Consider the following 56586-nt stretch of genomic DNA (forward strand, 5'->3'; position numbering starts at 1 on the left):
ATATACTCTTTGTTTATTTTACCTTTTAAGTATTTTTCTTTAAACTCGTTTTTTATAAACCAACTTCTGTACTCTTCAATAATTGAAGGAGCGCTTCTTTGAATGCTAATATCCACAATATCTTGTGGGATTCTAAAATCTACATAATCATTGGAAAAAGATTTACAATCTAGTGATAAATGATATTTCACTTTACCGCCTTTTGTAAAGACTCTTTTTTTATCATCTATAGCTTCTGGTATATGTTTAAAGTAAGTTGAATAAAATTCTTTTTCATTTGAAGCAAGCATTTTATATGAAAACAAATAAGCTATTTCTCTTTTATTTAAAATGTAGAAAATCTCTCTATCATTATATATATGTTCAGTAAATAATTCAATCGAAATTTCACTATCAACCTTTAATTTTTGAGCTAGTTTACTAAAGTTGTAATTGGTTAAAAATGCCATCACCTACACAGTTTTCAATGATTTTTTATCAGCTTCAAACATTGTAAACTCTAAAGCTCTATATGCAGAAACATCGTAACCTATAAGTTCATTAACACTTATTTGAAAATCTTGAAATAACTTGTCCTTTGTTAATAATTCTAAATAATGTAAATATGCTATGTAGTTTTTAGGCTCTGTAATACCATAAGTGGATTTTTTCTTTGTCAAGAATCTGAATATCCTACTATCCCATATAGCATATATTTTCGGATTTATAAAATGGAGTAGTTTTGATAATCCAACTATTGAATTATTTATAGCTTCTTTACCAATTAATAACTCACCTTCATTTAACAGCCCCCCTTGCTTGGCTTTATTTAATATGCTTAAAACAGCATCTATGTTTTTTAAGTTTAAATCAATAATAGTCGGCATCCAACCATAAACAAAATGAGATGCTATAATTAAATGCTCTTTTTCTATACTCATTATGTTACTGAAATACTTAACAAAAAAAGGATATGTGTTTAAATAACTAACCTCAGCTACATTAATAGTAATGAGATGTTCTTTTAATTCTTCAATAGTTGTTGTCTTAAACATAAATTTTAGTCTAATCTGTATTTGATAGGGTTTGCTGCTCCTTTTTTCTTAGTATGTGCAATAGATTTATTTATGTAGATATCCCTTACTTCATCACTAGCTACTTTACCGTTAAAACCCCATCTACTTTTAGTTTCTGTTATTGGAATCTCATACCATTCTAAAATTTCAAACACCTCTATAATTATACCTGTATATTCAGAAAGTGCATATCTAACAGTATTTCTCCTTTGCTCACTAATAACCCAACCTTGTTTTGTTGCTTGGTAAATAAAATCAAATGCTTCACCTCTTTTATATTTTTTGTTGATATTGATTATAATAATAGGATGTAAAAGTTCATTTAAAGGTTCTGCATTGTGTAGCCTTATAATTTCATCAGTTGTCATCAACCCCTTATAGCCTACATGATGACCTTCTACAATATTCGATAAATTAAATCCTATATAATTACCAAAATCAATTAATGATGCCTCCACATCAAAGGCTTCTGATTCTTTTAAACCATGTCTTATAATTATATGTTTTACTGCTAAACCTTTATCTAGTATAGCTCTAATGATATCTAATTTTAAAGAGGCAACATCTTCTAAGTTCTCTGCATCATATTTGTGGTTAAAAACTCTATTACCAATTCCCTTACCTATATAAAAAGGGATGTTAGTTTCAGGATTTATTAATGCATAGACATAGTAGCCTAACTGCTCTATGGTTTTATTATCAAACATTTTTTGTCAAAATTATATTCATAATTTAAAATGTTGCCATTTAAAATAAGCTGGATTGCTTCTTCAATAATTTCAAAAGAAACAACAAACCATTCTCTAGGGTTAATACGTTGCCCTCTATCATTTGTAAATTCAATATCTAAACAAGCAGATGCAAAAAACCTATGTAATAAATTTTCTAGTTTATCCGCATTTCTATTATAAACACTATATGTTGCTACCTTTTTTACATCAGCAAAAAGATAAGTAGCTTCATTTTTAGCATTTTTAATTCTCTCATCTACAGAGGTACTAGAAAAACCTATTTTATATAGATTATCTATGTCTGATATTTTTGAATCCGTTGATTTAGACTTTAAAACATAAATCCAACCTGTTTGAACATCTTCTTCTTTAACTAAGCCAGAGTTAACAAAAAGCTCACTTTCTTGATAATCATTAGAATTAGTGACTAATTTTCCGTTTTTCTGAATTTGTTTACCTAAAGACCTATATAGCATATTACTATAAGTGGCATTTTCAAAAACGGTTTTTGTTCTTCCTTCAATTCTAGTTCTATTACCAGATTTTTGTTCCCATTCTGTTCTCTCTAAATCAGCTGATTCTAAATAAAGAAGGATACCATCCATAATATAATAATTGCCTACATGTAAATTCTTCTCTATGTTTTTGAATGGTTTTATTTCTCGTTTACCTTCTTTTATTTCTTGATGTACTTTTTGAAAAAGAGCTTCATAAGGCTTAAAATCTTTCTCTTTCATAGCTTGCCTTTGAGCCACAAAATCTGTTTCTGCTCTATCTTCTTGTTTAGGTGTATGCTTAAAAGTGAAAATAGATAAATCCTTATCTGTGTCTAATAACCCTAAATCGTCATCGTTTAAAATGTCATCTAAACTTTGTTTCTCTATTTCTACATAACCTAATAAATTATGCCTATCAAAAGGTTTTACTATTTTTTTCTTAGCTTCATCTGTTCTAAAGTTTTTTAATTTAGCTAAAAGTCCATATTCTGACATACTAGAGGTACTTGGTTCTCTATTGTTGTTGTCAAAAAATGTATTAATTTCTTCAAAAGAATCTATAAGTCTATCCTCTTCAGTTTTTTCTGTAGAGACTTTTGTTTTGGATTCTAACAATCCAAATTCATCATCATTAAAGATGTCATCTAATGTTGGCTTTTTTTTACTCATTTAACATTTTTTGACGTTTCAACTCTCTTAAAAAAATGATTGCTTCTGCCATTCTTTTTTCCTTGTGGTCAAAAGCCTGTAAGTTTGGCTGTTCACCTGTTTTTGCTACCCAATCTTTTATTTTGGGCCATAATAAAATGGCTTCCTCTTCTGTCATTTCAATCTTAGTAGATTGTATATGGTCATCTATTAATTTTAAGGTTTGGGCAGTAACAGATTTAGATAGTATTTCAAAAGCTTTTTGGAATGGATTTACTTGGTCTATTAAATCAATATGTATATCATCAATATTGACAAAGCTATTTGCCATTCTAATAAACTTTTTATCTCCTTGTTCTTCTATAGTACTATTTTTAATAACAGAATCTACAACTACATGTTGCCTAACAGCTTCAACATCATCTTCATCTAAATCTGGATAGACCTCTCTTATTATTTTAGGAATAAGCACAGTATTTATAGTTTCTGCATCTAAATTACCAGGCATTGCTTTAAGCATTTGGTCATCTTGTAAAATTTTTGCCTTTAAGTCATTTAAATCTGTTTCTATAATGTCTTTTGCTCTTTGCGATGTTGGTAATTTAAAACCTCTAATTCTTATAGTTTCATCATCGTCTTCACTTTCATCATCTTCATCTTTTTTTAATTTGAATTTAAAATTGGGTGCTAATACCTGTTCCATTAATAAAGATGCTGTAATGGCTTTTAGCATATTATTTACTGCTACTTTTACATCATCATTTTCTGCATCAGGTTCAGCTACTAAATTAGTAAACTGGGCATGTGTTTTATTATTACTATCTCTGGTTGCTCTACCAATTATTTGTATAATTTCAGTTAACGAACCTCTATAACCAATGGTTAGGGCATGCTGGCAGTATGGCCAGTCAAATCCTTCTTTTGCCATACCTAAAGCAATGATGACATCTATATCTTCTGGAGATTTCACATCTCTTAAATATGCGGTGATTTTATCTCTAGATTTTGGGTCATCATTTACCAAGTTTGCTACTTTAAGAGTTCTATTTGCTTTTTTACTTTTAACAAATATGACTCCTGTCTTTTCATCTTGGTAATCTATTTCTCCTAAAACCTCTATAACATGCCCCACTTCATCATGCTTTTCTTTAGAGGACTCTGCGGATTTGACACTTGGAATATGAACTATTGTTTTTAGGTTAGGGTCTAAAACTTCAGCCAAAGCAGAAACATTTTTATCAGGTTGTTTTTTAAAATATCTACCTGTATAAAAATGATAGCCAATACCTAAAGACTTCAAATATTCATAGCCATTTAACTGCTGGTAGTAATTATAGGTTACTTTAGTAAACTTTGCTTCGTCTTCTGGCATTAATACAGGAATATTATCACCTCTAAAATAAGAACCCGTCATAGCAACGATATGCGCATTAGACTTAGCCATTATATTTTTTAAAACTTCCCCTAATCTATTATCTCCCTCAGCAGACACATGGTGAAACTCATCAATAGCCACTAAAGTATTATCTAATTTCTTTTCATCTAAACCCTGAAAAGCAAAGCGTAAAGTAGCATGAGTACAAATAATAATTTGTTCATCAGTATCCAAGAACTCTAAGAATGCTGTTACTTTACTTTTTTCTGGTCCAGGAGTACAAAGATTATATTTTGGATTTGGAGACCAATCTGTAAAAAAACCATATTTTTTTAATTCTGTAGTACCAAAAGATGCACCAATAGATTTTTCTGGTACTGCTACTATAACTTTTTTTACACCTTGATTATGTAGCTTTTCTAAAGCTATAAACATTAAAGCTCTAGACTTACCAGAAGCAGGTGGTGCTTTAATTAATAAATACTGAGCAGTATTAGCTTTATAGGCTTCTGCTTGCATTTCACGCATACCCAATTCATTAGTCTTCTTACTTTGTCCTGTTTGTTTATAGGTTACTTCTATTAAATTAGGCATCTGTTTAATGTTTAACTATTTTACAATTATTTTCTTTTATATATTTTTCAAGCTCTTCCTTTGATTCTAGAATAAAACACTCTCCCTTAATAGTATAAACTAAGTATCTGCCATTTTGACTAAAGTATGCTATTTCCTTTTGTTTAGAACTCATGACTTATTTTTGCGTTTTTTCTTTTGTTTGACAGACACAGCGTCTTTTTGAATCATGTTTTCATATAGTTTAAATAAATATTCTAAACGCTCTGTATCATTTTTAAATTCTTGTAGTCTATAACACTTTTCTATAGCTTCATCTAGATTTTTATGCGCTAGCTTCAAACTTTTAGGCATTGTCTCAGGGTTGTATAATTGTGCCAAAGTTTTACCATTATTTTTTGCTCTTTCATCTAGTATGTCAAATACATATTGATTTAAATTCTCTTTTTGTTTGGTATTAATACTAGGAAAAGGGAATGTATTATAGCACAATGTTTTGGAATACTGAATGTCTGTTTTCATTTTACCCCCTACATTTTTAATCCATACAGTATGCATTCTTGAACTAACTATACCAAAGATGTATGGAAAATTAGTGGAAATTGTAAAAAAGGAATCCGTTACTTTATATTGTGTACCGTCAAGTAAATCTACAGGTAAGTAGTCTCTATTTTCTGAGGATACACGTGGTATTATTATACAGTTTTCATCTTCTGGCTGAGTAATTTGAGCAAATAAATGAGGAATTTTAGCCAGTTGTGGTCTAGAAGAGTTTTCTCTTATTTTTTTAACTTCTGAAATTATTTTTTTTATACTTTCTAAGCCTTCCAATTCTTTTTCTGTAATCCCTTCTAACCACAAACACCATCTATCTCTGCCATTTAAATGCTCTCTTGCAGAAACTAACTTTTTAAACCATTTTTTTGAATTGGGGTCATTTTTTATAAACGTATTTTTTTCTTCTGAGGTAAAAAGAAATTTACCTCCATCTGCTGGCATATTTCCATGAGTGATTAAGGGTAAATTTGATATTGATTTTGATATACTACGAACTACGAGATTAGGAGCATCTAATAAGTAAGGGTTTATATTTTTTGCAACTTTTTTAAACTTATCCTTGAAAAGGTACTTGGATTTGTTTGAAATATTTCTTAATCCTACTATTATAACGGTTACCCCTGCATTTCCTTTAGCATTATTGGTCCATTTAAAAGATTGATAAGCAAAACTTATTTCTATTTCGCTGGATAATATTCTATCCCAAATTAAACCTACTAATAGACCTTGACAAATGGAATTAGTCGAAACAAAAGCACATTTGGCATTAAATCCCTTAATATAATTAGCTCCTTTGTAAAACCATGAAGCGACATAATCCAAACTTTTATAGTTTGTTTTAAAAACAAATTTCAAGTCATCTTTTTGTTCCTGATTCTGTTTTCTACTCCCATAATACGGAGGATTCCCAATGATGTAAACTTCACTAGCTAAATCAATAGGACAAATTTCTTCCCAATCTTCCCTTGTGGCATTTCCTTGTATTATTCGACCAGCTTCTTTTAATGGGAGTATAGGTTCAGACTTTCCATAATCAAATAACTGCTCTTCAAAAATTCTATTCATCTGATGCTCTGCAAGCCATAAAGCAAGGATAGCCATTTCATGGGCAAAATCATCTAGTTCAATACCATAAAACTGAGATAGGCGTATTTGTGTAAACTCTAATTGAGGTGTAGATGTTAAGTCTATAATCTGTTTTAAAATTTCAATCTCTAAAACTCTTATTTCTTTGTAGGTAATAATTAAAAAATTACCACTACCACATGCAGGGTCAAAAAATTTAATTTTAGAAATTCTGTTGATGAGTTTTCTTAATAACGTAATACTGTTTTTGCTTTTTTCATACTCCTCATATAACTCATCTAAAAACAGAGGTTTTATCAGTTTTTTGATATTAGGTACAGAGGTGTAATGCATACCTAAATCACTACGATATTCATCTATTACCACAGCTTGAATCATGGACCCAAAAATATCTGGATTTATATCCTTCCAATTTAAATCCCCTAATTCTTTAAGTGTCTTTCTTGCTTTAGATGAAAATTTAGGAGATTTTATAGTATCTCTAAATAATCCTCCATTTACATAAGGAAACCTAACTAAGTAATCTGGAAATTCTGCTGATTTTTCAGTGTTCAACCTTTTAAACAAATCATTTAAAAAGTCATCGGTATCACTACCGTCAACATTTGTGTGTTGAGCAAGTGTATTTGTGAAAATACTTTCTTCTTGAAAGATTTCTGTATCCTCAGCAAAGAAACAGAACAATAAACGAGATAAGAAAATATTTAAGTTATGGATGCTATCTTTAGACTTATATATTTCTGGATTTTCTTCTCTCAAATAATCATAAAGTAGAGCCATTTTATAGGCAGCATCCCTATCAGCTTGATTATCATTGCTAGAGTTATAGACTTCACTACCTGCAAGTGGTAAAAAGAAACTATGATGATTAGCTAAATCACGTATTTGAATATCTTTTGTTGTCCCTAATCTTAAATCTTTAGCTATAAGTTGCTTATAGTCTGTAAGTATTGCAAACTTAGGTTTGTATTTTAGTATTCTATCTTGTTTAGAAATACTATCAATGGTACTTAGTAGTTTACTCGATTCCTCTACTTTAAAAAAGACTTTATTTTTAGAAAGTAATTCTCCTTCAATTTTAGACATATTATAGTCTCCCTTTCTCAGCATTGTAGTTACTGTCTTGGTGGTCCCATATGCCATAAGAAAATCATAGATAAACTCTTCTTTAGAAAAATTATCTATTATAGCTTGAACATTATTTTTTATTTCTTTACTGTTCATAGATTATTCTTCTACTTTTAAACGTTTCAAGGTTAGTTTTATAGCATCAATTGCTACATCTTCATTCTTTACATCTTCATATATTTTTTCGCTTATCCATAATTTCAAAAGTTTAGAATAATTAATATCTAAAGCTATAGCAAGTTTTTTAATTTGCTCTCTTGTAGGCTTTCTATCACCCTTTTCTATTTTACTTATTAAAGCTGTGTCAACATCAATCATAGAAGCTACTTCTCTTAATAACAGCTTCTTATTTTCTCTTTTAGATTTAAGTAATTCTGAGAGTATCATTTTTTTAGTCAAATTATTTCTTGTCGAATTTTGTCTAAAATAGATTATTTTTTTTGCTGAAAAAATTTTTTATTAAAAAAATTACAAAAGAATAGTGAGTGTTTAAAATACCTCATAGAAAACCCCCACCCATGTTTAGGAATGAAGATTCCCCCACCACTTATATAGTGAAAGCATTTTTTCTCAGCCAGTAAAAAAATCAAGGTGATAGTTGTAGTTTTTTATGGTAGAAGCATTGCTTTTCTTGGTGGCATTTTTCAACTCAAAAACTTAAAGAACATGGTAAGAATTATTGGTTACAAACAAAGACAAAAAGAAAACGGAGAACTATTTAATGTTCTGGAACTTCAAGGCGGTGTGGAATTGATTAGGTCAAAATCTACAGGTAATTTTTATGCAACTGCAAAAAAGGCTTATATACCTTCAACTTTTGATGAGCAAACCTGTATTGCCTTAACAGGTACAGAAATGCAGGGTAGCATCATTAAAGAGGAATGTGAGCCTTATGAGTATGTTGTTACAGAAACAGGAGAAGAAATTATTATGCATCATAGATGGACTTATATGCCAGAGGATGTAAAAGAACCTGTAGCTAAAAGTACGCCATTAGAAACTGAAACACTCCAACCAAGCATTGAGCAATTTAGCCAAAATGGAGCTTTACAATATGCTTCTTAACAAATCAACAACAAAGGCATTACTACTAAAGTGATGCCTTTTAAATTTTTATAACCTTATGGAAATAGCAGAAATTAAAGTTTCTTACACAAACAATAATAAGAAACGATTAAAAATAACCAACAGTAAAATGTCTTATGATTTACTATTAGCTTGTTGGAATAAACATACTATAGAATTACAGGAAGAATTTAAAGTATTATTATTAAACAATACTAATCAAGTATTAGGAATTTATCCATTAGCCAAAGGAGGAAGTTCTGGTGTAAATGTAGATGCTAAATTGGTGTTTTCTGTAGCTTTAAAATGCAATGCAAAAGGTATTATTGTAGCACACAACCACCCAAGTGGTAGCCTAAAAATTAGTGAAGCTGATAAAATAATGACTAACAAGCTTAAAAAAGCAGGAGAATATTTAGATGTTGCTGTTTTAGACCACTTAGTTATTACTAAAGATGGCTTTTACAGTTTTAATGATGAAGGAATTATGTAGTACCTGTATAAAGGTGAAGCATTGTTTATACATACTTTTTACTACAGGTTAAAATCAATTTTATCTAGATTTTACTGTGAAATCTTATATAATAAAACTGTAATTTTTGGATAAATGTATTTGTGAACTTATGTAAATACCCACTATTTAAGCATTAATTTATAACGGTAACTATTTTAAGATAGGTATTAATAGCGGAATATTATTAGTATTAAAAACTAACCAAGTCATTCAATGTTAATTCCAAAAAATCCGCAATCTTTTTTAGAGTATATAAAGTAGGATTAGTTCCACCAGCTTCTAATCTGGACATATTGGACTTCTCAAAGTTACAAGCATCTGCAACTTGTTGTTGAGTAATACCTTTTTGTTCCCTTAATACTCTTATTCTTTTCCCTATTGAAATTTGAAGTTCTTCTTTATCAGACACATTAAAAATAATTAGTTGTTACCAAATATGAAAACTTTTTAAAGTAAATTGGTTATCATTTTTGGTAACTTTTTAAATTTGTCAAATTCAGCTTCAAACAAAAATCAAATAGATACTTATATAACACAAAATATTATGAAACACTTTTTTTTAGTATTAATAGCGTTTTTTTCAATCTTGTCTTGTTCTAAAGATGATGAAACAAACAATGAGGACATACCTGAAGATGCAATATTTATATCCATTAACGATGATATAAGGCAATTGCATGCTTCTAATAGGAATAATTATGAAATTGATTTATCAAGTTTTGAATTTAATCAGACATCATCTGAACCTCAAGGAGTACAGTTTGTTATGGATATTTATGACCCAAACAAAGAATTTATTGGCAATATAGCAGGGATAAATAGATGCTCTGAGATAGAAGTTTTTGCTGATGTTTTTCAAACTCGTTTCCCTGATGAGAATATAGAAACCCTCTTTAATGCAAATAGATTACCCATCATAGATAAATTTAATAAATGTGAATTATTTATTCGATTAAAAGATGAGTCTGATAATGTAATTATGGCAGGAACTTCACAAAATGGTCAATCTATTTCAGTTGATGAAATTAATGGATTTCAATACAGAGTAGAGTTCTTCGATATAATTTTTGAAACTAACTCTGGGGAAACTTTTACTGCAAGTGGTAGAATTAATACTTTATAAAATGAAAAAAACAGCAATACTACTATATAGCCTATTTGTACTAAGTAATACATTATTGGCGCAAAATAAAAATCATTCACTGACTTACAGTAAAGCAGATTCTTTAACTAATTTAAAAATGGATAAAGACAAGTTCTGGAAGAGGATGAAGAATGATTCCATTAAGAATATCAAAAGTAAAACAACTTTTGCTAAAAACAACTTATCAGGAATTACTCCTGCTAATTCTAAAACCATTAAATCTAAAATTATTAATAATAAGCCTAATTACTTATTATTAGGAATAGCTATTACAGGAATAATTATTCTGTTATTATACTTGATTAAAAGAAAAAATAATGAAAGAAAGGACAATTAAGTACCTCATTGTAATTGGTTTGCTTTTAGTTGTCTTCTTCTGTGTTGGGTTAATTGGCAATATTTTAAACGCCATAACCAATTACATACATCATCATCCTTTTATATTCTCTATTATAATTATTTCTTGTATTGTTATTTATGTTAACATAAATAATACAGTTACTGTTAAAATAGCAGATAGAATTGAGCTTTATAAAACATTAAAGTTTGAAATAGGAGAGCAATATGAAAATTATGAGTTTGATTTAAAATCTAAAGGAGAGAAAACAGTAAATGGTATCTATTATGATATATACCTGTATGGAAAGGATGATTTTAAAACACTTTTTGACTTACCTATTTCCAGAGGAATTTTATTACTATTTAATGCTGATATTTTAAGTGCTGTTTATTATAGGTTTGAAGGGAATCATTTTGAATATTTATTGAAGCAGTTGAATAAAGGACTTCCACATAACAACAAAATGGAAATAGACCCTTTCAGAGTTTATAGAGCTACTTGCAATTTAGATTCAAATACAGTTGTAGAATTGTTGGTCAAGAAAGATGGAAATACAGGGATTGCTATGAAGAAGAAATTAATGTAGCAATTCATTCTGGGTCAAACATAGGTCAAACATTTTGGAAATAATAAGTAATTAAAAGTAAACATCTGAAACAATAAAAAATCAAAAGACCCTTAAAATCAAGCATTTGAAAACAAAAGAAGTTAAATGAAAAATAATAATGACAGACTGTTAATCAGAGGGTCCTTGGTTCGAGCCCAAGAGGGGGAGCTTAAAAAGTCAGTAAACATTATGTTTTACTGGCTTTTTTTTATTTATATATATTTTTTCTTCCCAAGTTTTTAGCTTGAGCCTTTTCTATAACTATATTTACTAAACAATTTTAAGTATTCTTTTAAAAAGAAAAAATAGACCCTAATAATTTTCCTGTATGATTATTGATGAATTAGAAAAACAATATTCTTATATCTTCGAGAAAGAATTACTCCTTGAAATATCTAAAATAGGAGTCCTTAAGGAAGTTCCTGAAGCTTTTGAATTAATTCGAGCAGGTCAATTTGTTAAATCCATGCCCTTATTACTTAATGGTGTCATTAAAATACTGAGAAATGATAACGATGGGGAAGAACTCCTCCTGTATTTTTTAGAAAAAGGAGACACTTGCGCCATGACACTAACATGTTGTTTAGGAGAAACTAGAAGTGAAATTAAAGCCATTTCGGAAACACCAACCAAACTAATCATGATACCTATTGAAAAAATGGATTCGTGGTTAATCAAATACAAAAGTTGGAGAAATTTTGTATTGAACAGTTACCAAAATCGCTTTATGGAAATGTTAGATGCTATTGATTCTATTGCCTTTAACAAAATGGATGAACGTCTGGAGAAATACTTAAAAAACAGAGCAAAAGTAATAGACAATAACATTCTTTTTTGCACCCATCAAGAAATTGCTTTTGATTTACATTCATCAAGAGTTGTGATATCTAGATTATTAAAAAGCCTTGAGAACCAAGGTAAAATCAAGATATCGAGAAATAGCATAGAACTCCTTTAAACCAGATGATGCAATAGAACTTAGCAGCACGTATTAAATGCTCAATACAACCAAATGCTTTCTTAATTTTAATACAGCTCCCATTAAAATTAATGATAAAAAAGTTACGAAACGTTTGTATCATCTTGGCTACAGAAATATTTTCATTACTTATTTAGTGCAAAATCAATTTATGTAACTATTGTTACTGTATACCACCTACTCACTTCATAATTTTGATACTTAGCTTGTCAAAGTATGAAAAAAGAAGTATTAACTTTTCAATGGTTACGTAGCTACAAAAAAACTCATTTAAAAGGAGATTTTTTAGCAGGAATCACTGTGGGCATACTTCTTATACCCCAAGGTATGGCCTACGCCTTAATTGCTGGATTACCTCCTATTTACGGATTATACGCAGCCATAACTCCACTTTTTATTTATTCCTTTTTAGGTACTTCAAAAAGGTTAGCTGTAGGCCCTGTAGCTTTGGATGCTCTTATCATTGCCTCTGGTCTTAGCGCTTTAACTTTTCAAAGTGTAGACTTGTATATACAGGCCGCTATTATTGTTGCTTTAATTGTAGGGGTTATGCACTTAATTTTAGGCTTTTTACGATTAGGCTTTTTAGTAAACTTCCTATCCAAACCTGTTATTGTTGGTTTTACTATAGCTGCGGCGATTACCATTGGTTTTAGTCAATTAAAGCATATTTTAGGAAATTATGATCAAGGCTTCGATTCCTTACTACAATGCTTTATCAATAGTATAAGCCTTATAAAAAGTATACACTTCCCCACATTTCTTTTAGGCACATTTTCAATTCTTTTTTTAGTTCTAACTAAATTCTTTTATAAAAAAATACCTGCCCCCATTCTATTATTAATCATTAGCATTAGTATCTCATATGCATTTAATTTAGAACAATTAGGGATTAGTACAATTGGCAAAATACCACAAGGCTTACCTGCATTTAAAATTCCGGAATTATCCTATAATTTAATCCTAAACTTACTTCCTTTGGCACTCACTTTGGCTATCATTTCATTTACCGAAGCCATCTCAATAGCCAAATCACTTGAAGATAAATACAATGAAAATGAACTAGAACCCAATAAAGAATTAATTGCTTTAGGGATGTCAAATATAGTTGGTTCTTTTTTTCAGTCCTTTTCCGTTACTGGTGGCTTCTCTCGAACGGCTGTTAATGACGCAAATGGCGCTAATACAAAACTAGCTTCGTTAATTAGTGCGTCAACAGTGGCTTTGGTGTTACTTTTTTTAACTCCTACTTTTTATTATTTACCCAAAGCAAGTCTTGGAGCTATTATTATGGTATCTGTTGCCGGCTTAATAAACTTAACCTATCCCAAAGAACTATTTAAAAACCGAAAGGATGAGTTTGCAGCTTTATTTTTGACTTTTTTAGCCACATTATTTATTGGAATCAAGGAAGGTATTCTCCTTGGAGTTGCTTCTTCTATTTTACTTATGATTTATAGAACTTCTCGACCTCACATGGCAGTCTTAGGCAGGGTTAAAGAAACTTCATACTTCAAAAACATTAATCGCTTTACCGAATCTGTAGAAATAGATGAGTCCATATTAATTATCCGTTTTGATGCTCAAATTTATTTTGGTAATAAAGACTTTTTCAGAAAACAAGTTCTTAAAGAAATTAATAAAAGAAAAAACAACGTTAAAGCACTAATCCTAAATGCCGAGAGCATTAACTATATTGATAGTACCGGCATTTATATGCTTCGTGGGTTATTAAATGAACTCCATAAAAAACAAATACAACTTGTGGTTGCTGCAGCCATAGGGCCTATTAGAGATATTTTTAATAAATCTGGATTAATAAATGAAATCGGTGTTTCCAATTTTTTTATAGATACCGTGGCAGCCTATGATTTTTTAAAACAACAAAAACCGCAAACAAAATTACAGCATAGTATTTGCTTACAATCTAAAAAAATTGAATATGAAAATTGAACAAATTTATACGGGATGCTTAGCCCAAGGAGCCTATTACATTGAAAGTAAAGGAGAGGTTGCTATTATTGATCCGTTAAGAGAAATTAAACCTTATATAGAAAAAGCCCAAAGTAATAATAGTCGCATAAAATACATTTTTGAAACTCATTTTCATGCCGATTTTGTAAGTGGACATATCACTTTAGCAAAAGAAACTGGAGCTCCAATTATTTATGGCCCCAATGCCGAAACTTCTTTTGAGTCTATAATAGCTACCGACGGTCAGGAATTCTCATTGGGTGACCTAAGTATTATTGTAATGCATACTCCGGGACATACCATGGAAAGCACCACCTATTTACTAAAGGATGCTCAGGGTAAAAATCATGCTATTTTTAGTGGAGACACTTTATTTTTAGGAGATGTCGGAAGGCCAGATTTAGCACAAAAAACAAATCAAATAACACAAGAGGATCTTGCTGGCATGTTATATGACAGTTTAAGAAATAAAATTATGCCTCTTGAAAATGAAGTATTAGTATACCCCGCTCATGGCGCTGGTTCTGCTTGCGGCAAAAACCTTAGTAAAGAAACAGTGGGCACTATTGGAGGACAAAAACAAACAAATTATGCGCTAAGAAATGACATGACCAAAGCCGAATTTATAAAAGAAGTTACAGATGGGTTATTACCACCTCCTATTTATTTTCCGGCTAATGTAAAAATGAATAAAGAAGGGTATAAAGATATCGATGAAGTCATAGAAAAAGGTACTCGTGAACTTACTCCAAATGAATTTGAAAATTTAGCTAATGATAGGGGTGCTTTAATACTTGATGTAAGAAATCAATCTGATTTTGCAAAAGGTCACATTCCTAATTCTATTTTTATTGGTCTTGATGGTGGCTTTGCCCCATGGGTGGGAAGTTTGATAGGTGACATAGCACATCCCATAGTATTAATAACTCCCGAAGGAAGAGAGGAAGAAGCTGTAACACGACTTTCGCGTGTAGGTTTTGATCATACTTTAGGGTATTTAAAAGGTGGGTTTGAAGCTTGGAAAACTAGCGGTAAAGATTACGATATTGTTCATAGTATTGATGCTACTGAATTCAAAAAAAAACGTACCGATCAATCCATTATTTTTGATGTAAGAAAAGATGGCGAATTTACCGCCGAAAATATACCTACCGCTAAACACGCTCCACTTAGTAGGATCAACGATTTTTTAGCTAATTTCCCGAATGAAAAAAACTTTTACATACATTGTGCCGGTGGATATCGAAGCATGATTGCTGCTTCCATTTTAAAAAGTAGAGGAATTCATAACTTAATAGATATTCAAGGAGGCTTTAAAGCCATTAAAGAAGCAGGTATTCCGACCTCTGGTTATGTTTGCCCTTCTACAATTAAATAAGTAGACGCTATATCATGAAAAAAAGAAAAATCTTATTACTAGCATCTCTACTGCTTACAGTAAATCTAATTGCACAAAAAGAAACGAGCGATCAAGGGTTTACTACTATGCTCAACAAATTGTTAAGTCATACTGTTAAAGAGGTACTTCCTAACGAAATAAAAAATGACTCCACATACATTTTTTTAGATGCACGAGAAAAACAAGAATATAATGTGAGCCATATTCAAAATGCTTTATGGGTAGGTTATGAAAATTTTAAACCAAAAATACTTAAGGATATTCCAAAAGACCGACCTATTATAGTGTATTGTACTGTTGGATACCGAAGCGAAAAAATTGCTGAAAAATTATTAAAGAATGGATACACTGACGTATCCAACTTGTATGGAGGCATTTTTGAATGGGTCCATAACAATAAAAAAGTTTCAGACGGAAACACCACTACATATAAAATACACACTTACAATAAAGAATGGTCAAAATGGTTAAAAAAAGGAGAAAAAATATATCAACAATAACAGTATGTATCGCTTTATTCTTAGCTGTAATTTCTTGCACTGGTCAAAAGCAAACTAGCATTAAAAAAGTAGATTTGCTCACATTAAAACAAGATGTCATTGGTAAAAACGTTCAATTTATAGATGTTCGCAGTCCTAAAGAATATAATGAAGGTCATATTGACGATGCTATAAATATGAACATTGCCGAGGTTGATAATTTTATAAAGCAAACACAACAGTTAGATAAAAATAAACCTGTTTATCTTTATTGTTACACCGGGGGTCGAAGCGGAAAAGCTTCCAAAATACTAGCAAAAGCAGGTTTTACAAGTATCTATGATTTTACTGGAGGTTGGAAAGCTTGGTCAAAGGATCTGGACTAAAAATGAAAAATCGTACATTTTTAGATCTTAATTTTGAATACTGAATACAAAATAACAATGATAGAAACTGCACTTTCCACATATTTTCCTAAACTGGCCAACATGCCGGATCTAAAGAAAGAGTTGGCTAGTATTAGTACATTAATGAAATTTGATGCTGGTACGGTTATTTTAAAAGAAGGCGCTTATGTTAAAGTAATCCCTTTAATAATTAGCGGACTCGCAAAAGTATACAAAGAGGAAGAAAACGGACATGAAGTTTTACTGTACTACATAAAACCAGGGGAAAGCTGCATCATGTCTGTGACATCTATGATCAAAAATGAAGTAAGTATGGTGAAAGCCATAATCGAAGAAGACGCAGAAGTTGTTGTCATCCCTACCGATAAGGCCATACAGATTGCCCATAAATATCCTAAATGGAATGAGTTTATTTATGAACTTTTCAATTTAAAATTTCATGAGTTATTGAATGTGGTCAAAATCTTAACCTTTTCTAAAAAAGATGTTCGATTATTTGAATACCTCAAAAATAAAGCTGCTCTAAAAAACGAAACAACTATCACTACTACCCATCAACAAATTGCCGACGATTTAGGCTCGTCCAGAGAAGTAATATCCCGATTGCTAAAAAAGCTTGAACACGATGGACAAATAAAACTAAATCAAGGCAATATTGAACTATTGTAAGCCTTCAGCTCGGTTATTTTAAATCTCATTAAAAAGCACAGCTTTGCGGAAGCGGAGTTGTGTTCTCTAAATCAGCAGCAAAGTCTTTTTCAATAGTCGCTTCCTTAAATCCTGTAGCTACACTCCCTTTAAATACTTTTGTTCCATAACCCGTATTATTCATATGTGCTCTAACAATAACAGCACTATCCTCATTAATAGCCACTTTGCCACCCGATCTTGTAAAAGGCTGCTCATTTACATGACTATGTGCTAGTATACGACGGTATATTAACTTTCCATCTTCAGAAATTACTTCCCACCAATCTGCATATTGATTGCACCCCGTATCGGGACTTGATATGGTGACACTAAAGTTATAATTATTTTCCCCACCAGTAAATGATACATTTGTAACACGAGCCATAGCAGCGGTAGCATTAGGCTGCATTTCCTTTATTCCACCTTCCATCATATCCTCAACCACACTATCTCCACCCATCTTATTTTCAACCATACTATCATCCTGGCTATTACAGGCATATAAAACGCTATGCAATAAAATTGCGATATAAACTATTCTCATTTTTTTATTTTAAAAGTACTATTAAATAAAATATTTTCTTGTAACAAATGTCACATTAATTAAACTCAACAACATTTATTTTTGTACCAATGAAATTAAAGATTTATCAAAAGCTCATCCTAGTATGCATAAGTTGCATAGGAATAATAACGCTACTGGTAATGGTGATAGAAAAATATACTACTTAATTATATTGTTATGAAAAAAAACATGGGTAACGCTGATCGAATAATTAGAATAATTATTGCAGCTGCTATTGGATTATTATATTGGAAAGGTATAATCCCAGGAACATTAGGAATCGTATTGAGTATACTAGCCGTAGTGTTTTTGCTAACAAGTCTTATCAGTTTTTGTCCGTTATATACTATTTTCGGATTAAAAACTTGTAAAATTGAAAAAGAGTAGTCATTCGTAAAAGGAGTCTTTATAGGCTCCTTTTTTTATAAAATGATTCATACGATTTATTAGTAAGAACTTCATATTGTATGCGAAAAACAAAAAAAGATTACCTGTTTGTGTTTATACAGGCCATTCTATTTCTATTATTTAGTTTAAATTACACGCTACTCAGCCCTAAAGTCACTAATATATCTGCTTACAAAGTAATAGGTAACCTTATAGTGATTGCAGGAGTAGTGGTCTGTTTAATAAGTTTTGTTCAACTAAATACAAACTTATCTCCTTTTCCTTCACCAAAAAACAACTCAAATTTGATTCAAAAAGGAATATACAAATGGATTCGACACCCAATTTATACTGGTATTTTATTTATAACTCTAGGCCTAGCCGTTATTAATTTCTCCATTTATAAATTATTCATAAGCTTCCTACTGTTTGTATTATTCTATTACAAATCCAAATATGAAGAATTTTGCTTATCACAAAAATTCACTACTTACAAAAAATACATGACCAAAACAGGTAGATTTTTACCTAAGCCAATGCTAAAAATTCATCTGTAACATTTGTTACTCACAAAATCAGTTTTATTTACTTTTTTTGCTTTAAACTTTGATAATTATGAATTGGATATACAATCCATGGCCATGGTATGTTAGTGGTCCTATGATCGCATTTGTTATGTTTTTATTACTCATGACTGGCAAAAAATTTGGAATGTCTTCTAATTTAAGGACACTATGTACCTTATGTGGCGCAGGTAAAAAAACAGCTTTTTTTAAGTTTGATTGGAAGTCTCAAAAATGGAATTTGCTTGTTGCCGTTGGTACTATTATAGGTGCTACTATAGCTGCAAACTGGTTAACAATAGATGATAGCGTTCATATTTCTCAAAACACTATTGATAGCTTAACAAAATTAGGTTTTAATGATGCTGGTAAGGCGTATGTACCCCAACAATTATTTGATCTAACTGTAGCTACTCCCAAAAATTTACTCTTCCTTTTTATTGGAGGACTTTTAGTTGGTTTTGGAGCCCGCTATGCTGGTGGATGTACTTCGGGTCATGCTATATCTGGACTTAGTAATTTACAACTCCCTTCATTAATTGCAGTTATAGGTTTTTTTATAGGAGGCCTTATTATGATTTATTTATTATTCCCATTATTATTTTAATATGAAAGCATTAAGTTATTTAGGAATCGGTGTCGTATTTGGAATCACTATGTTTAAATCGGAAGCAGCTTCTTGGTTTAGAATTTATGAAATGTTTCGCTTTGATGCTTTTCATATGTATGGTATTATTGGTGCGGCTTTAGCCTTAGGAATTTTAATGACCCAATGGATCAAAAGAAAAAATGTAAAATCCATTAATGGGGATTACATTCATATTGAACCTAAGGAAAAAGGAGTAAAACGTTACCTATTTGGCGGCATTATATTTGGCTTAGGCTGGGCGCTTGCAGGTGCTTGTCCTGGTCCAATGTTCACCTTACTAGGCGCTGGATTTTATGGAATAGGTATTGTTATTCTAGGAGCATTAGTAGGCACTTACTTATATGGAATTTCCAAAGATAAATTACCTCACTAATCTGATAAAGGATATAGCATTATGCTAATGCTAGCAAAATAAAAAATAGTTGTCACATTATTTTCTGTAAAGAAATGTTTGTATTGTTACAAGTTAAACTACCCTAACAATATTGAACTCTAATTTTTGGATAATTTTGTCTCTAACAGCTCTAGAGTTCATTAATTTATTTACTGATGCTCTTAATTCTTTTTTACTGTAAGTCTTGGAATTGTTTGTATATGATTTCATAATTCAGGTTTTAAATTCAATCTGTTAGTCTATAAACTAACATATTCCTTAATAAAAAAACCATTATTTTTCAATTCAGTTTACTTATAAAATATCTAATATGCCCTAAAAAGGGCATCGTTATTTATGAGCTTCTTTATTTCTAGACATTTCTAAAAACTCTTTATCTAATTTAACTCCGGAGGCATCGGCAATTAAATTATAAAAGACAGCCATACCCGCCATTGCAATTAATTCCATTATTTCTCCCGTTGAATAGCCCAAAGCTCCTAATTTTTTAAAATCCTCTTCACTTGTTGAATTTGGTGATTTTGCTACTCGTACTGCAAAATCAATAGCTTCTCTCTCCTTTGGACTTCCAGACCCATTGAGTGTTTGCTGTGCTTTTAATAAATCGATCTGCTCTTGTGTTCCGCCAAGCATTGTACAGAAAGCATGATGAGCCGTTTGACAATAATTACATTCATTTCCCGAAGAAACAGCTATCATAATCATTTCTTTGAGTTTCCGATCTAATTCACCACTTCCTAATATATGCTTCATTACCGGTAATATCCCTTGCAAAGCTACTGGTGCATGCCCCCAAATTTTAAAAAAATTAGGCACAAAAGGTGCATTTAAATTTTCTTTAACTTCTTGATAGGTTTTTTCAAGATCCGGAGTTAATTCTGGATCTTCGATAAGACTTGAAATATTTTTCATGAGTATAATGCTTTTTGATTGGTGTATAACTCATAATATACACAGTATTTAAATCACTTTTAACTATTTTAACTTGATTTTAAAAAAATAGTTCACAATCACCTCATTATTCTACCTCCTTTTTGATATTCACGTTGTATTCCATTAATTATATCTAACAAATGAATTTTTTTATTGTTATTGCCTAATGTACACAAACATGCATACTGTACAATATTCATTATTTCTGCTCCAGACAAATCATACTTTTGAGCTAATTGCAACACATCTACCTCATGGTGTAATCCTATTTTTTTAGGAAAAGCCTTTTGCCATATCAATAATCTCTCAGAAGGTTTAGGCAAAGAAAAATGAATAATCGACTGAAAACGGCGCACAAAAGCTTCATCAATATTACTTTTCAAATTCGAACTTAAAATAACCAGTCCTTTATAGCCTTCAATGCGCTGTAATAAATAAGATACTTCTTGATTCGCATATTTATCATGAGCATCTCTCACATTGGTTCTTTTTCCAAATAATGCATCTGCTTCATCAAAAAAGAGAATGTTTTCAGTTTTTTCTGCTTTAGCGAGTAGGTTTGCTAAATTCTTTTCTGTTTCTCCTATAAACTTAGAAACTACCATGGAAAGATCAATTTTATAGACATCTTTCCCTGTATATTTCCCTAACAAATTTGCGGTCAGCGTTTTCCCTGTTCCTGGAGGACCGTGAAATAAGACTCTATAACCCGGTTTTATTTTTTTGGACATCCCCCATTCATTTAACAAGGTATCACCATGAGTAATCCACGTTTGTAACTCCTGTATTTGTTGATTTGTTTCTTCGTTTAACACTAAATCTTCCCATTCCATTTCAGTTTCTATCACTTGGGCAGGAAATTTCATACTAAAGCTTGGCTTACTTACTTTTCCTAATAAAAAAAGCTCTACATATTCTGAGGATAAGACCAATTTCCCACTCATTTTAGGCTCATTATTTGGCGCATCATCCAACCATAAAATTTGATTTTTTACAAAAAAATGATTCGAACTAAACAATTCATACACTTCCTTTCTTTGCTCAAAATCAGTTCCGGCTAATAGAAAAAGTGCGGTTTCACCTGTGGGTAAAAAACCCCTGAAATTTTTTCCTCTCACACCTCCTAATTGGGGAAAGTCACCTGTAGACTGTAACTTGTTTTGAATTATGCTATCTAAAAAACCACTATCCACATGAGGAATTAATGCCAATAGGAGTAGTGTTTTTTCATCTGTACTTAAGCTCCTATTTTTTAACTCCTTTGGCAATTGAATGGACCATTTTTCTGCGGGAGGTATATTAGGTATAGAAATTTCATTATCGGGGTTGAAATGTTTTTCCAAACGAAATTCTAGTAGTGCTTTTAAGTAGTTAAACTCTATCGAATCCATATTTATTATTCTACAGTTACATTTATATGTTTTGATCTATTCCCTCTAGTTCGATAATAGTTTTCAATTAAATTCCATAACCATCTTGTATCTCTTCTATTTAAGTGAATACAACCATGAGAAGTTTCATTTATATCGCCTTGATGAAAACCACCCCGAGAACCTCCACAAAATGTAAACACTTGAAAAAAATTCATTCTTGCACCTTCATATCTTTCACCATTACGACATGCGCTTCTACCTCCACTCAGGTGTCTTCTCATTCTTCCAGAAACACACCTGCCATATGAGCTAGATCGATGATTTCTAGATCTTACAACTCTTTTTCTTACGGTTATCACAACTTGTTGACCTCCTAGCTATTGATCTTCTTTGGAACTAAACTTTTTTTTAAAACTATATTTCCTTGTTGAATAGTATGCGTCAATTCATGCGCTAGTAAATGTTTTCCTTGACTAGAATCTGGATTGTATTTACCCGAATTAAAATACACATCATTCCCATGAGTAAAAGCTTGTGCGCCCAATTTCTTATTTAAGGAAACTGACTCCTGATCTGTATGTATATTGACATTACTAAAATCCACCCCAAAAGATCCTTCCATTTCAGCCTTAGTATGGTTTGCCATTCTTTCTCCTTTACCCGACTTACTTGAAATTTTATTCGCTACAGCTGCACTAGCAGTGTTAGGCGTACTTGAATTACTTTTCGCTTGTAATTCCTCATCCTTATCGGTTCCTGCCATTCCCATTTTTTGAATAGGTTCCTCTTCTTCATTATCCATTTTATTCAGCATTTCTTCTTCAGGACGTTCCATACGCTGTATTTCAGGCTTTTCTTGTATCAATTTATCCTCTTCCATACGTTGTTCTGCTGTCCCCAACTTTTCATCTTCAAATGGCGTGGCGAGTGATTCGCGTTGTATAGAACTTATTTCTTTATTTTGAATAACTGGTTTAGAAATGGATTTATTCACCACGGCATCAGCCATAGTATCTGCTTCCTTTTCATACTTATCTCCTGGTTCCCCTACTGTTAATTTTGTTTGAACAGCTCCTCCATTGGGAATAGTAAAAAACGGCTGCCTACTTTCTTTTGAAAAAAAAGGAGTTCCTTTATGCTCTTTTCCTTCATTATTATGAGGAATCTTATTTCTGCTACTAGAAAATATTGCTTTCATAATTACTCATTTTTACTCTTACACTAATTGTAAACCTACTTGAATTTTTCTAAAAATTCTTCCGTTAAGGCTTGGTAATCTTTAGCTCCATTGGCATTTTTATCATAGGAAAAAACATCTTTCCCTTGCTCTTGCGCGTTGGCTAACGAAATATTACTCCGTATAAAAGTGTTAAAAATCATCTTTTGCGAAAATTCTTCTTCGAGTTCCAATTTCACTTGCTGATTCATTTTTTTACGTTGATCAAATTTGGTCAATACAAAACCTAATAACTTGATCTTTTTATTCATTTTTTTTACCAATTCAAGGTGCTTCAAAAAACTTCGCACTCCTTTTAAAGGTAAAAATTCTGCCTGGAGCGGTATTAATACATAATGACTACTTACCAAGGCATTTATAGTCAACATTCCCATTGATGGTGGACAATCTATTAACACATAGTCATAGCCTTTTAAAGGTTTTATTAATTGTGCCAATATCTGTTCCCTTCCATATACACTCGCTAATTCTAATTCGGCACCAGCTAAATCTAATGAAGCAGGTATTACATCCAAACCTGAAGCTTCCTGTTTTACATCCATCAATTTTGCAGGCTCTCCAAAGGCTTCTTTACGTAGCACGGTATAAATAGACTGTTCAATTTCATCTGTAATGCCTAGTGACTGTGAAAGATTGGCTTGTGGGTCTACATCAATCAATAACACTTTTTTTCCTTGCTTTTTTAAACCTGCTGCTAGATTGATTACCGTGGTAGTTTTACCTACTCCTCCTTTAAAATTTGCTACTGAGATTACTTTCATATCTAAAACTACTACAAATTAAATTTTACCACCAGACACCTCTCTACAATTTAGCTAAAAATCAACACTTTAGCACTACATTACGTAATTACTTACTAGCCTAATTTCCCATTAAAATACTCATTGGCCTTATCCCAAACTGCGCAACCTACTTTATAACCTAGCCTGCGACCTTCCATATCTCCTGCTTTAAAATGAATACCTCCATAAAGTCTTGAAATACCAGCTTCGTTTGCCGCATCCTTAAGTACTTTCCATTCTAATGTAATATTTTCACATGGTGTACAACCGGGTTCTATTTTAGAACCTCCCTTGGGAATCGTTACCGATTCTCCATACCTACTTTTGTTACAAAATGAGGTCAGCACCTCTTCTGCAGCAGCGCTAAACGTACTATGCCCCGACACATACTCGGCAAAAGGAGGTGTTGGAATATATGGAATCCAATTTTCGCCTTCAATTTCTTTTGTGCCCTCACATGGGCCTCCCCATGCTTTGATTGTTTTACCTCGATATAATTCTCGAATGGCTGATATTGGCCGTACATAATCATAGGCTACTTTACTATCCCATGCGGCAATACCTGCATCTAATAAGGCATTGGATAGCACAAAAAACATTTTGATATCAAAAGCGTTTTTATGATGATACTTGTTTGACAAATAACGAGCCTGTCGGCAACATTGTTCTGGAGGTGTTGCTGATCGATTTAAATCGCCATCCTTGGGACTGTCTTCAAATTTATCCTCATGCATCCCCGCCCAAAACTCGGCTATTAGTTTTTGTTCATCTGTTAAACAAGCACTATGTTCCAATATCATATCGGCTTGTGCCTTATATTCTTTATCGCTACATGTTATAGGCGATGGGGGTCTAAACTCACCTCCCCATTCCAAAGCAAATGCTTTGACTAATCCCCAGTGTGGCGTTAAAAATTGTTGTGGCTTATGATTTATTAACAAAGGCTGCCAACGATCTTCGTATTTGAGTGGCTGTGGAATGGGTGGATTTACTGGGCAATAATTCGTAAAATCCACATACCGACCATCCTCCAATGTACCATACTGATTGGCAAAATCGCCTAACCGGCAATCAATGATCAACTTAGCACATAAATTCCCTAAACCTGCGGGGTTTGTAGGTTCTAAATTTCTATCGTCGGGATCAAAATTAAGCGTACACATAAAATCACGAAATATATTTTTCTTTTCGGCCGGTAAGTCCAACCAAAACAAGGCTTGTAATACAGTAAATGCCGCATGACTATAGGTGATTTCTCTATTTTTAGGATTACACTCAGCACTAGGGCGTTGTAATCGCCTACCTGTAGTAGTACTTACCTCATCACCACTGTTATTATAATTAGTCCATGCATCATACATCGCCGTATGTACCATTGCTAAGGCGCGAGAAGCTAACGTTGGTGACATGTTTACATAATGTATGGCATCGCAGGTTAAACGGTTCCAAATTTGGACTTCGGTCGGTGTGTAATTTTTGTTTGTTGCCATGAGTGCTGGTTTTTGTCTAATTATTATATCCCTCTTCGCCTAATTTTTTATAATCGATCATTCTTACTATTATTATCATCATTAAAAACACCTACTTGTGTTTTTGTACTGCTATTACTTACAGAGTTATACACCATTTAAAGCAGAAGTTCTTTTTACTCTTGCCATCACTAGTTGTAGACTAGCCGCTCAATGTCATTAAAAATAATTAACCTTTTAACTCCCTTAAAAGTTGCGCTTCCTCTTCTTCAGTAAGCCAGTTTCCAAATGGATTAACTTCCCAAAGTATTTTAGTTCTATTTTTTTCTGACAAATCAGTTTCATTTTCGACATAATATATTTTATGTATACCTAATAATTTAGTTTTCTCCAATAAAGGCACTGCGTTTTCTCTTTTAAAAATGGTCAAGTTTATATAAGAATAAATAATGTTATTATATTCTGGGTCAACCGGGTTTTTGATAAAACTGTTAATCTCATCCCATCTTTTATCAATTGAAACATCGCTATTTTTATCTAATGAAACGACATAGTAATAATGATATGCACCATTCTCATCTGTTCCCACAAAATCGGACCCAACATGTTCTACTTTTTGCTCAGTTTTTTTATCCCCTAATTCATTAAAATTTTCATCAATTTTACGATTTAGAAGATTACTCAACCATAATTCTCCTTTGATAATATTCTTAAATACTTCATGTGGATCATTTGTTTCTGGCAAAAAATCAATCTTAAAACCATAATCACGTTCTATTACTTGAAAAGAAGATGGAATTTTAGCATGCTTAATTAACTGATACGCAATAGGAAAATTTCTAAGAAAAATTTCATCATTCTTATTAAAACAAAGACCAGTTAAATGCCCAAAAGTTTCTTTTGGTGGCAACGGATATTTTAATGCTTTTGAATGTATTTCAATAGGAGTGAATAAGGCATACAAATTAAGATCATTTTGCACTATACTATGAAGTTCGTCCACTAATATTACGAATTCTTTTAATTCATTTTGTAACACATCTCCATTGAGGTTGATTAAAAAATCTATATTCAACATGTTTTTATCAATAAAAAATTCAATTTTGTTATTGATTTCTTTTCTATTGTCGGCTATAGAATAAAATCCTTCATCTTTAATTTTCAATACGTTGTCTATACCGCTATCGTTATTTACTTTTACAACTTCAAAATCATCATAAAAATCATTTAGGGTAGTTACTAATGATAATTTTTTTATAGGTTTTAAAATCCTTTCTAAGACATTAGTTTTTTTAAACCACAACGTGTTGTTATCTTTAAATTTAATCACAAAATGTATGAACACATATTCTTCCATTAAACTAGTTTTTTAATAAAAATTTCACCTTCCCACTGAGATTTCCAGGGACTATTAAATCTCTTTTCCATTTCACTTTGGCATCCTCATTCATAAAATGATAATTAAGCCCTTTTATTTCATCACTTCTAATTCTATCTAAATATCTCCTAAACTGAGCCTTATCACTTCTTGAAGGACCAGCATCTTTATGCGATTTCATTTCAATTTCTGTCCCAGTTCTTTCATTATTCTCCTTATCTCTCATCTCATTGGCATCGGCTCTTCTATCTCTTCCCTCATCATCTACAAAAACATCAGCATGCTCATCCGATACGTTATCTGATAATCTATTCCATGCTTCATAAATATTTCCTTTTAAACTACTTAAAATACCTCCTGTATTTTCCACGTCATCTATGTTAATCGCAGCTGCCCTATTTAATATTACATCAATGGTTTCTTTATTTGATCTTGTCTCATCGGGGCCTTTTGCAGCACTAATTATTAACTCTCTCATTTTCCTCCTGCGTGCATCTGGATTCGACCCTTTAAGCGTTCCTGGAACATTTGCCGCATCAAAAAATCTATTATATACTTTGATTTTATCTTCATCACTCATTTCTTCACCTCCTGTATAAGGAATAATTTCCTTAGCTTTCCATGCTTTGTTAAAGCTAGGGAAATCATTCTCGACAACTTTATTTTTTAAGTTATCAGCAGAAAATTCATGTTTCACTAGTCCTTTACTAGTTTGTTTAGGTTTTTCAACCTTTTTAATTAATGCTTTAAACATACCTTTGATATATTTTGCTTTAACTTTGTCATTCTTTTTAACAGGAACTTTGGTGTCATCTTCCTCCTCCGCTGGCAAAGGAGTCGTAACCTTATCTTGCTGCCTAAAAATCACATTATAGTCATAGGTCTTATTTTTTAGCACAGGCGTAATAGACTTAATCACTGGATGTTTTTTCTTAGCACTACTAGCTGTCTTTTTGGCTTCTTCATCAGATACTTTTCCATCTTTGGCCATTTGTTTTTCAACCTTTGGAATCGCTTTTTTGGCATCCTTGCGGTCTTTTTCGGTATAATTGCCATCTTTTTTCTTCTTCCCTCTACCAAATAACTTCTTTACTTTCTTTACAATAAAATCAATTGCTTTGCGAATTACCTTATCAATAGGTTTTCTGATTTTTTGGATGATCTTTTTAATGGCTCTTCCAATAGCCCCTATATTTAATAACCTGGCTACAAAACTTAAAATCACAGGTATGCCCTGAGCCATGGCTTTTTCAATGAACGCTGCTGCGGCACTAATGTTACCAGCTGCTATTTTTGCCATAGAGCTGAATATCGAATTTACAAAATCTGCAATCCGTTGCCAATTTTCCACAAAAAACATCACCCCATTGTATATAGCTAATGCGGCTTGTACCAATGCACCTGCGGGGTTTAAAAAACTTAGTATTTTTATGATCCCTTGCTTTACTAATTCGGTAATCACCCAATTGCGAATACCCCCCATAATGGTTTGCTTAATCTCTCCTGCTTTTTCTTTAAGCATCTCCCAAAGTCCCATAGGTCCTTGAGTGATTAATGTTTTTACAATCGTTACCCCTGTTTCTGCTGCTTTTACCAAAGGTTCACCTACTCGTTTTACTAGTTTTTGTCGAATGCGGTCCCAGGTGACTCCCATAATCTGTAGTCCCAAATGCAAGACTCCTTTAACATCAAAATTTTGAGGAATCTGAATTGGCAAATCCCCCATTGCTCCTGTTAACCAATTTGTCAACCCACCTACCAAGTGGTTTTTAATATTATTTCTAAATTTGAAAACTCCTCCTTTTACTGCTCTTATCAAATTATTCAAAAAGGCTATAGGGTCTCCTACAATAGTCCAGAAGGTATTTCCTGCTTTTCGTAAAATCTCCATTACCTTGGCCCCCATAGGACCAGCCATACGTAAAAAGCCTTCTAATACAAATTCTGCTACTTTTTTAACTACCTTTTTTGCTAGGGTAAGAATTTTGGCCAAAATTGGAGCAAATATGGGTTTGATTTTAGTATTAAAAGCATCTATAGAGCTAAATACATCTCCAACCGATAAAGAGGAAGCTGCCGTTGTAAAAGCATTTTTAATTGACGTCCAACTTAATCCCAGATTAGAAAGTTCGCTTTCTAACCAACTAAAAGCATTGGTGATCATTTGGGATTCTTCCAGTTTCATCCACAGATCATGCCCCCCAGGGATTAAACCGATAAAACCTTTGATCAAATTAGGGCCATTGCGTTCTACAGCATTACCTGTAACAATATCTTTACCTAAAATTACAGTTAGCAGCGTATACCCGGGTATACGTTTTAGAATTGGAGATATTTTACTTAAAATCCAATCTACTCCTCTAGATACGGTTTCTACTACGGCACTACCAACCCTCCTTACACCAGACCAAGCTGCTCTTCCTACATTTCTGGCAGCATTCCATAATCTACCAAAAACACCTTGTACCTTAGGTGCTGTTTTGTGATAACTTTGTTTTGGTTTAGTTCTTACCGCTGCACCCTGTTGAACAGTATGAGTTAGTTCATGTGCTAATAAATGTTGTCCTGAACTCGTACTTGGATTATATTCGCCTTTATTAAAATAAATATCGCTGCCATGAGTGAAAGCTCTTGCTCCTAATTCTTTATTCATATTATTAGCCTGCGATCCTGTATGAATTTTCACTCCTGAAAAATCCGCACCAAAACCAGACTCCATCGAAGATCTTGTGTCATCGGGCAAACTACTACCACTACCTTTAGAAGCGTTTAATTTTGATTGTAATTCCGATGAGGCTGTCTCATCAGCATCATTTTCACCATTAGTATCTTCTTGTTTTTGGAGTCCATCACTAATTATTTTAAGTTGCACCGGCTCTTCTTCTTCGGGAGGTTTTTCTTCGGTTTTCTTTAGCATCAACTTGGGTCGTACCTCATCTTCATTAGATTTTGCCTCTTCTTGTTTCTGTAGGCTATCACTACCCATTTTAAGTTGTACCGGCTCTTCTTCATCAGAAGGTGAACCTCCATCAGTCATGGTTACTCTTTGCAATTCTTCATCCGTTTCAGAGACTTCGTCCTCTTTTTGTTGAAACTCATCTTCCGATGCTTCTGTAGTTAAAGATGGCTGTATGATAGATCTAACTAATCGCTTGGTTTGCACATCGGCATCAGGTTGCTCTCCATTACTTTCAAAAATGGATTTTTGTTGTAGCTCGGTATCGGTTTCAGAAAGTTCATCTTCTTTTTTCTGTAGTTTTTCTTCCTGATCGCAATGATTACACTTTGCTTGTACTGTGGGTGTTGATGAAGAAGCAATTCTATCTTGGGAGGTTGGATTACTAAGACGTTGTACCACTTTATCGGCCATGGCATCGGCTTCCACCTCGTACTTATCATTTGGCTTTCCTATTTTGAGTTTTGGTTGAATTGTAGTTGACCTAAAAAAAGGCGTTGAAATCGCATTAGATGTAGCAAAAAAATCACCTTGCCCTTCTTTAGTAAAGAAAGGTTGCCGCTTTGTTTGAACTGTATTTGTTGCGGTAGTACTCTTATGTGATATTTCTGCTACTTTCAATTTTTTTCTATGTCATTCAACCTTTAATTCTTTTTTTATATTCGCATCATTCACTTTAGAAGCTTTTTTGTCTTTTCCACAACAGTGTAGCCCTACTGCCTCGAGCGCTTCAGCTATATATTCATAACTTTCTATTCTGCCTGCATCTGTTTGATCTTTAATTTTATCTATGGGGGTTTCTATATTTATGTATCGTAAATTATTTATTTCCGATTTTCTGCCAGCCAAAGTTGCTGACAAACCCAAGGCCCTAAATACTATTCCAATGGATTTTGAAATTGAAAGCATCAAATCAATTGGTAATGCACCTAAATCAGACATGCTATTTATGTTCCCCATACCTTTTAAAAGCATTCTAATTTCTTTGGTTCTTTTTTCTAAATCATTTAATCCTTCTTCTTTTTCTTTAGCTGATTTTTCCACTATTTTTTTTTCAAGTATGACAAATAGCGTTGATAAATCTCCTGCAGATTCACTTTTACTACTTTTTAATTTCGAGGATTCCAAAACAACATTGATTTTTTCTTTCTTCATTTTATCAAAATCTGTTTCATTGGTCACCCACACCACTTTATCTGGATCAGATGGTAAACCTATATGGCACTTCACTAAATCATTAGAAAAACACCAACGGTAAATATTTGTTTTTCCTTTTTTATTTAATTGCCCTGCAGTTTTAGCATTAAATTTTTTTTCTAATTTTTCTTTCAACTTATCAAGTTCCGTTGCTCCTTTTTTTTCATCTGTTTTGTCAATATCCAATCCTTTAAAACTGGATTTGGATCTAGAGGAATTCCTATAAAGTTCAGTATCATCTATAGAATTATTGTGTAGGGCTATTACTGGTAATGCAAAGCTTTTTGAACCTTCCTTTACTGTTCTAAAAAACTGCATTTGAGTATAGGTTTCTATCTCATCCTTTTTCTTTGAATTTTCTAGTTTTTTTAAATCCTTATTAATCCCCTTATCTCCAGGATCATATAAATATTTCTGAGCAATATCTTTTGGAAACAGCGAATTAGGGTCATGTGAGTTAGATTGGTATTTCCCTTTATCTTTCCCCCATTTTATTTTTGAACACCCCTGGTTAGGTAAAATAATCTTTCGATCCTTCCAACTTTTATTATCTAATAAAATCAAATTGTAGGAACAATATTTATGCAATAAATTGGCTGTCAACATAGCATTCTGTTCATCATTATGAATAACAATAAGACAGGCACATGGATCCCCATTTATGGATTTGGATATTTTTAATTTCATAGCATCTTTAGCTACCGTATCCTTATCCGCTTTTATACTAGTACTTGTTTCTGTTTCACAATCGGCTTTGGTATCATAACTTTTTCGTTGAATACTTTTCGAGCTCCCTTGCTGAATGGTATGCGTTAACTCATGTGCTAATAAATGCTGTCCTGTATTTGAACTGGTATCATATTTCCCTTGATTAAAATAAATATCATTTCCATGAGTAAATGCTTGAGCTCCTAACTCTTTATTCATTTGAATTGCATCGCTTCCTGTGTGTACTTTCACCTTATCAAAATCAGCACTAAAAGCACTTCCCATACTTGATTGCACCCCTAGAGGTAAGCTGTTTCCTTTTCCTTTACTTGACTCTAAACTATGTTGTAAATTAGGAGTAGAATCTAATGATTGTGTCTCTTTTAACTGTAATTTTTCTTCTTGTTCACAGGCTGTACATTTGGGTTGTACCATGCCATCTAATTTAGTTTGAACAGCAGTCTCTTTTTCTATAGTACTTTCAAAAATTGGTTTACGTTGTACATTTATTTCTTCTTTCTTTTGTAGTTTTTCTTTTTGTTCACAATGATTGCATTTTTTTTGGACTACTGATTTTTTTTGCCATAGTTTAAAACTATCACCATTAACCGAATTATCCTTATTATTGGAATCATTTAAACGCTGAATCACTTTATCGGCCATAGCATCTGCTTCTATTTCATATTTATCATTTGGCTGACCAATAGTAAGCTTGGGTTGAATACTAGTGTTTGAATAAAAAAAAGGAGTCGTATTTTTATTTGGGTTAGCAAAAAAATCCCCTTGCCCTTCTTTAGTAAAGAAAGGTTGCCGCTTTGTTTGAACTGTATTCGTTGCGGTAGTACTCTTTTTATGTATTGTATTAACTACTTCCAATTACACCTATTATTTTTCTACTTTTTGATCACTGTATTCATTCTTTTCCTTAAAAACTGCCCACTCTTTGGGTTTTCCCAATTCACTCTACTTATTTTTTGTTTTAAGACCACCGTATCCTTAATTGCGGATGGGTTTTTACTAATCTCTTTTTGAGTTTCGGCAATCTCTTTTATATCTTGAATAGTCTGCATCTTCATTAATTCTTCTTTTTTATTTTCTAAAACCAAACTATCCGTACTCGTTGTTTCTAAAATTTTCAATTCTTCTAAAGCGGCTTGCTTATCCTTTACTGCTCTATTAGTTAAATTAATAGCCTTATCTGTTTTTCCTAGCAATAAATAAGTTTCGGCTACTAACTTGTAATCCTCTGTAGAAGAAGCTTTTTTTTCTAATTCTTCAGCCAATACCATCAATTCTTTTTGAGCTATCGTATCATCGGGGTGCGTAATTACATTATCGGCCTGCTCCTTTAAGGCGACTCTCTCTTTTTCAATTTTAATTTCCTTAATACTAACACTAATCTCTTTTATGCTTGGGTACCCCATCATGATTATAGGAATAGGAAAAAACCACAATAACTTTTTTATTTCTTCTTTTTTAACAATAAAATACACCAAAGCTCCGCACAATAGCAGAAACAAAAAGGCTCCTAAAAATAGTAGCACAATTTCAAATAAATCTAAATTATCAAGTAAGTCCTTCATGTTTTCTTATTATGATTCCTTTACTAAATCCACTCTACATATAGTACTTCTTCCATCCATGGTAATTTTATAATACTTATATTCCATGGTAATCGATTTAATAAAATGTCTAGTGTTTTTCTTTCTACTATTAATTTCCAGCCTGTTTCTTGCTTATCTAATTTCCCTTCTCTACTTAAAAAACCTTCTCGTAATCCATCGGGTGATGTACTCCCCAAAGCTCCCCAATGATCTATGGCTGCTGTAAGCAAATTGGTAGCCTCTTCTTTTTCTTCTTTGGTAATCGTTATTGTATGATCTACTGGTAAATTGGCAGGTATTCCGCATAAAAATTTTGGCAATACTAGCTCATATTCAAAGGCTTTTTCTTTAGCTGTGGCTAGAAAATGAATTACTAATACCGCCTTACTTTGACAATAAGAATCAGTGAACTCACTCCCAGTTATTAAATCTAACTTTTCAAACAAATGCTTTAAAAAAGGATGAATCAAAACAATTCCTGCATTTTTAAAAAACTGAGGCAATTCATCCAAGGCTTCTTTTTTTTCAAAACTCTCTACCTCTTGTTCCGCTATACTGGCATGTTGTATGTTTATCAATTTCACTTCTGCTCCTTCATTAAAAATAGGGGCTTTGGATACGGAATCTGATCTATTTTTTGTTTTACTTTTATTTAAAACAAAAGTGTATTCTTCTTTAAGTAATACATTTATAAAAGCATATTTGTTTTGATGTAGCTCAATATGTTCTTTAAACAAGTCTTTGGATTGCCCTATTTGTGAGTTACGAATGACATGTATTCCTAGGGAAATTGTGTTCATTTTTTCTCTTTGCAAAATCACACATTCAAAAATTAATTGCCAAGCTTTAATTTCAAAAGCTCTATAATTAGTAAACACCAATTTTAATGCGGGTTCCTTAAAAAGAATATTGAGCTCTTTAAAAAACTCAATTAACTTTGTTTGTGAAATTGTGGTATATAATTCTACAATAGAAATTAAATTTTTAGTAGTATGCTGAAGTATTAATCGTTGTAGAGCCATTGGATATTTGGCAACCACTTTTTTTAATGCACTAACCGCATTTATATCTACAGCCAATGTTTCCAATACCAATTCTAACCAATTGCTTTCGGGTAAAATCGTATAGGATTTAAAGGTGCCTTTTTGCAACCAATGTAACCATAGTTCAAAATAATACCTCCTAATGGATTGGTGTTTATTGTTATCCTGTATAACCTCAACTGCATCTTTTTCAGTTGACTTTTCTTTCAAATATTGCTTAAGATACGCTTCTTTTTCCTTGGCAGATAATTGTAATTCCCGAAGAAAAGAAGGTTCATTTATCCCCCTTTCATTTTTGGAAGCACTTCTTGATACATCTTTTTTATTTCCCCTTACTTCTTTTAATTTATTTTTAATTTCTTGAGTTAGCAAGGCTACTATTTTATTTACAATATTATTTATAGTAGCTGCATTGCTTAAGTTAATTTCACCAATATTTAATGTGATGCTATCAATACTTACCACTTCATTTTCACTCACTAAACGATCAAACAATTTACTTAATTCGGGTAACAAAACATTCCAAACTAACTCACTCAAGTGTTGCTGCATTGAATAAACAGGATCGGATGCTTTTACCTCCAATTCCAAAATCTGCTTTCCTATGAGATGATTATTTGCCATTTTATGAGTTTACTAATTGTTTTACTTGAGCAAGCATTTTAGTGTTCGTTACTTGCTTTACCTCTTCAATATTCCACTCCTTATAAATTACTTTCCCTGTAAGTCCTTTTTCGTTTAATACGTTTAAGCTGGATTTTAAAAGATCTATATCACCTGTAACTAATTCTTGTTTTTGATTCATTACTAATTGATCTAGCAAATGCCAAGTCGCATTTTTTAGCAAGCCTAAAAAGCCCGCAATATTGTTATCCTTTTGTAAACTATAGCGTTTAAAAAAGTTAACTAACTGTACATAAGCTGTTAGTGTTGGTGTATTTTTAAGAAAGAAAACAGTACGCTCATAACTTTTCGTTTTCTGCATATCTTCATTAGAAAGTACTTCTATATTTTTAAGATACTTTGGTTTTCTTTTTCTAACTAAAGCCAATAAATCATGCTCTTTTATTTCTTTTTTAGCTGCTTTTTCTGTTTTCTTTTTAATTACTTTTTTGGATGTTATTTTAGTAACATTTGAAGCATTATTTTTTGGAGTCCCATTAACTTTTTTCTTTTTTTGCTCTAATACCTCTTCTGCTTTTACTACTGCTAAACTATCTTCCTTTGTTGATGACATTAACAGGGCCTGAGCTTCATTAAATTGTGGTAAATCAGTTAGGGTTCTTTCACAACAAGACCAAAATATGCTCCCCTCTGTATCATTAGGCAAGCAACATTCATCATCATTTATAAACTCATTTGAGTTACAATCACAATCATTTTGAGCCTCTGCTGATGTTTCACATACGGGCTCCGACTTTAATGTTTTTATACAATCCACTAAAGCACAAATAGGAAGACCTTTTTCTGGCTCGCACCATACTTGTTGCCCTACATCTACCTCATCTTCAATATCTTTTTTTGGAACTTGTTTCCATGTTAACCATCTTCTGTATTCATCTTCGAACTTGCACATATCCTTTGGACTTAACCATAAAATATGTAGCCCTACTAATGCCGGAGCTTCTTTGTATAGTAATTTTTCAAAAGCCTCTCGTGATTGTTTTGTTCGGAAACGTTTTACCCATGAAGGCAGTGCCAGCGTAGCCCAAAAAGAATAAGGATCCGAACCGGGTAGGTAATAAATAGTATTTATAGCCGTATTGTCAACGCATGGATCATTTTTATCCATATCTGGTTTCCACGGAATTTCACAACAATAATCGGGGCAAATGGGAAGTAAACAACTTTTTGTTTGAAGCACGTCATCACCTCCTAACACAAAAGAAGAGCTACATTCACCAATATGCTTTGGTCGTAATAAAATATGTTCCAACAAGTGCATCCCTGTATTGTCTACACATGCCTTAGTTCTTTCAATAGCATCTTCCACCTCTTGCAAACAATTATATTGTTGTGGATGATAAGCTAACTCCCTGCTAGGGTCTACTATTTGAAATGAATACGGTCCATATTTAGCTTTGGAAACACACTCAACTGTATAAGTCTTGTCTGCTATTAATTGACAAAATTTCTCAAACTCCAATAAAGCTTCCGAACAGCAAGAGTAGTATTTTTTACTTACAAAGGGATAAACTTCTTTACAAGTATTAGTATCCTCTTCTCTAGGTATGGTATCCTCATCACAACCACAAGGGCGTAAACCTGTTTCCGAAACCATAGTGTCATTTGCAGACCAATACAATCGGAATCCATAACCGGCTGTTGTTTTATAAATAGGGAAACGGTTTATCAAGGCATAAAATGCATCAATATCATTATCAAACAGCTTTATTAATTCATCCTTTTTTTGAAAGCCTTTTATACTTTCAATAATACACTGCTTAAGCTCATTTTTCCCATTAGCCTGATCCTCACAAATTTTAATACACTGGCGTATTTCATTAACTAAATCACAATTACTTTTAAAGCCTTCTTTTTGTGGATTAACCAAATGAGTAGCCGGCGCTGCTCCTACAGGAGTTTCTACATTTGTTTCAAAAAATAAGCCCGAAGAAAAAAGTTTCCAATCCAAACCTTCTAAAATTGAAGACCATGTAGTAATTTGTTCATCTCTATCACCTTTATCATCGTACCAGCAACTATGATTAGCCACGTAATACTTAGGCGATACTATTTTAAATTTCCAATAATCTTGATCACAAACTGGAATATAATTTTGAGTATCCTCGGCGGCATATATAAATTCGCGTAAACCCCCTGGCATACAATCATTGCACGAATCTAGCTTTTTAGGAAAAGCATTATCCCATGCTTCGGCTTCACTTTTAAAATTACACGCGCTTTCGGCCAGTACTTCAATAAGTCCTACATAAAATTTGCCCTTTTCACATAACAGTCTACAATTATTAGACGTTCCAGCTAATACATAAAAATGTTGATAAGCTTCAATTGCTTCATCAATGCTAGAAAAACGAGCCACACTATCCCACAGTGGGTTTCCTCCTGCCTCTTCTGCATGTGTACTTATACAATCGCCAACATCAATACGTTCCTCTTCTTTTACAACCACTCGGTATTTGTAATACACACGTACTTCATTGTCTTCCGCTACTTCAACTTTGTATATGGGAAATAACTCCGCCAATTGAACATAAAATTCAATCAACCCCTGTCCTTTCTGTGCTGTTTTTCTTTTGTTTGGTATTACTGCTATAAATGCGTCCGTTTCACAAGTATTTGATTCATGGTCATAATATTGTTCAACAATACTAATTTTACCCCTTTTGATATACTGATTTGTATTTCTGGCATAAGTAATAACCTCGAGCCATTCTTTTTCCCAAGCCCCTTCTGCTTCCTCCGCTGTTTTATAACCTACATAACTTATTAGAACAAATTCTTCTTCTTCATTTGTATTAAAACACACCTGATAATGAAATTTATCTTTATCCATTTCGGGACAAATTACAATAGGTTTATCGGGACATTTTTTTAATTGAATTGGTGGAATAACATCACAAATAGCTCTTTTAAGTTGTAATGCATTTTCTTTTTCATAACATAAACTTGGATGTATTGCTAATGGCATATTCTTTTTTAAAAATCGCCATTCATATGAAATCTGTCCATCTTGAGCCATATCCGAAATAGTAAAATCATTATTCGGAGTTTCACTATTTACATAAGCATTACTTATATACTTTTTCAGCTGCTCGGCTTCACTTAAACTTGCTTTTTCCGAAGCACTTATTGCCAATTTAGTAGTATCATCTGGTATACTGCTTTTAGTAAATTGAGTTGCTACAACCGATGCTTTATCATACAATGTAAACTCTCCACTCCCCTTACTTTTTTTAGTTTCTTTTAATGTTAATTGGGGTAATTTATCAACAAACTCGGTATATGCTTTTTTAGTATCTTCAACTTTTTTATAGGCTTTACTACTTATAAAAAGAGGATTAAACACATTATCTGCATCTGTGTTTCCGTAAATAAAATTAAACGCTGCGGGTATTTTTACCACTTTATAATCATACAACAGTTCCTTACACAATGCTTCGCAACTATGTAAGGCCTCTGTGGCAATTGTCTTATCAAAATCTGATTTTGCTCTTGCTTTAGATGTAAATTCAGACGTTGATTGTAGTACTATATTCCCAGCATTAAAAAGTGACCAATTGTATGTATTCGGTTCTTTTTTTATACGTACTGGGGATTCATTTTTAACTATAAATCGTGCTACTGCATTTAGGGCTTTATTCCTATTTGTTGCAATTTCAAAATGCTCTGGTGGCATCATTAAAAAAGAACCATCCGTATCACGTAATAAAAAACTATATTCTGGATTTCCTTCATCACCCGATTGTAAATAGTTTTTTTTATCTCCACCTAAACTAAAGGCTTTTTCGAGGGCTAACAACGCCTCTTTTTTTGAATGATATACGTCATAACTAATTAATGAAGCGTCTTGTTCATTTAGTTGCACCTTAAAGCCTACTTTATCAGCCACCTTTTCAATACTCGGCTTTGTATTTCGTTTTCCAAAAGCTATAGTACTTTCTTCAATAATCGTTTTTAGTTCCTTTTCAGGAAGTAAGGCTAGTGCTATAATCTTTTTCTTTTCATTTTTTAAAGCCAACTGATTCCCTTGCTGCACTACCTCATAATTTTTGGCATCACTCCCCAATACTTTAGCCCTACGCCAAGCATCAGTCGCCTTGCTTTTATCCGGATAACACCCCACACCTTCAAACATCAATTTACTTCCTGCAATGTTTAATTTCCATTTGTAAGCGGAATCATGTTGGGTTAAATATGAATCTAATGCGCCTTCATTTAACACATTTTCCCAAGCTTCATTTACCGAAGAAAAAGTGGTAGCACTCATTCTATGCTCCTTGCTTATAGGATGCTGAATGTGCCATTTCCAACTTTCAAGTGTTTTTATTTCTAAGTTTTGATCTAAGCGATATGCGTCCAAAAAGCAATGTTCGCGAGCCACTGGCAACAAACGACATTCTCGGGATACGGCATTTTCATTTTTAAGTGTTTGCTGCTTTCCTTTTTTTATAAAATCCCCCTGCTTTTTTAATGCTAATGTTTCCGATAACAGACTCGTGCTTCTAGCCACTTCGATCCCTTTATGGTCTGTTAATTGTTGATGAAAATTATATTTTGTAGTCACTATATTTTCTGCCGATGCTTGTGCAGAAAATAATCTACTTATGACCGATCTGTTAAATCCGTTTAAGGTTTTTTCTAACTTTTTGTATGATTTAGGGTCCCTAAGCTGTACTAAAACTTTATTAGCTGCAAGAAGTAATTCTTCCTTACTTTCATAACTACGATTACTTCTAAAAAGTAAATTTCCATTAGCATCATTTAGTACAAACCTGTGACATTCGGTGACTTCGAAATTGCATAAATTTCTTCGCTCATAATTATTTATTCCTGATAATAAGGAGACTCTTTTTTCAAATCCAGAAACATTGTCTGTATTCCATGCTGGCTTTAGATAGTCAAAGGCTTTCCCTCTGTTTCTACTTAAATCTGCAAATTCTTTTATATAACTCGATTGATCTGCAATCCTTTTTTGATCCAGTGTGGTTTCATTTAAGTTGCCTTTGTATTGCAACAAAGTGTAGTCCGTAAAACTTTCGCCAAATCGGGCCAATAAATGATCTAAAAAGAGTTGTCGTCTGGTACTATATTCCTCTTTATTTTCGGTTAATTCCTGTAAAACATCCAAGTAAGAAACAGGATGAAATGCAATCCCAAAATAATGTTGCGTTGCTCCTCCTAAGCTATCAGTAACCAAATTATAACCCGTAACTGTCGAAGCCATAAAAGCTACATTTTTGGCTTTACTCTTTGCTTCATTAATGGACTTGTAACGTTTTGTTCCTACCAGTAGTAATTCACTTGAGGTATTGGGATAAAGCACAAAAAAGCAGCCAAAACGATCTTCCAAAACTTGAATACTATATTTTTTAGAAAAGAAAACATCTACCAATTGATTGATATGTATAGATCGTTTGTTTATGGATTCAAAACTTACCAAATCCACCAAACCACTTTGATGATCACAATAATTACCAATACTAAATTCTGTTCGCGGATGTGCTTCCAATAAAGCTATAGCTTTTTTCCATGCCTCATTATTTTGAACAGGATAGGCCACTACGGAACTCCCGTTTTGAGTTTCGGTAGTGGTATGAAATTTTAATAAACTTTCAATACCTGGTATACTATCTGGTAGTTGCGTAAAATAGGTTTTACAAGCTTCCTCGGTATATTCGGCTTCTGATTTTAATGAAAATAAAGAACGAATATTGGCCAATTGTGACGTATAATTAGCCAATAATTGGTCATAAAATAACAAATAGCCTTTTAATTGTAAAGCTTGTGTTTTTCTTAATAAAGTAGCACTTTCGGCTAAGCCATCTTCCCCTACACCATACACTACTGGAAAGTCATTTTGAATGGAATAAAACTCGCCCAAGTCATCATGATAAACACCCATAGGAATTTCATTATCCAAACTGGTCAACGGAAGTCTAAATTTTTTCCCAAAGGATAATGATTGATGTACTTTTAGTTTATCTAGTTTTATAATTCCTTGCTGGCTATACAAGTCAATACATGAATTTTCTAATAAAAAAACAGGAACCTCATCTTTATTAAGACTATGTGTCCAAGCTAAACTACCCGAACTATTCCCTTTATTTATATGTGCTTTCTTAACTTTTTGAATGCCTTCAATGGCTAAAACCACCGCATACAAATCCGAAAGGTGGATTTTATTTCTTTTTTCTAATTTTTCCAGTTCATCTGTATCAACAAAACCAAAACTTTCTTTGAGATACGGTCTTCCTTCAAAAATAGCATCAATACTTTTTCCTTTGTTTAAAAGTTCGTTAAGCGTGTAATAGTTAATTTCTGGTTGAAAATAATTCCTTACGGCCTTTATAATTTTTGAATACACCTTTTTAGGATCAATACCCAAAGTAATTTCTACCTCCAAACAAACACCAAAGTCAATGGGTTTTAAAATTTCAATTTGGATAAAGTCTTCACATAAATTTCGATGCTCCAACAAGAAGCTTTTAACAGCTTCAATTAATGCCGCTTCATCAATCACATCATCTTCTTTTTCTATATAGACTTTATACAAGCCATTTAAACAAAGCTGTTCATATTCTTTATTAAGTAAACAATCTTCCCTATCATTTATAACATGTAGGGCTTCTTCAAAACTAGCTTCCTCGCCTTCATTAGGTGTACTTGGTGGTGTGCATGTTAAACGATCCATTTGCTGATCAACATACAACGCCACTTCTTGATCTGCTATTTCTAACCAGGCATTTCGAACCCCATCAATTTCTATCAGCAATTTTCGGTAATCGGTAACAGAAACTGGGTTTATAGTCAATATCTCTAAAGGAGTTAAAAAATTATCATCCTGTTCAGAATTATCTTTTTGGGCAATTAAATTTTTAAAAGGCAGGTTCGTTTTATAGCCTAAATCAAGCAATGCATAAATGAGTACCTCCAAAATAGTAACTCCTGGATCATGAACGTTATGATCTGTCCAAATCTTACCTGCTAAATTCCCAATATGTTCCAGACCTTCTCTGCGTAGGCGATCAAAATCTAAATACTCAGGAATATCTGGATCATTTTGCTTAATAACAGCTGCGGTATTTTCTAATAATCCTCCCATTTTATGTCAATTGGTGTACTTTATTAGACTTCAATTTTTGTGTAGCTTCTGCTTCCAAACAGGTCTCTTTCTCATTTTCAACACATATGTTTCCGGGTACTAAAACGCTTCTAGCCGTTAATGGTTTTATAATAGCCCCTTTTTGATCACATAGTCCTGTTAATTCTAACTTCACTATAAAATCCACATACTCTAATTGCTCAACAAAACCAATAATATCTGAATAGCGAACTAATTGACCAAAAGCTAGTTTTTCAATATCACCTAACACCCATGGCGCTAAAAATAGGGTGATATCATCTTTCAGTTTTTTCGTAAAAAAATCAGGAGACTTCCCTCTATGTAATCTTACTTTAATTGCCACATCAACGCCTTCGTACCTTGGGTTCATTATTTTTATACGTGCAAAGGGCGAAGTACGTTTCCGTATATAATCCCCTATTTTTTCCAATAAACTTACCGGTACTTTGGGCACAATTAAGTTCCCTGATTCTAACTTTGCTAAATCGGGTATGACCGTAATTACCACATAACCTGGCGCTACTTCCAAATCACGCTTGTAATCTATAGCAGATAATCCCATAGTATGGGTAATGCATTTGGCTTTTTCAACTTCGGGAAAGCCTTCCAATATAATTTTTTCATAATCGGATAGCATTAATGCCCTCCCTTTATGCTTTAACTGCTCACTTACACGGGTATAAAAATGCCCGTTTACTTCTGGTGTTCTTCCTCCAAATGAAGGATAAATTTGTTCCACCTTTTTAATATTAAAATCTCCATTCACCAGTTTAGCTATGCTTCCTGACGCCAAAGGAGTTTCCAATCTATTTTTATCATTTAGGGGACTAAATCTAGCCGAAGTTTTAGCTGCTTGCGTATGTATACCAATAGTTTCGGCAACTGCTTTGACATTTTTAGGTGTCGATACTTTAATCCAATACAATGAATCGGGCATAACGGTATTCCCTTTGTTAGTAATATCATCTGGGATACTAATACTTGCAATTCCAGATACCGTAAAACGATCTGTTTCATCCGAAATCACATCAAAATCATACTGCAATAATTTCCATTCATTAGTACTTAAATAATGCCAATAAATTTCGGCACGATCCAATTCCGAATCGGCAGTAGCTTCTGCTAATTGAAATAATAATGATAAACTACCTCCGATAGTTATTTTTTCTAAACCAATAAATAGTGTTCCTTCATCATTAAAAAAAGGAAATAAGGTGGGTTTGGTTTCAATATTTTCGAACTTTGATGTGTTTTCAAAAGGATACAAATGTGTAATATCCATATCATTCATTGTCGCTTCTGCCTTATAATCAACAAACAAGGATTTTATAGCAGGTGTATAAGGTTCATTTGGAAGTATGGCATTATCGGCATTATTTGCTATAAAAACAGCTTTAATCTTATCTGCTCTACCACATAAACTTTCGTCAATTTTTTCTAAACCATATGGTGAAAGATCCCCTGGAATATCTGAAGGTATATTGATCGGTGCAAACATTGGAGGTGGAGGTGCTTTTTCAACTTCATCCTGAAGGTCTTCTAGCGTTCCTCCCCACGACTTTATAGCATCAATTCGATCTTCAGACTCATCACATAATGTAATTATATTATCAACCTCATCCTTTATTGTTTCAATAGACTTTGGATCTAAAATATTAGCCAAAGCCATCATTTGTTTGGCCAACACAAATGCATAACTATCATGCTGAAAATCTTCTCCTTTTAATTTTATTCTAAAAAAAGCTTTTCTAGAATTAACCGTTAACGGGGTTAAAGGTTCCTTAGGCATTGATTTAGCCTCATAGGCTGTAATTGGGAAATCCCCACGACTCCACCGATACCCATTAAAATTATATGCTGCATTAATTGCCGGACAAGGAGTGAATCCGTTTTTTGAGGTAAATAATCTTTTATTCACACCACCATCTTCCCATACCCCTTTATCTAAAACACCACCACTAATTTCAAAAACATTTGTAGTGATATTCACCCCATCTTCTAAATTATAAGCTTCATAATACGTTTCAAAATCAACAGGACGGTCCTTCCATTCTACTCCTAAGCGAAATGATTGCCAATTTTTGCAAAAAACCTCTTTTGATCCTATAATAAACGCTGCATCAACTTTCGGTCTTGGACCAAATGGGAACATGGGTTTATTTACATCTTGTAAATTTTCGTCATTTTGAACAATTAAATTTTTAAGCCCGCAAACATTAACTTTAATTTTTGCATCTACTAACTTGATGCCTTGTAAAAAGTGATATGGTGAAATTGAAATTTCTCCTACATTCTTTTTTTCTTGCTTTAAACAACATCCTTTTTTATTGCCATTTTTAGGTCTACCACCAATGATATCATCACAAGTCAACACATTTTCTAACTTTTCAATAACTGGATTGAGTTCTATTTTAACTAAAGGAAACGACGTATTTACATCAATTTTCTCCTTCAGTTTTTCTTCATCAAAAAACACCACCTTAGGATCTTCCTTTGTTAATTTCAACCTAAATATAAACTGGAGATCGGCAGTTGTATTCAAGTCCGAAAAAGGAGGTAAATCAATCACCAAGTCCTCTATCGCTTCTTGTTTAGGAATTACCCAATCTTTTTCACCACTAAAAGACATCAAAAACAACTGCCCCACTTTTGACATGTTTTCTTCAAAAATACCACACTCGCACAATCGTTTTTTTTCATTGTCATTAAAAAGAGGCAAACAACTAATAGGATCCTTTTGTGTTAAAAACAGTTCTAAATTATTTCCTATCACATATACTTCTTCATTACCCAATAGGTTTAGTAAATAATTCTTGGTCTCCTTTGTTATTGTTTCGCAATTTTCAACAGTTTCTTTTTTAAATGAAAATTGTTTTTGAGCTATAATTTCATCTAAATTCTGTTTAATTTTTGCAGCTGAAATACTTCCTTCTGGTAAATTGCAATTCAAACGTATTTCAATAGAACGCTCTCCTTCTTCCAACAACAATACTGGTGAAGACAACACAAAACCTATACGTGCCTTTGGGTGTTCCTCTGCTATTTCCTTCCCTTTTTTTATGTATTTGCTATACTTATCGCCAAGTGTTGCCCAGTTGATTGGTTGATCTTCTTTGAATTTCTTGCCTTTTCCATCTGCTGAATTCGCTACTGGAGCCATATAAACCCCTTCTATATAGGTCTTATCATTATTGTCCGTAATTGGAACTAATGAAAGTGTTCTTACCTCTTTAACCTGGGATTTGTCTACTACCACCTCATGATCTAAACCAAATTGTATATCTTGATTATTGGCATCCTTACTGTCTTTTAATAATAAATCCTTTTTTAATACATATTGCTCTTGATGATTCGCCACTTCAAAAACAATATGTGCTTGATCTGGTACGGCATCTTTAGGAAGCATTTTTAATACTTCTTCGTAAAAAAAGTCTAAATGCTTTTTACTTAACTCATTTATATTGCCTTGAAAATGTTTGAATACTTCTAAAAAAGCAAACAATAAGGCGATATGGGGTTCATGTTTTTGTTGAAGTGAGGCTTGTAATGGTAACAAACTTTCCTCTATATAATTTGGAGCAGCCTCAACAATGGCTTGTACTCCATTTATTATTTTAAGAAATAAGCCATTCAATTGCGCTCCCGCTTTTAACAGCGCTTCTTTTTTTCCCTTTTTAACTTTTTGAATACATCCGTCAATAGCATAAATATCAATCACCTCGAATTGCCAAGGAAGCTGTAAAAAATCATTGAAATTCTTTTTGGATACACATAAATAGTTGACACTTGAATTATGTAAGCCTATAAAAGATTTCATGGCTTCGGCAAACGAAGTTTTAATAATGGCTAGTAACGAATCTGTAAAACTATTCTCTTGCTTTTGTACTGTAGTAAACAATGCTGTTGTAGGTTTACTAAGTTTTGTTTCAATAAAATTAAATAAGGCTTCTAAGGTTTCTTTGGATGGATTTTCTGTAAGTTCTTTATATAATAATGAAAACTGAACTTCCAAATCTTCCACTACTATTTTACTTAATATTGCCAACTGAAATGGCAAACTATTCTTAAAAAAAGTTCCCCAATTATCTATATCCTGAAATTCCCCATCAATTGCAGTATTTCGGTATTGGTAAAAATTAATTTGTTGTGCATACCCACTAATCATATACAAACGATCGGCCAAGGTTTTTCCATCAATAGGTACTGCACTGGGGTCCAATGCTTGTATAAGTCTATCCTTTTGACTTGTCCCCGTACTATTTTTTAAAGGGTGTGCTATATTTGATGGATGCTTCATTTACTTAAACTTATTTATATCGCTTGATCAGCTTCTCTTAAATAAAAATCATATACATAATTATTTCGCGTATTAGTTCCTTCGATTTCATAATGCACAATGATTTTTAGTTTTCCCTCGATCAATTCAAAGGAATCTTCTTCAGTAATATCAATTCTTTCTAATTTTATCCTTGGTTCAAAATAAAGAATCGCTCTTTCCACCACATCTTTTATAAAACCAATGAGTGCGTTATCTACATTTTCAAACTGGTAATCCTTTAAATTACAGCCATATTCGGGTTGCATTACCCGTTCCCCCAAACTGGTTGAAAGTAGAATTTCCAAACTTTGCTCAATATCTTTTTCGGCACTAACCATAGTGATCGTTTTGGCATCGATATCAAATGTTGGCGGAAATGACCAACCTGTTCCTAAATATGCTTTGTTTGCATTCATTCTTCTCTATTTTATCCCCCAATCATTACCATTGGAAAGCCTTGAACAATTGTACCTCCATGTGATGTTAAATCACCCATCCGTGCTGCGGGACTCCCGCCTATAAACACTGTTGCTGATCCCTTTGCTATAGTATCTGGCGGACCAACACATACACACATATCACCTACCACGGCAGCAGGCTGCCCACCTATCAACACGGTTGATTTTGGTGGTCCAATAACTGGTCCTCCTACATGAGGTACAGGACCATTTGATAATGGACACGTATGCATATCTCCAATTCTAGCTGCTGCTGGCATATCCTTATTTTTATTAATTAATATTTATAGGCGTTCCCTTTATTGTTGTTGGCCCATCGGCCGAAACACTGGTAGTTGCTCCTTTAATTTCCATACTTGCACTTGCTTTTGCAGCAAGCTGTAGCGCTTCTAAAGTCATATTCATTCCTGCTTTTATGTCAATATTACCTGAAGCTTCTATTTTTATATCCCCAGGACTATTCATTTCAATTCCCGATGGATTCATTTTGGTTACATTTCCATTTTGATCTTCGATGGTGATCGAAGTACTATCTTCATCTAATTTGATACTATTCCCTGCTGGGGTATCAATAGTTATTGTTTTTGTTTGATCATGAAAATGTACGCGCATCCCTGATCGGGTTACTACTCCTTTTTCGTGATTTGTATCCTGCGCCTCCATGGGTGCTGGCTTAGCACTGCTATGTAGCATACCAAGTACTACAGCTTCTCGTGGGTCATCATTTAAAAAACCTACGATCACTTCATCCTCTATTTCTGGCAAAAAAAAGCTTCCTCTACCCGAAACGCCTTCATCTGCTTTACCCGCATCTAAAGTGGCTAGTCTTGCCCAAACACCACGTGCCGAATTATCAATAATAGGCAGTCGTACTAAAATTCTATTTTCGCCCTCTGGGTCATCCTGTAATTGCACCACTTTTCCTATCTGTAATCCACTTATCCCTGGTACCAAACCTGCGGCTGGGGCATCTGTTATGTTTTTATGAATATGTGAAAAACAATCTGCCTTTAACCCAAACTGCACTTGCGTATACCATGACCCATTATACACATCATGCCTTACCGCAGATACAAATGCTTTTCCAGTAAATCGAGCTCCCACCCCTTGCAATTCTATTAATTGCCCAGGTTTAACTCCTCCAAAACCGATAAACTTTGCACGCCCTTTTATTTTTGAAAGTCTACTATTTTGCATTATGGATTTAGTCCACTCCTGTAACTCTTCGGTGATGGCTTGTCCCGTGTGTCTTAGCTCATATTTTTCAGGACTTATCCCTGCTGCTAAATCTTTACCATTTACATTTCCAAGTTCATTAATCCCCACACTCTCGGTTACATGTTCAAACATATTTTGACCAGCATAATCCCATGATTTAGCTTCTACTGTAGTCCATTGATCTCTTGAATCCATTTCGGCTTCAAAATCAATAAGTGTTGATCCAAATAATACGGATATACTAGGGTCGGTATTTGTTACTGGTGCTTTGATATTAATTTTGCCATCATCCACAGCAACTAATTTTCCATTGGCCTCAGCCCTTAGTAATAAAAAATCCCAATCGGTGCAATGATGCTGTACCATTTCAAGGTGTTTTATTGTGGTTGCTTCTACATCGTGACTAAGTGGTGTATACCGCCCAATAACCTCCTCCATGATTTCACTATCTTTTGCCTCTTCATAATAAAAATTATGTCTTCCTATAGTCATTTTAACTGCCTCATCCCTGCAATCTAAAATCAATTCCGTTTTTCCACTCTCCTTTATTTTTATACTATGCTTTACAATAATCCCTTTAAATAATAGCTTATTTTCACCGTCTCGTCCAATTTTTAAGGCGATTGATTTTCCTGGCAAAAATTCTTCTTTTTCACTTATTTCAAATGTTTCTTCCGATGCGTTTCCATCCTGTAAAACAATCTTACTGGTTGGAATTCTATTAATTTCTTTTTGAATAGATATAGAAAGTACCTGATAGCCTGGATCGACTAATTTCCCATCAATTAGTATATCAAATGTGGATATATTGTGTGATACTTCTACAGGGATCTCTCTATCTTTCATTATACTTTTGGTCCTTTAATCGATTACAAATTTTAATTTTATTCAACTGTTTTTTCTATAGGAGGAAACACCATTTCCACTCCTGGTTTTATTTTCCGAAACGAGGTTAACCCATTAGCTTTAGCTATTTGCATTACATATTTAGGATCATTGTAAATTTGATCTGTCATCCAATCGAGTCTATCCCCGGCTTTAACTAATCTTACATGTGTTAAATCTGGAGATCGTTTACGCTCTCTAGCTACTCTTTCTTTTTGGGCTACATAATTTAAAAATGTAGCGCTCACTTTTATTCGAAGTGGATCCCCGTCGGGTTTAAATAGCGTGTAATTAAGATCTAAATTTGAAAGTATACACGGAAACTTAAAACCATCCCCCCAATGCACTTTTAAAAAATGTGGTCTATGAATTTCGCCATTCATATTATAGACCGTATTCTTAAAAATTTCTAACTGTTCCTTTACGGGAAGCGGTGTTTCGGATGTTAATGTGGTTACATCCGGTTTAAACTTTAATCTTGAGTTATAGCCCTGAATTGAATTTGTACCATCCAATATAAAATCCAACTTCAATTCCTCTGGCGCTGTACCCTCATAACTTGCATTAGTACCTTGATTTCCTTGCCCTTGCTGTGTATTTAGTTTCACCTTGTAATTTTGAGTAAAACTTTCTGGATTTACAGGTAATGAAATCGGATTTGGTTTGATATTGGATCGTTTTGAAAAATCCTCATTATCAAAAGATTCAATAGATACTTTTATAAGTTTCCCTCTTTGGTTCATTATCGTTCATTTTTAGCTTTAATGATTTCCAGTACCTTTTCTACAATTTCATTTACCGTGGTTTCACTATTTTTTCCTCCCGAAGTTTCACTTGAAGCTGATGCGCTTGAATTCCTATCCCCTACACTCGCTTTAATCACTAATTCTCTAATTTCTAATGGCATATTTTAATTTTTAAGGTGCTTTTAAGGCAAAATAATTATAGTTTAACTCCAAGGTTTCGATAAGTACTTCTCCTTTTTCGGCGTTTAATTCCCCAACTTTCCAACTTACAGGCCATACATGCGATAATTGCCATCGCATTAAAGGCTTATGATCCTCATTCAATAATTCGACATCAACATTAGTTAAGGGTTTTACTATCATATCTTGAAAAGCTTGCTGGCACCATTGAACCAATCCAGAATCCTCTGGTTTTAGTATACCTCTCTTCAGCGTAAGCGTAGTATACTTACTACGTCCAGGAATTTGATGCTCGAATCTATTTTCTCCTCCCTCCTTCATCCCTTCTTTTTCGATTTGTACATCCAAGCCCGATACGGATTGAAAACTAATATCTGTTCCATTTGATTTAGGAAGTCCGGTAAAAAAAACCTTGAAATGAAAACCTACTATTTGATGCGTACTTGCCATAAATAGTGTTAGTTTTTAGCTTCTAAAATGGTTAAGCCCTCATGAACTAATTCCATGGTTTCAATAGCCACCTCATTAGCATCCGCTTTTAAATCGGTTGACTGTACTTTACTAGGCCATGCATTTTCCAATTGCCAAGTAATAATTGTTTTATGGTTTTCATCCAGTAAACTAATAGAAACAGCTCTTCTGTATTTGGAACCTGTTTTATTTCCTTCTTGGAAATAATAGGTTTTTTGCCATTCTTTATAAAAGTCAAAGTCACCTTGAAATGTTCCTCGCTTTAAGGTAACATTACTGTATTTAGTTAATCCGGGTTGTTTTGTTTTATTATATTTTACGCTATCCCCTTCTCTGTATTCAATAACCTCTGTTTCAAAATCCAAACCACTAACCTCGGTAAATCCAATACGAAACTTATCTCCCCATTCCACTTTAAAATGAAACTTTGGTAATGGATAATCTATTTTTTTATCTGCCATGATACTCGTTTTTATTTTTTTTTAGAATGTTTACTTTCCTTCAGCTGCTTTTGCGGCTTTTATTGCTTCGGCTAAACTGTTTTTACGTGACAAGGCATCATCACTTTCCTTTTTCTTTTTTGTCCATGCCTCCTTAAGTTCCTGTGTTTTAGTATTTGCTTTAGCTAAATCCTTTATAATATCCTTGTAATAATCGTCATTAACAATTGGTAAGGTTGGCTGAGGCTTTTTTTCCTTAGCATCGCATGGATAATTCTCCGTATCATCCTCATCGGAACAACTAGGCTGCTCTACTACGATTCCCTTAAATTCATTTAACATTATCTCCAGCTTAAATCTCAAGCCTTCTTCTTCACAGATATAAGCATAAAGTAAATTGGCACATTTTAAGGCATCAATTAACTTACATAGAATAGCCTCTTGAAGATCACATACTACTTTAATTTTTTCTTCGAGAACCTTTACACAATTAACCGCTGTTTCTTTATCAACATCTTTAGTATCCTTTAAGCAATTGATTGCTTTAATTAAATCACCTATCAATTCCGTTAAACCTTTATCCGCATCATTATAGCTATACAAACAATCGAAAATTGATTTTACTTGACAGAGTAGTTTTTCTAAAGCACTACTTGTACATTTTGCATTTTTACAGACTTCCTTTACTTGACCGTAAAAAAAGCCAAGCTCAATAACAATATTATCTGCCTTTTCATTTGATTTATCAATAAGGTCAAACCATTTATCTAGCTTATTTTGCCAGTTATATGAATTATCATATTGTTCTTTTAATTTTTCAGATTCTGCAGACTTTTCATTGTAGACATTACATGCGTTCGCATAATCTTCTTCCCATTTGGTTAGACAGTTCTTTTCGCCATTACCTCCGTTACCTGAGTCATCATTACAACAGGTATCGTCATTCAAAAATTTAATCATACTCATAATTCTATTTTTTAATTTTTATCAATACCCTATTATTAATCTTCATTAGCTGTTTGAGTAGCCATATGCTCGGTGGTATTACAATCATTGCCAGCATCTACACATTCACATGAAATTTCTAATTCTTCCTCCCTGCACTCGCCTTCGCAAATAAATTTCCCTGTTTTATGTAAACCTTTCACTTTACTTCCTTCGTTATAAAGAGTGCACGAAACTTCAGCCAGTTCTTCTACAATACTATTTAACTCATCGCGATACGTGCTCACATCCTTTTCGGTGCTCTTTACATTATCTGCAACACAATCATTAAATATTTTTAGCGTATCTACTAATTTTGATGCAAAATTTTTAAGTCCTCCGGTATTGGTAAATGTTTGTATCCCTGCAATATTCACTACTCCATTAAAAGCATTTTGTCCTTTAGTAGTTAACATTGCTGTTTTTTCTTTGATATCCATCAGTAAGTCCTCTACTTTGGATACATCATCTGATACTTCATCATCATTAGTCCCTTTTTTGCCTTTTGTCCTTTTAGGCTTAGGAGGAAGTATGCACTCCTTTACACAATTGACTACAATGCAAGCCTCATTGTTGGCTTCATTCATTTTTACACGTAACTCATTAATCATTTTTGAAGACTCATTGATCAATTTTTCGAGCTCATCATCTTTTTTAATGTACTCATCTACGTTTTTTTGAATAATTCCTGCTTTTTTATAGTTTTTTATAACTATACAACTCATGAGATCTTGATAAATATCATAAGAGGCCGTTGCTTTATCCAAGCAACAAATTTTATATCCACGAGCTATCTCTTTAGCATCTCTTTTGGTTCCATAAGCCGTGTATAAACTTTCTGAAGCTTTTTTTTCATTCTTAATGTCTTTCAGCTTTTCGCAAATCTTTATTTCAGGATTTTTCAAAGCGTCATTCCCTGCCATATCTGCCATTTTACTAGTATTTTAAAGTTATTATTATCCTTGACCAGTTATATATTACTCAGACAGCATTTTGTGACTAAATCTCAGAATGATAAATTCAGCTGGTCTAACTACCGCCATTCCTATTTCTACAATCATTCTTCCTTCCCAAATATCTACCTCATCCATGGTTTCATTGAGTCCAACTTTTACATAAAAAGCTTGCTCGGGAGTGGTTCCCATTAAGGCTCCTGCTTTCCATTGTTGTACTAAAAAGTTATCGATCATTGATTTTACCCTTACCCAAGTATTAAGGTCATTAGGTTCAAAAACAAATTGAAGCGAGGCTTTTTTAACCGATTCCTCTACCATGTTAAAAAATCTTCGTACCGATATATAGCGCCATTCATTACTGTTACCCGCCATGGTACGTGCTCCCCAAACTATGGCATTCCCTCTCCCTACAAATGAACGTATTACATTGACCGATTTCCCAGCATTCACATCCACATTTAAACTTTCTTGCTGTTTGTCCGTAATTTTAATTACTGGTCTAATCACATAATCCATATTCACATTTGCAGGAGCTTTCCATACGCCTCGAGAAGAATCTACACTTGCATAAACACCTACAATCCCTGGCGAAGGAGGCATTACAATAGGTAAATTTCGAATGGAATTTTGTGCTTGAAAATAAAGGGCATTATTCTTCGTTTTTAACTCTTCTAATGTGCCATTGAACGAACCATCTCCTCCCTCGTGCACAATAGTAACTCGAGCATCTCCTACACCTTCACCGCCATAGTAATAATCCAAAATAGTCTCTACATTTGGAAAATATGTAGCTCCATATTTAATGGTGTTTTCTTCTGGAGGGGTATTATCACGCATCGTTTCAATATTGGCTAACAAATCTGGTTGTTCGGGATCTTGCCAAATATCCATTACGGTAAAACGATCTTTCATTTCCTCACACAAATCCATAGATTCGCCAAAAAGATTGTAGAAATCAGAGAAATTATCCATTCCCTGTGCATCAGGATATACATATAGTGTTATTTCATCCACCTTTTCCGTAGCATCTAATCCTGCTTTAAGTTCTGCAAAACTTACAATTCCAGTAGTATAATCACTTACCGAAACAATCCAACATGGACCGCCCCCATTAGCAAAAAACATTTGCAATGCATATTGCATGATATACTTAGCTCTATCCCCAATAGATGCTTGTACATTAACTGGCGCGCCTGGAGTTTCTTTTATTAATACTGAAAGATTTTCTTCGGGTACTGCCTTTCCAAAAAAACGTTCATACTCTAACAGTGAACTAATCCTTTTGGGTTCATTAATTAAGGAATTTCCTCTTTCATCTTCGGCTTTTTGGGTATACCCTATAAAAGCCGGAATCGCAGTTTCTACCTGCGCAATTGATGGTGGTAGTTTTGGAATTTCTTCAATGAAGACTCCTGGCGTTTTGTAATTCATAATTTCTCTACTTTAAAAATCCATTTAACTATTCAATAATCGATTTGACTGACTTATATAGATTTCCGAAAAAATCCTATCATTCTCTATTTTGATATCTGATGATTTGGGATGTGGTAACATTAAAGTGCTTCCATTAATAAAAGGCACTAAGGCATTAGTAAGCGATTTAGGGATATCGGATATTAATTTAGTATCTGTATGTGTTAAAAAAGAAGTCGTTGCTGCTACCTCGGCTGCTGAGAAATCCCCACTCACATTGTAACGCCAATAAGTACTTCTGTTTTTTAATCGAATTTCAAAAATTGGATGTGGTATTTTTTCATTTGCTGCATTAATCCTAGTTTTTAAAAAACCTTGCGCATCCAATAAACTAAAAGGGGAATCCTCTTCGTCAAAAGTGATTTCTATTACCCCAAAATTATCTTTACTATACAATTCGTCATTTAGGTAAATAGGATATGTAATAGCGGCTCCTCCATTCAACATCATTTTTAACGTATACAAGCCTGAAGGGATAATTGCCGAGTCTTGATCATTAGCATCAACTTTATAAAAATCTAAAAGAACTGTACTTATAGCATTTGTGCTTGATTTGCTAATCGTTTTTACCAATTGCCCTTCTTTATCTTCCAGTTCGATTACCACATCTGTTACATTTTGAGTAGGCTTAAATGCATAACTAAAAACAGCTGGCAACAATAATTTATCCGCGTCTGTTACAAAGCGTTTATCTGATACATCTTGCCAATCGGCAGCTACATTTCCATCTGTAAAAATCTTAGCTTCCTTTATGGTTCCTGCAAAATCAACATATGCTCCCATTTCATATGCCAATCCATTTTGATGTGTCATGGCTTTATTGGCCAATGAAAGCGATTCGTAATTTGGAACTACATCAGTTTCATTAAATACCTCTTTACCTTTATTTGTAAAATAATGAATTGCCGGTTTAAATGATCCAAAACTGATATTAGTAACACTTCTAAAAAAAGGAATTTGTGTTTGAATTTTAAAGGCTAGTTTTAGATTTTTATCAATTGTTAAACTGGGTTTATATCTAATTTCATTTAAAACCAATTCCACCTTAACCTCTATACCTACTATAAAACCTAAACTCGTTTTGGCAAAAACTAATTTGTAATTATTCAATATCTTTTTTGTTTCATCAACAGGTTCTATGTTAAACAAGTCCTTTATATTATAGGTTCCCTTTTCTGTTTTTACAGAAAGTATGCCTTCCTGATCTATTTTATTAATAGAGAAAAAAGACACCCCTTTAGCATCTGTCAAATAATAATCATGTAAGATCTGCACCTCAAATAACCTTTTATATATGACTGTACTGCTATCCATAATTTTTAATTTGCATTGGTGACTAAGGAATCATTTTGAATTTCTTCTATTACTGGAGCGGTAACACTCGATGCTTCTTGAATATTGACTAAGCGTATTTTATACATTGCAAATGGCACTTGCTTCCCGCCAAGGGACCCCCATAAATGATTAATTTGTTCAAAAGTGAGGGTATATAATTCTATATTTAATCTGATTTCATCTTTAATTTGCTGCGGAATATTATCATCATTAGATATCGTAGTAAAAGGTGAGTTTTTGACTGTAAATGTTTTTTTGGCCTGAAAAAATTGTAATACCAACGATAACCTGTGCAATGCAAATTCATATGCATCCTGTAAGTCCTGTCCCAAAGTTGCAGAAATCAAAATATAAAGGTTTAAAAACACCGGAGGTTCACTATATTTTATACCATTTGGTGTTTTTATTAGGTTACTACTATTTTTAAGAGTGCTTTCCTCTTCTGTATTCACAAGCGTAATGACTATTTTATCGCTCAAATCTTGTGCTTCACTCTCCATTAAGGATATATTATGTAGAATAACATCCTCTGCAAGAATAGCATCTGTAGGGCGTTTGTTAGCGAAAATATATTCACTTAACTCATCCCTAATTAATTTTAAAGCCAACCCAATCATACACTTACTTTTAATACTTGTTTGATGTTTAGTAAATTTCCAAAAGGAGCTTTAAAAAAACAATCCCCATTTTTGGGGATTTATAAACACATAATAATCAAAACATTAAATAATTTTTAAGGGTTTTAAATTCCAGTCTAAATTAGATTAATACGATTTACAGATAAGAATTTCGTATAAATATGTTGAATTATTTTTTGCTAGTCTAAGG

At 33.1% G+C, this 56586-nt stretch carries 49 protein-coding genes; 15 read left to right on the forward strand and 34 right to left on the reverse strand.

The genetic code is table 11. The features are described 5' to 3' along the window. The 7 genes from KQA_RS20420 to KQA_RS0200270 form a co-directional block, all read right to left on the reverse strand. On the reverse strand, positions 1 to 449 hold a 449-nt coding region (locus KQA_RS20420; RefSeq protein WP_010177154.1), incomplete at its 3' end, for a hypothetical protein. Positions 450 to 452: 3 nt separating this feature from the next. Continuing rightward, a complete protein-coding gene (locus KQA_RS0200240) occupies positions 453 to 1034 on the reverse strand; it encodes a hypothetical protein (protein ID WP_010177155.1) in 582 nt (193 codons plus the stop codon). 5 nt (positions 1035 to 1039) lie between these two features. Then, positions 1040 to 1762, reverse strand: coding sequence for an LEM-3-like GIY-YIG domain-containing protein (locus KQA_RS0200245; RefSeq protein ID WP_010177156.1), 723 nt, complete (start codon positions 1760 to 1762; stop codon positions 1040 to 1042). Next, entirely contained in the window at positions 1741 to 2952 is a 1212-nt protein-coding gene (locus tag KQA_RS0200250; protein ID WP_010177157.1) for a GIY-YIG nuclease family protein, read from the reverse strand. The genes KQA_RS0200245 and KQA_RS0200250 overlap by 22 nt, the downstream gene beginning before the upstream one ends. Then, the gene (locus KQA_RS0200255) at positions 2945 to 4900 is read right to left on the reverse strand and encodes a DEAD/DEAH box helicase (protein ID WP_010177158.1); all 1956 of its coding nucleotides are present in this window, start codon (positions 4898 to 4900) and stop codon (positions 2945 to 2947) included. The genes KQA_RS0200250 and KQA_RS0200255 overlap by 8 nt, the downstream gene beginning before the upstream one ends. 150 nt (positions 4901 to 5050) lie before the next feature. Beyond that, on the reverse strand, positions 5051 to 7747 hold the full coding sequence (locus KQA_RS0200265) for a DNA methyltransferase (protein WP_010177159.1): 2697 nt from the start codon (positions 7745 to 7747) through the stop codon (positions 5051 to 5053). Positions 7748 to 7750: 3 nt separating this feature from the next. Continuing rightward, positions 7751 to 8038, reverse strand: a complete 288-nt coding sequence (locus tag KQA_RS0200270) for a helix-turn-helix domain-containing protein (RefSeq protein ID WP_010177160.1) — start codon at positions 8036 to 8038, stop codon at positions 7751 to 7753. 279 nt (positions 8039 to 8317) lie between these two features. On the opposite strand from KQA_RS0200270, the gene KQA_RS20120 reads away from it, so the two are divergent. Together KQA_RS20120 and KQA_RS0200280 are read left to right on the forward strand one after the other, a co-directional pair. Then, on the forward strand, positions 8318 to 8716 hold the full coding sequence (locus KQA_RS20120; RefSeq protein ID WP_029209384.1) for a hypothetical protein: 399 nt from the start codon (positions 8318 to 8320) through the stop codon (positions 8714 to 8716). Positions 8717 to 8774: 58 nt separating this feature from the next. Continuing rightward, on the forward strand, positions 8775 to 9209 hold the full coding sequence (locus tag KQA_RS0200280) for a JAB domain-containing protein (protein WP_010177163.1): 435 nt from the start codon (positions 8775 to 8777) through the stop codon (positions 9207 to 9209). A 211-nt stretch (positions 9210 to 9420) separates the two neighbouring features. Here the strand turns inward: KQA_RS0200280 and KQA_RS0200285 are convergent, their stop codons facing one another. Next, positions 9421 to 9639 carry a helix-turn-helix domain-containing protein gene (locus KQA_RS0200285; RefSeq protein WP_010177164.1) on the reverse strand — a complete coding sequence of 73 codons (219 nt, stop codon included), beginning with the start codon at positions 9637 to 9639 and terminating at the stop codon, positions 9421 to 9423. A gap of 135 nt (positions 9640 to 9774) precedes the next feature. Here KQA_RS0200285 and KQA_RS0200290 point away from each other — a divergent pair, with 135 nt between their 5' ends. The 9 genes from KQA_RS0200290 to KQA_RS0200330 all read left to right on the forward strand — a co-directional run bounded on the left by KQA_RS0200290 (position 9775) and on the right by KQA_RS0200330 (position 17228). Beyond that, a complete protein-coding gene (locus KQA_RS0200290; RefSeq protein WP_157366545.1) occupies positions 9775 to 10353 on the forward strand; it encodes a hypothetical protein in 579 nt (192 codons plus the stop codon). 1 nt (position 10354) lies between these two features. Then, positions 10355 to 10711: a hypothetical protein gene (locus KQA_RS0200295; protein WP_010177166.1), complete on the forward strand. Its 357-nt coding sequence runs from the start codon at positions 10355 to 10357 to the stop codon at positions 10709 to 10711. Next, on the forward strand, positions 10692 to 11300 hold the full coding sequence (locus KQA_RS0200300) for a hypothetical protein (RefSeq protein ID WP_010177167.1): 609 nt from the start codon (positions 10692 to 10694) through the stop codon (positions 11298 to 11300). The genes KQA_RS0200295 and KQA_RS0200300 overlap by 20 nt, the downstream gene beginning before the upstream one ends. Before the next feature lie 352 nt (positions 11301 to 11652). After that, complete coding sequence (locus KQA_RS0200305; RefSeq protein ID WP_029209386.1) at positions 11653 to 12279, forward strand: Crp/Fnr family transcriptional regulator; 627 nt, start codon at positions 11653 to 11655, stop codon at positions 12277 to 12279. A gap of 237 nt (positions 12280 to 12516) precedes the next feature. Beyond that, positions 12517 to 14253, forward strand: a complete 1737-nt coding sequence (locus KQA_RS0200310) for a SulP family inorganic anion transporter (RefSeq protein WP_010177169.1) — start codon at positions 12517 to 12519, stop codon at positions 14251 to 14253. Next, on the forward strand, positions 14243 to 15652 hold the full coding sequence (locus KQA_RS0200315; RefSeq protein ID WP_010177171.1) for an MBL fold metallo-hydrolase: 1410 nt from the start codon (positions 14243 to 14245) through the stop codon (positions 15650 to 15652). The genes KQA_RS0200310 and KQA_RS0200315 overlap by 11 nt, the downstream gene beginning before the upstream one ends. A 14-nt stretch (positions 15653 to 15666) precedes the next feature. Continuing rightward, on the forward strand, positions 15667 to 16173 hold the full coding sequence (locus tag KQA_RS0200320) for a rhodanese-like domain-containing protein (RefSeq protein WP_010177172.1): 507 nt from the start codon (positions 15667 to 15669) through the stop codon (positions 16171 to 16173). Positions 16174 to 16247: 74 nt separating this feature from the next. Next, entirely contained in the window at positions 16248 to 16538 is a 291-nt protein-coding gene (locus KQA_RS0200325) for a rhodanese-like domain-containing protein (protein ID WP_010177173.1), read from the forward strand. Between the two features lie 102 nt (positions 16539 to 16640). Next, positions 16641 to 17228: a Crp/Fnr family transcriptional regulator gene (locus KQA_RS0200330; RefSeq protein WP_232285828.1), complete on the forward strand. Its 588-nt coding sequence runs from the start codon at positions 16641 to 16643 to the stop codon at positions 17226 to 17228. Between the two features lie 28 nt (positions 17229 to 17256). Here KQA_RS0200330 and KQA_RS0200335 read toward each other — a convergent pair whose 3' ends face one another. Next, positions 17257 to 17793: a hypothetical protein gene (locus tag KQA_RS0200335; RefSeq protein ID WP_010177175.1), complete on the reverse strand. Its 537-nt coding sequence runs from the start codon at positions 17791 to 17793 to the stop codon at positions 17257 to 17259. A gap of 198 nt (positions 17794 to 17991) precedes the next feature. Between KQA_RS0200335 and KQA_RS0200340 the strand changes: the two genes are divergently transcribed. The 4 genes from KQA_RS0200340 (at position 17992) to KQA_RS0200350 (ending at position 19786) form a co-directional block, all read left to right on the forward strand. Then, positions 17992 to 18201 carry a YgaP family membrane protein gene (locus KQA_RS0200340; protein ID WP_029209387.1) on the forward strand — a complete coding sequence of 70 codons (210 nt, stop codon included), beginning with the start codon at positions 17992 to 17994 and terminating at the stop codon, positions 18199 to 18201. Positions 18202 to 18281: 80 nt separating this feature from the next. Then, a complete protein-coding gene (locus KQA_RS19755) occupies positions 18282 to 18758 on the forward strand; it encodes a methyltransferase family protein (protein WP_010177177.1) in 477 nt (158 codons plus the stop codon). Between the two features lie 58 nt (positions 18759 to 18816). Beyond that, positions 18817 to 19371 (forward strand): YeeE/YedE family protein, encoded by a 555-nt coding sequence (locus KQA_RS0200345; RefSeq protein ID WP_010177178.1) that lies wholly within the window; start codon positions 18817 to 18819, stop codon positions 19369 to 19371. Position 19372: 1 nt separating this feature from the next. Next, the gene (locus KQA_RS0200350) at positions 19373 to 19786 is read left to right on the forward strand and encodes a DUF6691 family protein (RefSeq protein WP_010177179.1); all 414 of its coding nucleotides are present in this window, start codon (positions 19373 to 19375) and stop codon (positions 19784 to 19786) included. 351 nt (positions 19787 to 20137) lie between these two features. Here KQA_RS0200350 and KQA_RS0200355 read toward each other — a convergent pair whose 3' ends face one another. The 25 genes from KQA_RS0200355 to KQA_RS0200475 all read right to left on the reverse strand — a co-directional run bounded on the left by KQA_RS0200355 (position 20138) and on the right by KQA_RS0200475 (position 56375). Beyond that, positions 20138 to 20719, reverse strand: a complete 582-nt coding sequence (locus tag KQA_RS0200355) for a carboxymuconolactone decarboxylase family protein (RefSeq protein ID WP_010177180.1) — start codon at positions 20717 to 20719, stop codon at positions 20138 to 20140. A 98-nt stretch (positions 20720 to 20817) separates the two neighbouring features. Beyond that, positions 20818 to 22131 carry an ATP-binding protein gene (locus KQA_RS0200360; protein ID WP_010177181.1) on the reverse strand — a complete coding sequence of 438 codons (1314 nt, stop codon included), beginning with the start codon at positions 22129 to 22131 and terminating at the stop codon, positions 20818 to 20820. 5 nt (positions 22132 to 22136) lie between these two features. After that, the gene (locus KQA_RS0200365) at positions 22137 to 22394 is read right to left on the reverse strand and encodes a hypothetical protein (RefSeq protein WP_010177182.1); all 258 of its coding nucleotides are present in this window, start codon (positions 22392 to 22394) and stop codon (positions 22137 to 22139) included. Between the two features lie 92 nt (positions 22395 to 22486). Next, positions 22487 to 23311, reverse strand: coding sequence for an eCIS core domain-containing protein (locus tag KQA_RS0200370; RefSeq protein ID WP_010177184.1), 825 nt, complete (start codon positions 23309 to 23311; stop codon positions 22487 to 22489). 35 nt (positions 23312 to 23346) lie between these two features. Continuing rightward, a complete protein-coding gene (locus tag KQA_RS0200375) occupies positions 23347 to 24111 on the reverse strand; it encodes a ParA family protein (protein ID WP_010177185.1) in 765 nt (254 codons plus the stop codon). Between the two features lie 95 nt (positions 24112 to 24206). Then, a complete protein-coding gene (locus KQA_RS0200380; protein ID WP_010177186.1) occupies positions 24207 to 25622 on the reverse strand; it encodes a vanadium-dependent haloperoxidase in 1416 nt (471 codons plus the stop codon). A gap of 208 nt (positions 25623 to 25830) precedes the next feature. Beyond that, positions 25831 to 26958 carry a hypothetical protein gene (locus KQA_RS0200385; RefSeq protein ID WP_010177187.1) on the reverse strand — a complete coding sequence of 376 codons (1128 nt, stop codon included), beginning with the start codon at positions 26956 to 26958 and terminating at the stop codon, positions 25831 to 25833. A 4-nt stretch (positions 26959 to 26962) separates the two neighbouring features. Then, the gene (locus KQA_RS0200390; protein ID WP_010177188.1) at positions 26963 to 30556 is read right to left on the reverse strand and encodes an eCIS core domain-containing protein; all 3594 of its coding nucleotides are present in this window, start codon (positions 30554 to 30556) and stop codon (positions 26963 to 26965) included. Between the two features lie 12 nt (positions 30557 to 30568). Next, positions 30569 to 32716 carry an eCIS core domain-containing protein gene (locus KQA_RS19350; protein ID WP_010177189.1) on the reverse strand — a complete coding sequence of 716 codons (2148 nt, stop codon included), beginning with the start codon at positions 32714 to 32716 and terminating at the stop codon, positions 30569 to 30571. Positions 32717 to 32733: 17 nt separating this feature from the next. Next, positions 32734 to 33423, reverse strand: coding sequence for a hypothetical protein (locus tag KQA_RS0200400; protein WP_010177190.1), 690 nt, complete (start codon positions 33421 to 33423; stop codon positions 32734 to 32736). Positions 33424 to 33446: 23 nt separating this feature from the next. After that, complete coding sequence (locus KQA_RS0200405) at positions 33447 to 35111, reverse strand: contractile injection system tape measure protein (RefSeq protein ID WP_010177191.1); 1665 nt, start codon at positions 35109 to 35111, stop codon at positions 33447 to 33449. 1 nt (position 35112) lies between these two features. Continuing rightward, a complete protein-coding gene (locus tag KQA_RS0200410; RefSeq protein ID WP_010177192.1) occupies positions 35113 to 42273 on the reverse strand; it encodes a hypothetical protein in 7161 nt (2386 codons plus the stop codon). Position 42274: 1 nt separating this feature from the next. After that, positions 42275 to 46591 carry a baseplate J/gp47 family protein gene (locus tag KQA_RS0200415; RefSeq protein ID WP_010177193.1) on the reverse strand — a complete coding sequence of 1439 codons (4317 nt, stop codon included), beginning with the start codon at positions 46589 to 46591 and terminating at the stop codon, positions 42275 to 42277. Positions 46592 to 46605: 14 nt separating this feature from the next. Continuing rightward, complete coding sequence (locus tag KQA_RS0200420) at positions 46606 to 47028, reverse strand: GPW/gp25 family protein (protein ID WP_010177194.1); 423 nt, start codon at positions 47026 to 47028, stop codon at positions 46606 to 46608. An 11-nt stretch (positions 47029 to 47039) separates the two neighbouring features. Beyond that, positions 47040 to 47330 carry a PAAR domain-containing protein gene (locus KQA_RS0200425; protein ID WP_010177195.1) on the reverse strand — a complete coding sequence of 97 codons (291 nt, stop codon included), beginning with the start codon at positions 47328 to 47330 and terminating at the stop codon, positions 47040 to 47042. A gap of 13 nt (positions 47331 to 47343) precedes the next feature. Beyond that, positions 47344 to 49134 carry a type VI secretion system tip protein VgrG gene (gene vgrG / locus KQA_RS0200430; protein WP_010177196.1) on the reverse strand — a complete coding sequence of 597 codons (1791 nt, stop codon included), beginning with the start codon at positions 49132 to 49134 and terminating at the stop codon, positions 47344 to 47346. A gap of 38 nt (positions 49135 to 49172) precedes the next feature. Next, the gene (locus tag KQA_RS0200435; protein ID WP_010177197.1) at positions 49173 to 49916 is read right to left on the reverse strand and encodes a CIS tube protein; all 744 of its coding nucleotides are present in this window, start codon (positions 49914 to 49916) and stop codon (positions 49173 to 49175) included. Further along, positions 49916 to 50080 (reverse strand): DUF5908 family protein, encoded by a 165-nt coding sequence (locus tag KQA_RS20125; protein WP_157366546.1) that lies wholly within the window; start codon positions 50078 to 50080, stop codon positions 49916 to 49918. The genes KQA_RS0200435 and KQA_RS20125 overlap by 1 nt, the downstream gene beginning before the upstream one ends. Before the next feature lie 10 nt (positions 50081 to 50090). Further along, positions 50091 to 50549 carry a phage tail protein gene (locus KQA_RS0200445; RefSeq protein ID WP_010177198.1) on the reverse strand — a complete coding sequence of 153 codons (459 nt, stop codon included), beginning with the start codon at positions 50547 to 50549 and terminating at the stop codon, positions 50091 to 50093. An 8-nt stretch (positions 50550 to 50557) separates the two neighbouring features. Further along, positions 50558 to 51031, reverse strand: a complete 474-nt coding sequence (locus KQA_RS0200450; RefSeq protein ID WP_010177199.1) for a phage tail protein — start codon at positions 51029 to 51031, stop codon at positions 50558 to 50560. 30 nt (positions 51032 to 51061) lie between these two features. Beyond that, positions 51062 to 51976, reverse strand: a complete 915-nt coding sequence (locus KQA_RS0200455; RefSeq protein ID WP_029209390.1) for a hypothetical protein — start codon at positions 51974 to 51976, stop codon at positions 51062 to 51064. A 35-nt stretch (positions 51977 to 52011) separates the two neighbouring features. Then, positions 52012 to 52926 (reverse strand): hypothetical protein, encoded by a 915-nt coding sequence (locus tag KQA_RS0200460; protein WP_010177201.1) that lies wholly within the window; start codon positions 52924 to 52926, stop codon positions 52012 to 52014. Between the two features lie 45 nt (positions 52927 to 52971). Further along, on the reverse strand, positions 52972 to 54381 hold the full coding sequence (locus KQA_RS0200465) for a phage tail sheath family protein (protein ID WP_010177202.1): 1410 nt from the start codon (positions 54379 to 54381) through the stop codon (positions 52972 to 52974). Positions 54382 to 54405: 24 nt separating this feature from the next. Beyond that, positions 54406 to 55737, reverse strand: coding sequence for a hypothetical protein (locus tag KQA_RS0200470; protein WP_010177203.1), 1332 nt, complete (start codon positions 55735 to 55737; stop codon positions 54406 to 54408). A 5-nt stretch (positions 55738 to 55742) separates the two neighbouring features. After that, on the reverse strand, positions 55743 to 56375 hold the full coding sequence (locus KQA_RS0200475) for a DUF4255 domain-containing protein (RefSeq protein ID WP_010177204.1): 633 nt from the start codon (positions 56373 to 56375) through the stop codon (positions 55743 to 55745). Between the last annotated feature and the right edge of the window lie 211 nt (positions 56376 to 56586).

Source organism: Aquimarina agarilytica ZC1 (assembly GCF_000255455.1).
Classification (GTDB): Bacteria; Bacteroidota; Bacteroidia; order Flavobacteriales; family Flavobacteriaceae; genus Aquimarina; species Aquimarina agarilytica.

Excerpts from the sequence above, each read along its gene's own strand:
- vgrG (WP_010177196.1), bottom strand. The coding sequence starts at position 49,134 with ATGAAAGATAGAGAGATCCCTGTAGAAGTATCACACAATATATCCACA.
- KQA_RS0200425 (WP_010177195.1), bottom strand. The coding sequence starts at position 47,330 with ATGCCAGCAGCAGCTAGAATTGGAGATATGCATACGTGTCCATTATCA.
- KQA_RS0200445 (WP_010177198.1), bottom strand. The coding sequence starts at position 50,549 with ATGGCAAGTACGCATCAAATAGTAGGTTTTCATTTCAAGGTTTTTTTT.
- KQA_RS0200365 (WP_010177182.1), bottom strand. The coding sequence starts at position 22,394 with ATGAGAAGACACCTGAGTGGAGGTAGAAGCGCATGTCGTAATGGTGAA.
- KQA_RS0200405 (WP_010177191.1), bottom strand. The coding sequence starts at position 35,111 with ATGGCAAATAATCATCTCATAGGAAAGCAGATTTTGGAATTGGAGGTA.
- KQA_RS0200295 (WP_010177166.1), top strand. The coding sequence starts at position 10,355 with ATGAAAAAAACAGCAATACTACTATATAGCCTATTTGTACTAAGTAAT.
- KQA_RS0200330 (WP_232285828.1), top strand. The coding sequence starts at position 16,641 with ATGCCGGATCTAAAGAAAGAGTTGGCTAGTATTAGTACATTAATGAAA.
- KQA_RS0200240 (WP_010177155.1), bottom strand. The coding sequence starts at position 1,034 with ATGTTTAAGACAACAACTATTGAAGAATTAAAAGAACATCTCATTACT.
- KQA_RS0200300 (WP_010177167.1), top strand. The coding sequence starts at position 10,692 with ATGAAAGAAAGGACAATTAAGTACCTCATTGTAATTGGTTTGCTTTTA.
- KQA_RS0200280 (WP_010177163.1), top strand. The coding sequence starts at position 8,775 with ATGGAAATAGCAGAAATTAAAGTTTCTTACACAAACAATAATAAGAAA.
- KQA_RS0200315 (WP_010177171.1), top strand. The coding sequence starts at position 14,243 with ATGAAAATTGAACAAATTTATACGGGATGCTTAGCCCAAGGAGCCTAT.
- KQA_RS0200255 (WP_010177158.1), bottom strand. The coding sequence starts at position 4,900 with ATGCCTAATTTAATAGAAGTAACCTATAAACAAACAGGACAAAGTAAG.
- KQA_RS0200265 (WP_010177159.1), bottom strand. The coding sequence starts at position 7,747 with ATGAACAGTAAAGAAATAAAAAATAATGTTCAAGCTATAATAGATAAT.
- KQA_RS0200415 (WP_010177193.1), bottom strand. The coding sequence starts at position 46,591 with ATGAAGCATCCATCAAATATAGCACACCCTTTAAAAAATAGTACGGGG.
- KQA_RS0200400 (WP_010177190.1), bottom strand. The coding sequence starts at position 33,423 with ATGAAGGACTTACTTGATAATTTAGATTTATTTGAAATTGTGCTACTA.
- KQA_RS0200310 (WP_010177169.1), top strand. The coding sequence starts at position 12,517 with ATGAAAAAAGAAGTATTAACTTTTCAATGGTTACGTAGCTACAAAAAA.
- KQA_RS20120 (WP_029209384.1), top strand. The coding sequence starts at position 8,318 with ATGGTAAGAATTATTGGTTACAAACAAAGACAAAAAGAAAACGGAGAA.
- KQA_RS0200290 (WP_157366545.1), top strand. The coding sequence starts at position 9,775 with ATGAAACACTTTTTTTTAGTATTAATAGCGTTTTTTTCAATCTTGTCT.
- KQA_RS19755 (WP_010177177.1), top strand. The coding sequence starts at position 18,282 with ATGCGAAAAACAAAAAAAGATTACCTGTTTGTGTTTATACAGGCCATT.
- KQA_RS0200450 (WP_010177199.1), bottom strand. The coding sequence starts at position 51,031 with ATGGCAGATAAAAAAATAGATTATCCATTACCAAAGTTTCATTTTAAA.
- KQA_RS0200465 (WP_010177202.1), bottom strand. The coding sequence starts at position 54,381 with ATGAATTACAAAACGCCAGGAGTCTTCATTGAAGAAATTCCAAAACTA.
- KQA_RS0200355 (WP_010177180.1), bottom strand. The coding sequence starts at position 20,719 with ATGAAAAATATTTCAAGTCTTATCGAAGATCCAGAATTAACTCCGGAT.
- KQA_RS0200360 (WP_010177181.1), bottom strand. The coding sequence starts at position 22,131 with ATGGATTCGATAGAGTTTAACTACTTAAAAGCACTACTAGAATTTCGT.
- KQA_RS0200370 (WP_010177184.1), bottom strand. The coding sequence starts at position 23,311 with ATGAAAGCAATATTTTCTAGTAGCAGAAATAAGATTCCTCATAATAAT.
- KQA_RS0200350 (WP_010177179.1), top strand. The coding sequence starts at position 19,373 with ATGAAAGCATTAAGTTATTTAGGAATCGGTGTCGTATTTGGAATCACT.
- KQA_RS0200470 (WP_010177203.1), bottom strand. The coding sequence starts at position 55,737 with ATGGATAGCAGTACAGTCATATATAAAAGGTTATTTGAGGTGCAGATC.
- KQA_RS0200380 (WP_010177186.1), bottom strand. The coding sequence starts at position 25,622 with ATGGCAACAAACAAAAATTACACACCGACCGAAGTCCAAATTTGGAAC.
- KQA_RS0200270 (WP_010177160.1), bottom strand. The coding sequence starts at position 8,038 with ATGATACTCTCAGAATTACTTAAATCTAAAAGAGAAAATAAGAAGCTG.
- KQA_RS0200320 (WP_010177172.1), top strand. The coding sequence starts at position 15,667 with ATGAAAAAAAGAAAAATCTTATTACTAGCATCTCTACTGCTTACAGTA.
- KQA_RS0200435 (WP_010177197.1), bottom strand. The coding sequence starts at position 49,916 with ATGAACCAAAGAGGGAAACTTATAAAAGTATCTATTGAATCTTTTGAT.
- KQA_RS0200460 (WP_010177201.1), bottom strand. The coding sequence starts at position 52,926 with ATGGCAGATATGGCAGGGAATGACGCTTTGAAAAATCCTGAAATAAAG.
- KQA_RS0200250 (WP_010177157.1), bottom strand. The coding sequence starts at position 2,952 with ATGAGTAAAAAAAAGCCAACATTAGATGACATCTTTAATGATGATGAA.
- KQA_RS0200385 (WP_010177187.1), bottom strand. The coding sequence starts at position 26,958 with ATGGAAGAATATGTGTTCATACATTTTGTGATTAAATTTAAAGATAAC.
- KQA_RS0200455 (WP_029209390.1), bottom strand. The coding sequence starts at position 51,976 with ATGAGTATGATTAAATTTTTGAATGACGATACCTGTTGTAATGATGAC.
- KQA_RS0200375 (WP_010177185.1), bottom strand. The coding sequence starts at position 24,111 with ATGAAAGTAATCTCAGTAGCAAATTTTAAAGGAGGAGTAGGTAAAACT.
- KQA_RS0200245 (WP_010177156.1), bottom strand. The coding sequence starts at position 1,762 with ATGTTTGATAATAAAACCATAGAGCAGTTAGGCTACTATGTCTATGCA.
- KQA_RS0200340 (WP_029209387.1), top strand. The coding sequence starts at position 17,992 with ATGAAAAAAAACATGGGTAACGCTGATCGAATAATTAGAATAATTATT.
- KQA_RS20125 (WP_157366546.1), bottom strand. The coding sequence starts at position 50,080 with ATGCCATTAGAAATTAGAGAATTAGTGATTAAAGCGAGTGTAGGGGAT.
- KQA_RS0200335 (WP_010177175.1), bottom strand. The coding sequence starts at position 17,793 with ATGAGAATAGTTTATATCGCAATTTTATTGCATAGCGTTTTATATGCC.
- KQA_RS0200410 (WP_010177192.1), bottom strand. The coding sequence starts at position 42,273 with ATGGGAGGATTATTAGAAAATACCGCAGCTGTTATTAAGCAAAATGAT.
- KQA_RS0200420 (WP_010177194.1), bottom strand. The coding sequence starts at position 47,028 with ATGAATGCAAACAAAGCATATTTAGGAACAGGTTGGTCATTTCCGCCA.
- KQA_RS0200345 (WP_010177178.1), top strand. The coding sequence starts at position 18,817 with ATGAATTGGATATACAATCCATGGCCATGGTATGTTAGTGGTCCTATG.
- KQA_RS0200475 (WP_010177204.1), bottom strand. The coding sequence starts at position 56,375 with ATGATTGGGTTGGCTTTAAAATTAATTAGGGATGAGTTAAGTGAATAT.